Annotated in this window: 54 protein-coding genes and 2 tRNA genes (1 of these 56 running past the window's edge); 23 read left to right on the top strand and 33 right to left on the bottom strand. The window is 38.4% G+C overall.

Annotation, left to right across the window (positions count from 1 at the left end):
• On the bottom strand, nucleotides 1-2,295 hold the 5' portion of the coding sequence (locus AC1DNH_RS20185; RefSeq protein ID WP_477625603.1) for a SusC/RagA family TonB-linked outer membrane protein. Its footprint begins 669 nt before the window's first position; 2,295 of the gene's 2,964 nt are visible here — the first part of the coding sequence; its start codon is at nucleotides 2,293-2,295; the stop codon falls past the left edge of the window.
• 541 nt (nucleotides 2,296-2,836) lie between these two features.
• Between AC1DNH_RS20185 and AC1DNH_RS20180 the strand changes: the two genes are divergently transcribed.
• Nucleotides 2,837-3,961, top strand: a complete 1,125-nt coding sequence (locus tag AC1DNH_RS20180) for a pectate lyase family protein (protein WP_477610887.1) — start codon at nucleotides 2,837-2,839, stop codon at nucleotides 3,959-3,961.
• 287 nt (nucleotides 3,962-4,248) lie between these two features.
• Here AC1DNH_RS20180 and AC1DNH_RS20175 read toward each other — a convergent pair whose 3' ends face one another.
• Nucleotides 4,249-4,968, bottom strand: a complete 720-nt coding sequence (locus AC1DNH_RS20175) for a M15 family metallopeptidase (RefSeq protein WP_477584793.1) — start codon at nucleotides 4,966-4,968, stop codon at nucleotides 4,249-4,251.
• A gap of 293 nt (nucleotides 4,969-5,261) precedes the next feature.
• On the opposite strand from AC1DNH_RS20175, the gene AC1DNH_RS20170 reads away from it, so the two are divergent.
• Both AC1DNH_RS20170 and AC1DNH_RS20165 read left to right on the top strand, forming a co-directional pair.
• A tRNA-Gly gene (locus tag AC1DNH_RS20170) sits at nucleotides 5,262-5,334 on the top strand.
• A 70-nt stretch (nucleotides 5,335-5,404) separates the two neighbouring features.
• Nucleotides 5,405-5,488: transfer RNA gene (locus AC1DNH_RS20165), tRNA-Leu, on the top strand.
• A gap of 960 nt (nucleotides 5,489-6,448) precedes the next feature.
• Here the strand turns inward: AC1DNH_RS20165 and AC1DNH_RS20160 are convergent.
• Both AC1DNH_RS20160 and AC1DNH_RS20155 read right to left on the bottom strand, forming a co-directional pair.
• Nucleotides 6,449-7,639, bottom strand: a complete 1,191-nt coding sequence (locus AC1DNH_RS20160) for a C1 family peptidase (protein ID WP_477608761.1) — start codon at nucleotides 7,637-7,639, stop codon at nucleotides 6,449-6,451.
• Nucleotides 7,626-8,396: a hypothetical protein gene (locus AC1DNH_RS20155; RefSeq protein ID WP_477579891.1), complete on the bottom strand. Its 771-nt coding sequence runs from the start codon at nucleotides 8,394-8,396 to the stop codon at nucleotides 7,626-7,628. The genes AC1DNH_RS20160 and AC1DNH_RS20155 overlap by 14 nt, the downstream gene beginning before the upstream one ends.
• A gap of 548 nt (nucleotides 8,397-8,944) precedes the next feature.
• On the opposite strand from AC1DNH_RS20155, the gene AC1DNH_RS20150 reads away from it, so the two are divergent.
• The gene (locus AC1DNH_RS20150) at nucleotides 8,945-9,433 is read left to right on the top strand and encodes a DUF1569 domain-containing protein (protein WP_477579893.1); all 489 of its coding nucleotides are present in this window, start codon (nucleotides 8,945-8,947) and stop codon (nucleotides 9,431-9,433) included.
• Nucleotides 9,434-9,548: 115 nt separating this feature from the next.
• Here the strand turns inward: AC1DNH_RS20150 and AC1DNH_RS20145 are convergent, their stop codons facing one another.
• Nucleotides 9,549-9,803, bottom strand: coding sequence for a hypothetical protein (locus AC1DNH_RS20145; RefSeq protein WP_029279491.1), 255 nt, complete (start codon nucleotides 9,801-9,803; stop codon nucleotides 9,549-9,551).
• A 357-nt stretch (nucleotides 9,804-10,160) separates the two neighbouring features.
• Between AC1DNH_RS20145 and AC1DNH_RS20140 the strand changes: the two genes are divergently transcribed.
• The gene (locus AC1DNH_RS20140) at nucleotides 10,161-10,523 is read left to right on the top strand and encodes a response regulator (protein WP_477579895.1); all 363 of its coding nucleotides are present in this window, start codon (nucleotides 10,161-10,163) and stop codon (nucleotides 10,521-10,523) included.
• Between the two features lie 6 nt (nucleotides 10,524-10,529).
• Here AC1DNH_RS20140 and AC1DNH_RS20135 read toward each other — a convergent pair whose 3' ends face one another.
• Complete coding sequence (locus AC1DNH_RS20135) at nucleotides 10,530-11,348, bottom strand: alpha/beta hydrolase (protein WP_477579897.1); 819 nt, start codon at nucleotides 11,346-11,348, stop codon at nucleotides 10,530-10,532.
• A gap of 184 nt (nucleotides 11,349-11,532) precedes the next feature.
• Between AC1DNH_RS20135 and AC1DNH_RS20130 the strand changes: the two genes are divergently transcribed.
• The 8 genes from AC1DNH_RS20130 (at nucleotide 11,533) to AC1DNH_RS20095 (ending at nucleotide 23,492) form a co-directional block, all read left to right on the top strand.
• A complete protein-coding gene (locus AC1DNH_RS20130) occupies nucleotides 11,533-12,624 on the top strand; it encodes an AI-2E family transporter (RefSeq protein WP_131029731.1) in 1,092 nt (363 codons plus the stop codon).
• A 911-nt stretch (nucleotides 12,625-13,535) separates the two neighbouring features.
• Entirely contained in the window at nucleotides 13,536-14,729 is a 1,194-nt protein-coding gene (locus AC1DNH_RS20125; RefSeq protein WP_477579899.1) for an SGNH/GDSL hydrolase family protein, read from the top strand.
• Between the two features lie 128 nt (nucleotides 14,730-14,857).
• Entirely contained in the window at nucleotides 14,858-15,376 is a 519-nt protein-coding gene (locus AC1DNH_RS20120; RefSeq protein WP_477579901.1) for a protease, read from the top strand.
• A gap of 252 nt (nucleotides 15,377-15,628) precedes the next feature.
• Nucleotides 15,629-16,048: an SRPBCC family protein gene (locus AC1DNH_RS20115; RefSeq protein ID WP_477579903.1), complete on the top strand. Its 420-nt coding sequence runs from the start codon at nucleotides 15,629-15,631 to the stop codon at nucleotides 16,046-16,048.
• A 672-nt stretch (nucleotides 16,049-16,720) separates the two neighbouring features.
• Nucleotides 16,721-18,112: a TolC family protein gene (locus tag AC1DNH_RS20110; RefSeq protein ID WP_477579905.1), complete on the top strand. Its 1,392-nt coding sequence runs from the start codon at nucleotides 16,721-16,723 to the stop codon at nucleotides 18,110-18,112.
• 13 nt (nucleotides 18,113-18,125) lie between these two features.
• Complete coding sequence (locus AC1DNH_RS20105) at nucleotides 18,126-21,410, top strand: efflux RND transporter permease subunit (RefSeq protein WP_477579907.1); 3,285 nt, start codon at nucleotides 18,126-18,128, stop codon at nucleotides 21,408-21,410.
• Between the two features lie 13 nt (nucleotides 21,411-21,423).
• Nucleotides 21,424-22,524 carry an efflux RND transporter periplasmic adaptor subunit gene (locus tag AC1DNH_RS20100; RefSeq protein ID WP_477579909.1) on the top strand — a complete coding sequence of 367 codons (1,101 nt, stop codon included), beginning with the start codon at nucleotides 21,424-21,426 and terminating at the stop codon, nucleotides 22,522-22,524.
• A gap of 26 nt (nucleotides 22,525-22,550) precedes the next feature.
• A complete protein-coding gene (locus AC1DNH_RS20095) occupies nucleotides 22,551-23,492 on the top strand; it encodes a helix-turn-helix domain-containing protein (RefSeq protein ID WP_477579911.1) in 942 nt (313 codons plus the stop codon).
• A 406-nt stretch (nucleotides 23,493-23,898) separates the two neighbouring features.
• Here the strand turns inward: AC1DNH_RS20095 and AC1DNH_RS20090 are convergent, their stop codons facing one another.
• Nucleotides 23,899-24,492: a 2OG-Fe(II) oxygenase gene (locus AC1DNH_RS20090; RefSeq protein WP_477609421.1), complete on the bottom strand. Its 594-nt coding sequence runs from the start codon at nucleotides 24,490-24,492 to the stop codon at nucleotides 23,899-23,901.
• A 109-nt stretch (nucleotides 24,493-24,601) separates the two neighbouring features.
• Here AC1DNH_RS20090 and AC1DNH_RS20085 point away from each other — a divergent pair, with 109 nt between their 5' ends.
• Both AC1DNH_RS20085 and AC1DNH_RS20080 read left to right on the top strand, forming a co-directional pair.
• Nucleotides 24,602-25,606 (top strand): phosphotransferase enzyme family protein, encoded by a 1,005-nt coding sequence (locus AC1DNH_RS20085; RefSeq protein ID WP_477579915.1) that lies wholly within the window; start codon nucleotides 24,602-24,604, stop codon nucleotides 25,604-25,606.
• Nucleotides 25,607-25,668: 62 nt separating this feature from the next.
• On the top strand, nucleotides 25,669-26,532 hold the full coding sequence (locus AC1DNH_RS20080; protein WP_477579917.1) for a dienelactone hydrolase family protein: 864 nt from the start codon (nucleotides 25,669-25,671) through the stop codon (nucleotides 26,530-26,532).
• Between the two features lie 526 nt (nucleotides 26,533-27,058).
• Here the strand turns inward: AC1DNH_RS20080 and AC1DNH_RS20075 are convergent.
• The 14 genes from AC1DNH_RS20075 to AC1DNH_RS20010 form a co-directional block, all read right to left on the bottom strand.
• Nucleotides 27,059-28,021, bottom strand: coding sequence for a hypothetical protein (locus AC1DNH_RS20075; protein ID WP_477609423.1), 963 nt, complete (start codon nucleotides 28,019-28,021; stop codon nucleotides 27,059-27,061).
• A 7-nt stretch (nucleotides 28,022-28,028) separates the two neighbouring features.
• Nucleotides 28,029-29,126, bottom strand: a complete 1,098-nt coding sequence (locus tag AC1DNH_RS20070) for a toxic anion resistance protein (protein WP_230144056.1) — start codon at nucleotides 29,124-29,126, stop codon at nucleotides 28,029-28,031.
• Nucleotides 29,127-29,153: 27 nt separating this feature from the next.
• Nucleotides 29,154-29,768 (bottom strand): TerD family protein, encoded by a 615-nt coding sequence (locus AC1DNH_RS20065; protein WP_116251228.1) that lies wholly within the window; start codon nucleotides 29,766-29,768, stop codon nucleotides 29,154-29,156.
• A gap of 4 nt (nucleotides 29,769-29,772) precedes the next feature.
• Nucleotides 29,773-30,327 (bottom strand): TerD family protein, encoded by a 555-nt coding sequence (locus tag AC1DNH_RS20060; protein ID WP_477584750.1) that lies wholly within the window; start codon nucleotides 30,325-30,327, stop codon nucleotides 29,773-29,775.
• A gap of 2 nt (nucleotides 30,328-30,329) precedes the next feature.
• Nucleotides 30,330-31,166, bottom strand: coding sequence for a phosphoribosyltransferase family protein (locus tag AC1DNH_RS20055; protein WP_477584749.1), 837 nt, complete (start codon nucleotides 31,164-31,166; stop codon nucleotides 30,330-30,332).
• Nucleotides 31,153-31,857, bottom strand: coding sequence for an HAD family hydrolase (locus tag AC1DNH_RS20050; RefSeq protein WP_477584748.1), 705 nt, complete (start codon nucleotides 31,855-31,857; stop codon nucleotides 31,153-31,155). Before AC1DNH_RS20050 ends, AC1DNH_RS20055 begins: the two co-directional genes overlap by 14 nt.
• 103 nt (nucleotides 31,858-31,960) lie before the next feature.
• Entirely contained in the window at nucleotides 31,961-32,779 is an 819-nt protein-coding gene (locus AC1DNH_RS20045; protein WP_477625602.1) for a TerC family protein, read from the bottom strand.
• A 154-nt stretch (nucleotides 32,780-32,933) separates the two neighbouring features.
• The gene (locus AC1DNH_RS20040) at nucleotides 32,934-33,953 is read right to left on the bottom strand and encodes a WD40/YVTN/BNR-like repeat-containing protein (protein ID WP_477584809.1); all 1,020 of its coding nucleotides are present in this window, start codon (nucleotides 33,951-33,953) and stop codon (nucleotides 32,934-32,936) included.
• A 7-nt stretch (nucleotides 33,954-33,960) separates the two neighbouring features.
• Nucleotides 33,961-34,392, bottom strand: a complete 432-nt coding sequence (locus AC1DNH_RS20035; RefSeq protein ID WP_477584810.1) for a DUF2147 domain-containing protein — start codon at nucleotides 34,390-34,392, stop codon at nucleotides 33,961-33,963.
• 100 nt (nucleotides 34,393-34,492) lie between these two features.
• Complete coding sequence (locus AC1DNH_RS20030) at nucleotides 34,493-34,873, bottom strand: DoxX family membrane protein (protein ID WP_477584811.1); 381 nt, start codon at nucleotides 34,871-34,873, stop codon at nucleotides 34,493-34,495.
• A gap of 310 nt (nucleotides 34,874-35,183) precedes the next feature.
• Nucleotides 35,184-35,603, bottom strand: coding sequence for a VOC family protein (locus tag AC1DNH_RS20025; protein ID WP_477584812.1), 420 nt, complete (start codon nucleotides 35,601-35,603; stop codon nucleotides 35,184-35,186).
• 119 nt (nucleotides 35,604-35,722) lie between these two features.
• Nucleotides 35,723-36,136: a hypothetical protein gene (locus AC1DNH_RS20020; RefSeq protein WP_477610377.1), complete on the bottom strand. Its 414-nt coding sequence runs from the start codon at nucleotides 36,134-36,136 to the stop codon at nucleotides 35,723-35,725.
• A gap of 15 nt (nucleotides 36,137-36,151) precedes the next feature.
• On the bottom strand, nucleotides 36,152-36,658 hold the full coding sequence (locus AC1DNH_RS20015) for a DinB family protein (RefSeq protein WP_477610376.1): 507 nt from the start codon (nucleotides 36,656-36,658) through the stop codon (nucleotides 36,152-36,154).
• A gap of 3 nt (nucleotides 36,659-36,661) precedes the next feature.
• Complete coding sequence (locus tag AC1DNH_RS20010) at nucleotides 36,662-37,156, bottom strand: DinB family protein (protein WP_477584814.1); 495 nt, start codon at nucleotides 37,154-37,156, stop codon at nucleotides 36,662-36,664.
• Nucleotides 37,157-37,290: 134 nt separating this feature from the next.
• On the opposite strand from AC1DNH_RS20010, the gene AC1DNH_RS20005 reads away from it, so the two are divergent.
• Entirely contained in the window at nucleotides 37,291-38,250 is a 960-nt protein-coding gene (locus tag AC1DNH_RS20005) for a GlxA family transcriptional regulator (protein WP_477625601.1), read from the top strand.
• Nucleotides 38,251-38,649: 399 nt separating this feature from the next.
• On the opposite strand, the gene AC1DNH_RS20000 is transcribed toward AC1DNH_RS20005, so the two are convergent.
• Both AC1DNH_RS20000 and AC1DNH_RS19995 read right to left on the bottom strand, forming a co-directional pair.
• Nucleotides 38,650-38,862: a hypothetical protein gene (locus AC1DNH_RS20000; protein ID WP_477585093.1), complete on the bottom strand. Its 213-nt coding sequence runs from the start codon at nucleotides 38,860-38,862 to the stop codon at nucleotides 38,650-38,652.
• Nucleotides 38,863-39,080: 218 nt separating this feature from the next.
• Nucleotides 39,081-39,950, bottom strand: coding sequence for an AraC family transcriptional regulator (locus tag AC1DNH_RS19995; protein WP_477585092.1), 870 nt, complete (start codon nucleotides 39,948-39,950; stop codon nucleotides 39,081-39,083).
• 177 nt (nucleotides 39,951-40,127) lie between these two features.
• On the opposite strand from AC1DNH_RS19995, the gene fucP reads away from it, so the two are divergent.
• The 3 genes from fucP to AC1DNH_RS19980 all read left to right on the top strand — a co-directional run bounded on the left by fucP (nucleotide 40,128) and on the right by AC1DNH_RS19980 (nucleotide 44,016).
• Nucleotides 40,128-41,438, top strand: a complete 1,311-nt coding sequence (gene fucP / locus AC1DNH_RS19990; protein ID WP_477625600.1) for an L-fucose:H+ symporter permease — start codon at nucleotides 40,128-40,130, stop codon at nucleotides 41,436-41,438.
• A gap of 8 nt (nucleotides 41,439-41,446) precedes the next feature.
• Nucleotides 41,447-43,084 carry a UxaA family hydrolase gene (locus tag AC1DNH_RS19985; RefSeq protein ID WP_477608634.1) on the top strand — a complete coding sequence of 546 codons (1,638 nt, stop codon included), beginning with the start codon at nucleotides 41,447-41,449 and terminating at the stop codon, nucleotides 43,082-43,084.
• 149 nt (nucleotides 43,085-43,233) lie between these two features.
• A complete protein-coding gene (locus AC1DNH_RS19980; RefSeq protein WP_477608632.1) occupies nucleotides 43,234-44,016 on the top strand; it encodes an L-fucose dehydrogenase in 783 nt (260 codons plus the stop codon).
• Nucleotides 44,017-44,317: 301 nt separating this feature from the next.
• Here AC1DNH_RS19980 and AC1DNH_RS19975 read toward each other — a convergent pair whose 3' ends face one another.
• From AC1DNH_RS19975 to AC1DNH_RS19935, 9 genes are all read right to left on the bottom strand, one after another.
• Nucleotides 44,318-45,667: an alkaline phosphatase family protein gene (locus AC1DNH_RS19975; RefSeq protein WP_477608630.1), complete on the bottom strand. Its 1,350-nt coding sequence runs from the start codon at nucleotides 45,665-45,667 to the stop codon at nucleotides 44,318-44,320.
• 3 nt (nucleotides 45,668-45,670) lie between these two features.
• A complete protein-coding gene (gene eboE, locus AC1DNH_RS19970) occupies nucleotides 45,671-46,882 on the bottom strand; it encodes a metabolite traffic protein EboE (RefSeq protein ID WP_477625599.1) in 1,212 nt (403 codons plus the stop codon).
• Nucleotides 46,883-46,885: 3 nt separating this feature from the next.
• Entirely contained in the window at nucleotides 46,886-48,049 is a 1,164-nt protein-coding gene (locus tag AC1DNH_RS19965) for a 3-dehydroquinate synthase (protein ID WP_477584986.1), read from the bottom strand.
• A gap of 27 nt (nucleotides 48,050-48,076) precedes the next feature.
• On the bottom strand, nucleotides 48,077-48,961 hold the full coding sequence (gene eboC, locus AC1DNH_RS19960; protein ID WP_477608626.1) for a UbiA-like protein EboC: 885 nt from the start codon (nucleotides 48,959-48,961) through the stop codon (nucleotides 48,077-48,079).
• Nucleotides 48,962-48,965: 4 nt separating this feature from the next.
• A complete protein-coding gene (locus AC1DNH_RS19955; protein WP_477584988.1) occupies nucleotides 48,966-49,952 on the bottom strand; it encodes a TatD family hydrolase in 987 nt (328 codons plus the stop codon).
• Between the two features lie 26 nt (nucleotides 49,953-49,978).
• Nucleotides 49,979-50,836, bottom strand: a complete 858-nt coding sequence (locus AC1DNH_RS19950) for an EboA domain-containing protein (protein WP_477584989.1) — start codon at nucleotides 50,834-50,836, stop codon at nucleotides 49,979-49,981.
• Between the two features lie 16 nt (nucleotides 50,837-50,852).
• The gene (locus tag AC1DNH_RS19945) at nucleotides 50,853-51,233 is read right to left on the bottom strand and encodes a transmembrane 220 family protein (RefSeq protein ID WP_477584990.1); all 381 of its coding nucleotides are present in this window, start codon (nucleotides 51,231-51,233) and stop codon (nucleotides 50,853-50,855) included.
• A 214-nt stretch (nucleotides 51,234-51,447) separates the two neighbouring features.
• Nucleotides 51,448-52,359: an alpha/beta hydrolase gene (locus AC1DNH_RS19940; RefSeq protein ID WP_477611320.1), complete on the bottom strand. Its 912-nt coding sequence runs from the start codon at nucleotides 52,357-52,359 to the stop codon at nucleotides 51,448-51,450.
• Nucleotides 52,360-52,426: 67 nt separating this feature from the next.
• Nucleotides 52,427-53,338 carry an AraC family transcriptional regulator gene (locus AC1DNH_RS19935; protein WP_477625598.1) on the bottom strand — a complete coding sequence of 304 codons (912 nt, stop codon included), beginning with the start codon at nucleotides 53,336-53,338 and terminating at the stop codon, nucleotides 52,427-52,429.
• 205 nt (nucleotides 53,339-53,543) lie between these two features.
• Here AC1DNH_RS19935 and AC1DNH_RS19930 point away from each other — a divergent pair, with 205 nt between their 5' ends.
• Together AC1DNH_RS19930 and AC1DNH_RS19925 are read left to right on the top strand one after the other, a co-directional pair.
• Complete coding sequence (locus AC1DNH_RS19930) at nucleotides 53,544-53,966, top strand: hypothetical protein (protein ID WP_477584993.1); 423 nt, start codon at nucleotides 53,544-53,546, stop codon at nucleotides 53,964-53,966.
• Between the two features lie 148 nt (nucleotides 53,967-54,114).
• Nucleotides 54,115-54,900, top strand: a complete 786-nt coding sequence (locus tag AC1DNH_RS19925; protein ID WP_477610428.1) for a DUF3108 domain-containing protein — start codon at nucleotides 54,115-54,117, stop codon at nucleotides 54,898-54,900.
• A gap of 39 nt (nucleotides 54,901-54,939) precedes the next feature.
• On the opposite strand, the gene AC1DNH_RS19920 is transcribed toward AC1DNH_RS19925, so the two are convergent.
• Nucleotides 54,940-55,806, bottom strand: coding sequence for a LysR family transcriptional regulator (locus AC1DNH_RS19920; protein ID WP_477585346.1), 867 nt, complete (start codon nucleotides 55,804-55,806; stop codon nucleotides 54,940-54,942).
• Nucleotides 55,807-55,878: 72 nt separating this feature from the next.
• Here AC1DNH_RS19920 and AC1DNH_RS19915 point away from each other — a divergent pair, with 72 nt between their 5' ends.
• Nucleotides 55,879-56,424, top strand: a complete 546-nt coding sequence (locus tag AC1DNH_RS19915) for a GNAT family N-acetyltransferase (RefSeq protein WP_477610427.1) — start codon at nucleotides 55,879-55,881, stop codon at nucleotides 56,422-56,424.
• Nucleotides 56,424-57,326, top strand: a complete 903-nt coding sequence (locus AC1DNH_RS19910; RefSeq protein WP_477610426.1) for a DMT family transporter — start codon at nucleotides 56,424-56,426, stop codon at nucleotides 57,324-57,326. Before AC1DNH_RS19915 ends, AC1DNH_RS19910 begins: the two co-directional genes overlap by 1 nt.
• Nucleotides 57,327-57,671 lie beyond the last annotated feature (345 nt).

The following is a 57,671-nucleotide window of genomic DNA, read 5'->3' as shown; positions in this document are numbered from 1 at the left end:
ATCCGATTGTGCCCCGCCAGCAAGCTCAGTTATTTTTTCTACATTTCTGCTAAAGGTGAGGTTGGTAGACCATTTGAAATCCCTGCCCTCCAGGTTTTTCGAAGAAATAAAAATCTCAATCCCCTTGTTTCTTGTTTTGGCAATATTCTGGGTTACTGTGGTTACACCATCGGTTGGAGGCAAACTTCTGTTAAGAAGCAGGTCGTAAGTTTTAGAATCATAATAGTCGAAAGTTGCCGTAATCCTGTTTTTGAACAATCCAATCTCCAGCCCGAAATCACTTGTTTTGGTCTTTTCCCAGGTTAGATCAACATTTCCGATCCTTGGAGAATAGGTATAGGCCGGAACAGATGTTTCATCGTAGCCGAAAGCTATCCTCGAAAGGCTGCTCTGGGTAGAATATGCGCCAATATTATCACTTCCCGCAATACCATAACTGTATTTAACTTTCAGATCGCTGATTACCTTACTATCCTTCAGAAACTTCTCATCACTGATTCTCCACGCAACAGCAGCCGAAGGGAAGAATGCCCATTGATTGGCCTCTGCAAGTTTAGAAGAGCCATCAGTTCGTCCGGTGGCAGTTAATAGATATTTCCCTTTATAGGCATAATTAATCCTTCCGGCATAGGAAATCAGGTTGCTCATGTTATAGGCAGTAGTAACAGCCTGGTTCTGGGTATTGCCCAATGCATAAAAAAGCTGCGATTTGAGCAATTGGTTCTCTCCCGATGCAGCGATATTGTCAGACCGGTTAAAAAGCATACTATTGATCCCTGTAAGGGTAAACGAGTGATCTTTTATTTCTTTGTTATAGGTTACAAAATTTTCAATATTGATTAAATGGCTGTTCGAAGCCGAATATGCGGCCTTTGGAACTGAACCATTCCTGTCAATCGAATACCGGTCGGCAAACGTACCTGTTCTGTCGGTATTCAGGTTTGCGCCCACATTCGACCTGATTACAAGTCCTTTTATTGGTTTTAGTTCCATATAAGCAGACAAGAGTGTACGGTTGATGATCGATTTTCCGGAATATACATCTGGTTGCTCATCTGCAAGGGGATTCACAGAAGTTCCCGCAAGCGGATAGACAATAAAATTGCCCTGTGCGTCGAAAGCATCACCCAAAGGCGATATTTTGTTGGCCTGGTTTAAGGGATCCCTTCGGTTATCTATCTCGTAATGGGTAAACTGTGCCTGCATCCCCGTTGTGAAATACTTTCCAATGTTCTGATCGAGGTTTAACCGCGCCGAGTAACGTGCCGATCTGTCGTTTTTGAGGAGTCCTTTTTCATTTAAATAATCGAGCGAAAAGTAGGCTTTGGTTTTTTCGGTTCCGGCCCTAACACCGAGCTGATAATCCTGTTGGCTTCCATCGTGGAGCAATAGATCCTGATAGTTGGTAAACTGGTTATTCTGAACGGCTGCATATTCGGCCGAATTAAAGATTTTGATATCATCGGCAGGGCTGGCCCAGTTCCCTGTGGTACGATAGGCCTGGCGGCGCTGCTCAACAAATTGCTGGCCATCCATTACACCCGGATACCGTGCAACCTGCGAGATCCCGTAATAGGAATTAAGTGATACAACGGCTTGTCCGGAAATCCCTTTTTTAGTGGTTACCAGGATTACACCATTGGCACCTCTCGATCCGTATATTGCAGTAGAGGAAGCATCCTTGAGTATTTCCATTGAAGCAATATCGTTCGCATTTAGATCCTGCAAACTTCCGTACTGCACACCATCAACAATAATAAGCGGACCGTTTCCTGCTGAAATGGAACGGGTACCCCTAATATTAATATTAACGCCCGATGAAGCTGAGCCACTGCTTCTGGTAATATCAACACCCGGTACTTTTCCCTGAATAGACTCAAGCGGATTTGCCGAAGGCACTTTAGCAATATCATCCCCCTTAACAGATACAACAGCACCTGTAAGATCGCGTTTTTTTACTGTTCCATATCCAATAACAACAACATCGTTCAAGTTGGTTTCGTCTGGCGACATCTTGATACTAATTTGACGCTGTTCGCCCACAGTTACTTCGCGGTTTGCATAACCCACGTAATTAAAAATGAGCACCGCAGTGTTGTCTGGTACACTTATGCTAAATTTCCCATTGCCGTCTGAACTTGTGCCCTGGGTAGTGCCCTTAAGGAGTATACTCACCCCAATAAGGGTTTCACCGGTTTTGGCATCTGATACCTGGCCGATAACGGTACGGTTCTGCGCTGTAGCAGTAAAAAAAAGCAGACAGCACATAGCCAACGATAGATACAATTTGATCATAATATTTGGTTAGGTTTTCAATAGCACATCAAATCCTAAAATTCGATATACATGTTAATTATTAGTTAGATGCAAACGGCACAAAGACCTGAAATCCAGCACCGAACAACATACCCAACAATCTTACGGAGTTTTAATCAGAGCCTGCAGTAAATTGGATTATTTATTTGTGCAATCGTTTGCGGAGCTTAATAAAGCAGAAATCAGAAAGGAATTTAGGCTAAAAACGATACCTGATAAATTTAAAAAAATGCAATAATATTATACAAGCTATGCTATATAAATAATGGCCAAGAATATAATTTTTTATGCGGCCGTTCAATGGAAATCAATCTTTTTTTGATGTATTAATGGTAAAAATCAATAGATACAGCATTACGCAAACGATAACGGGAACGATTGCACAAATATTTAGACATAAAAACACTAATTAAACATATACATTATGTAACTTAAATAATACAACAACCGAATATTAACCAAATGTGCTTAAAAAAACTTCTGCCCTGTTGTAAAAAATTCTAACCAAAAAAAACCAAAAATGAGAAACAAAAATCTATGCCATTATTTAATGGCTATTAGCATCCCTATGCTGATGTTCAGCTGCGAAAAGTCGGCTCAACTGACTGACGAAACTAATAACACATCACTTTCAACCGACCAAACCATTCCGAACCTTGCAACAACCGAAGCTATATGTTATGCCAAAGCCTGGGCATCGCAAAACGGCGGCACTACCGGCGGTGGAGAAGTCAGCTCCACGGTGGTTACAAATTATGCATCGTTAAAGTCGGCAATAGAAAATACAGCAATCAAGGTAATCCAGGTCAATGGCACAATAACAGTACCTTCTGGCGGAAGGATTTCCTTTCAGGACCAGACCGGAAAAACGCTCTTTGGGTCTACTAGTGCAAAGATCGTTTCAGCTGATCAGACCAAGGCCGGCTCAGGGATAATGTATGTAAAAAGATGCAAAAACATAATTATCCGGAACCTGATTTTTGAAGGTCCGGGCGCTTACGATGTTGACGGCTGGGATAATGTTACCTTAGATGCTTCTACCAATGTTTGGGTAGACCACTGTGAATTCAGAGACGGCGTTGACGGAAACTTTGACATCAAGGCTGCTTCCGATTTCATTACAGTTTCCTACTGTAAATTCACCTATCTGAAAGCACCAAGAGCAGGTGGCCCAGGGGGATCAGATGATCATCGCTTTTCTAACCTGATTGGCTCAGGTGATGATGTTACTTCGGACAGGGGGCATTTCCGTATTACTTTTGTACGCTGCTGGTGGGCCCAGGGCTGCGTTGGCAGGATGCCAAGAGTAAGGTTTGGCAAGGTACATCTAGTGAACAACTACTTTAACAGCACGGCAAGCAAAAACTGTATCCAGGCTGGTTTCGAATCAAATCTGTTGATCGAGTCGAATGTATTCGAAAATGTTAAGATCCCGATCGATCTGATGAACAACAGTGCAACAGCGCTTCAGGTGAAAAACAATATATTTACCGCTGTCACCGGAAATACTACAGGTAATGGTGTAACGGCTTTCACTCCGCCTTACAGCCTTACTGTGCTTAATGCTTCAACAGTAAAAGCAAATGTTACAGCTTCCAATGGCGCAGGGGCTACACTTTCGGGTAATACCTGTACATCTCTATAGTCCATACATCATTTAAGTAAAAACAGGGACTTGACAGTAGCATGTACAAACGGTTAATTTAAGTTGATTAATATCCTAAAACAAAACCAAGGATGGATCTTTCATGCTTCCAACCTTGGTTTTATTCATCCCCTCTAATGATACCAGGGCAGAACCGCTGGTAAAACCATTTGACGATATTACATTTAATTAAGAATTTTAGAATAAAAGCATGGTAAAAGTTGATTTGGAAATAATTTCCAGAATATAGATTAGCGGTTTAATTTATTTAATGTTCTACGTTTTGATCATTTAACCAGATATCTATTATTAACATATCCTTTAATGCCTTCAAAAACCACATTACTCCATTCGCCTTCTCTCGAAATTTCGCTAAGATAATCGCCTTTTAAAATAACTTTTTTCTTTCTCGAAGTAATAGATGGTCCTGTTCTAAGGTTTAAAGCTGCTTTTGCCCTGTAGAGGTTGGCTACGTTTAGCGCAGCTCTTTTTAAATTGACATAACCATTTTTTTGATCGCCAATATTCCATTTGGCCTGCAATTGTTGCCAGGTATAACCAAAATCGAATTGAAAATGTGGTGGATCTTTAAAACTCTTCCAATCACCTCCCCACTCCCAGCCGTTGGCCTTAAAAACGGCAACTACTTCTGTCCAATCGGCAATATCATCTTCGTCGAAATCTTTAACCATATTCCACGAAGTTTCCTTACCATCTATAAGCAGCACAAAATCCATCGCTAAACCATAATTATGTATCGATTGACCTGCCTTTGCATTAGTCACAATATTTCCCATCGGCTTACTTTTCGATTTGCCATCAGGGTTAACCACAGTCCGGCCCAATTTATATAAAGCATCTTGCTCCTCAAACGTGCGCAAAGTAGCAGTTATTCTGGCTTGTGCCCTACCCGTTAACTTTAATTCGGCTTTAGAAAAAGTCTCTGTTGCTAAAGCCCTTAAATCAGGGTGTAATAATTGAATTCTGGTTTGGCTTAATTTATCCATATATTAAAGTTTATAAACCTTTTTACTTTGGCACAAGCAACGATTACAAACGCTATTAGAATAGATAATCCATTAGGTAACAAACATAAACTTGAAAAGTTCTACATCCGAGAAGGCCTACATTAAGCTCCAGAACAACAAAAAACCTTATAAATCCTAATTTCAAGAAATTTACCGCGCTGATTTTTAAGCATTAAGAATTTCATCCTAAAAATTTATTTTATTTTTTTGCTTTAAAAACTTTAATTCCTATATTTGCAACCCCAAAGGAATACAACACTATGTATTAATTTGCGAAAGTAGCTCAGTTGGTAGAGCACGACCTTGCCAAGGTCGGGGTCGCGAGTTCGAATCTCGTCTTTCGCTCTAAATGCCTTCCTACCAGAAGGCATTTATTTTAAAGTTAACCTACCGAAGGATTTCGGAACAGGCTAATGCTCGGGTGGTGGAACTGGTAGACACGCAGGACTTAAAATCCTGTGCTTTCAAAGGCGTGCGGGTTCGATTCCCGCCCCGAGTACTTAAGGAAACGAACTACATGTTCTGTTTCCTTTTTTTATGAACCTAAATGCCTGAATTGCAAACTTTTAAAAAACAAGACCTAAGTATTCTACATTAGTAGAATTTATTGCAACACTATCTAGTTACATTTTGAGTGTTCAATGCTCCCGAAAGGTTTACGCTATATTTTTGACAGTTTCTAGCTATCAAATACAAAAAATTTAGAATAGCATTCGCTTCGTATTCATCAACAATAATATTATTCTTCGCAAGAATAGATGTTGCTCGTTTGATTGACATTTTTTTCTCTTGAAATTTCATTTTTCATATTATTTGGGTTCCATGATTATTTCCTTTTTAATAAAATTTTAGGAATGTGCTTTCTGGCTGTATAAAAAGTGCACCTATCTGAAAATTAACTCTTTGGGGTGGAAATAAACTCACTATTTCTTTTTTATCTGATGTATCTAGAATTTCAAAATTTTTGAATATGTCATTGACAGATTTACTTTCTAGCTTAGATTGGGTATTCAGGAAAAATGGCCGCACGTTCCTTTTTCAAACTGACGCTCCATTCCGCTTCAAACCGACACCTGATTACAGAGCAAAGTGGCCGTTTTGATTGCCTTAGCTGCTTTTTTAGATTATAGCACCAAGGAGTAATTGGTCGAATTTAAGCGAAATGGAGGCTGTATGAAGCTCTAATGGTCAAAGGTAAGGGCTAATCTATCAGCCCTTCTAAGCCGCTATCGCATTTTTTTGGGGATCTCGCGTAACTTGCAGTATCCAGAGGGTCTGTTTTGGGCTATTTTGAGTTCCTGGACGGGTTATTTCGTAAATAGCTGAATCTAGAAAGCAGTTGGGAGGAGTTGTTGGTATTTGTTCAGAGGGAAAGGAACAATATTGTATTTACTCGGCAATCCATTTGGCGGCCACTTTGCACTGAAATGGAGGGGTTCACTATTAGTGAAATATGCAATCATAATCCCTCCATAGTAAAATAGGCAGCTTTTTTTATAAAATTATAACCAGCATTATCAATGGCATCCAACGTAAATCGATACTTTCTGTCATCAATATAAAACTCCTTAGAAGAATCCTCTTGAATAAAGAAATTATATTTTAAGACATCTTTATCATCCCTGATATTGATTACAGCATAATCTTTTGAATTACTTACTTTAGAAACTATAATTTTATAGTTGTTAAAACGACGAAAATATCCTTTTTTAGCCCAGCTAGAAATGTAGTTATTTGAACTGTCAGATTTTAATCTATCTACCTCATCTTCTAAACTACCTTCTTTAATTGGTAAAAAATTGACTATTTTTTTTCTAACATAACAAGCATAGTTCATTGCACCTCCTTCAAGAATAGAATAAGATATCCAAACATATCCTCTATCTCCCCAACCAACTCCCCAAGAATTCAATACTTTGAATGCTTTAATATCCTCCCTATACCCAACAATAACCATTGCATGGCTAAAATTAGATGCAGCTGCTGTTTTCCAAAAAGGATTTGACTTAGTAATATTTCCAGAAGTTTGAAAATACTTATCAATCTTTACACTTAGCACTAAAGGGATATTGTCGTTAAGCACCTTTTTAATTGTATAGATGTCATTAACTTCAACAACTTCATAGTTTGGCATTGCTGCTTTACTCGCTTTAATTTTAAGAATTGGATCCAACTTCATTGTACAAACAGTAGGACTATACTTTAAATCTAAGTATTTTACTCCTCCATCTTGTAAAATCTTACCAAGCATTGTTATCGATCGTGCCGTAAAATCGCAGCCCTCATTACCTTGGTTATAATATTGATAAACATATTCTGGGCTATACACTTTTTTAAAGTCAGTATTTTTATTACCGTCAATTAAAGATTTATGCTTATCCAACACACTTCTTAAAGCATAAGTCGTTGCAAATGCCCAGCAAGATTGTTTGTTTTTCCCTTGGTAACCTGCAACTGGCATCATATATTCTAAATCAATACTATTTTCTAACGGCTTTTGGCTTTTATTGTAAATTACTGGGCTGCCCTCTTTAATTTCTAGAGCACTTGTTTCCTTTTCTCCAGTTGGGTAAACCTCTTGGGCAATTGACAAGAAAGGAATTAAAGAAAACCCAAACATTAATAAAACCGAAATCTTACAGTAAGGCATCTTTAAGTGAGATTAAATCGATACTAACTACTCTATCTTGTGAAAACTTATTGTTGCTAGAATAAGCTCTTCCATCTGCTGTTACAAAACTTGCATTTACTTTTGCCGTTAAATCTGCCTCAACAAATCTTTTATTATTAATTAGTGTAAGAGTTGCAGTTTTCACAAAAAAATATTTTTTAAGGTCTGCTGCAGGAAGCGTACTAATAAGTGCTTTTATGGCATCCTTATCTACATAATTTTTTGGCACTATAGAAGTTGTTACATCTTGTATAACAATTTCCATAATTTCCTTTGCACCTACGGATGCTGAGCCAATTAAGGCCGTTGCATTAAAGTTTGCCGTATTATTAATTTTGCTGCTATAAACTATCGCATTATCCAGCGATTTAATACTTGGAGCTAATGAATCTAGCAATACAGGATCAAGCGTCACAATTGTATACGAAGAGTCAGTTTCGTCAAATTTCACTATATTCCCAGGGATGTAAACAAGGTCATAACTTAAACCGGCTAAGCCTTGAAATATTTTTCTTTTAGTATAGTATTTTGGTAAGGCTTCTATAACAAGAGGATTCTTTCCTCCAGCAGCTCCTTCCTCAACTAGTGATGCTTCACTTGGCAATTTGTTAATATCAAATATTTTAAATTTATTTTTGCTATTTTCGTCAAGCTCAATTTTTTTTGTTTGTTTACAAGATGTTAAAAAAAATAGCGCCAACGCTATAACTGATAGAGTGTGAACTTTGATTTTCATAAAATTATTTTTGAGTGGTTAATTGATTTATTTTAAGATTGAACTTTATAGAACTAACGTAGTAAATAATTTGATAAATACCTAATTTTAAATATTTTATCAAATTATTTATTCCAAAACCGACTGATTTGCCTAGGTGTTGTAAAAATCTCTCATCCCTTCGCCATCAAACACTCAAAAGATTTTTGCAACTCCAGATCTGGCATGATCTTCCTCGCTATTTTCTAGATTAACTTTCTCCAAAATCCTTTCTAATAACTCCAAGAAGCCAGAAAGGTGTTCTAATAATTTCTCGTTCACTGTACACACAAAAAATCGAACAAAAAGCTTTCAGAAATGAAAGGGTTGTTGTTTAACAAGTTATTTATCTCATCGCTCAAATGAGGAATCTGGAAAAAAGAGGATCAAGAATCTATTTCAATTATTATTGTGATAATATACAATTGGCAAATATCGCCTTATAATTGTCTTGGATCACCCCACTCCGCGGCTAAGCTATAGCATATATTTGTACAGCAGCTTACCTGTAAACCTGCACCCCATATAAAATGAACCCGCTAACCGAGCTAATAGCACCAAAGAACCGTAAATATTTAGAAAGCCTGTTGCTAAAACTTCAACCAAGCACATTTGCTATTTGGGGAAAAATGACCGCACAACAAATGGTTGAACACTTGATAAGCCAGGTTGAATATACCAATGGCAAAAAGAAACCTTTCTGTGAAGTTTCAGAAGAAGAAGCAAACAACGCCAGACAAATCAATATCTACACCGCTGTAGAAATACCAAGGAATGTAGTATTCGGAACACCTCAGCAAAAGTTACTGTATCCAGATCTGGTTAGTGCCACTAAACAGTTAATGACAGAACTTCGTGATTTTGACCGGTATTTCGCTGAACCTGGAAAAACCGAAATACATGGCGCATTTGGACCAATGACCTATAAAGAATGGCTGATATGGCACAGCAAACATTTTTATCACCATTTGCAGCAATTCGGATTAATAACAGTATCCGCCATTTATGGCCCATGTTGAGAAAAGCGCAATGAATCAACATCATTTTTATTTTACTGCATTTGGAACAAAAGAATCCTAAAATAAAAAAGGCTTTCTTTGCCATAAAGAAAGCCTTTGCCAGAAGAATATCCGCTTAACTTAGGATAATCTGGTAATTTACATTTACTCTTTTTGGATAATTGCTTTCCTCGTTGTTTAAGGAAACAAATGCCGCATTGCCATGAACTTCATTTTTCAACGCATGCTCATAATGCGATTGGATAGCTTCTTGATAATCGTGCTGAAGGTTTTTCGTTGTTTCGGCTAAAAGATTTCTATCATTCAGGTTCTCTGGCAATAATGTAATATCGCAGTTTCCGTCACTGATTTCTTTGACTAAGTATTTCATTTTTGGTTTTAAATCTTCGTTTCCTGTTTTATAAATAAGATTTCGAGAACGGTCAAAAATATGGTAAGTCTTTAGCTTGTATGTAATCTAAAAGTTAATTTTTTACTTAAAATGATGTATTAATTTTAATGCAAACTACATTACTATCGCTACATCATTTTAATTTTATCGCAATCTGCATGATTACTAGTCTGCTCATTATTTTTCTCGATTGGACTACCGGCACGCTTAAAACTAAACGTTGTGCTTTCGTCAAAATAGATCGAAACCTTTTAGCCCTGCCCTTGTTAATCAATCACAAGTTATTTATTTACAATATGTTAATGCAATAACAATAACCTGAAGGAGAACGAGAAGATGAAAAAAATATTAGTGGTTGATGATAGTCAGGAAATACTGGAGGTTATAGAATTGATTTTAAGACTGGAAGGCTATCAGGTAAGTGGATTAATGGATGCAAGTCATTTTAACCAGCGGATTAGCGAATTTAAACCCGATTTAATTTTGTTGGATGTGATGCTTGGGGGCCTGGATGGGCGAGATCTTTGTAATCTACTCAAAGCAGACCAGTTAACCTTGCACATTCCAGTAATTATGATTTCGGCCAGTCATAATTTAAATGATATAGGAGGCATTATCTGTTATCCTAACGATTTCATCGCTAAACCATTTGATATAGACAATCTCATTAATAAAGTAGGTGTGCAGCTTGCCGCCTAAACTATATTAAGGTTTTGAGTTAAAATAATTGCTTAAGAAAACGCTCTGAAATTTAATCGCATTGGCCCAATAATCCCAGTTGTGTACACCAGGTCTGGCAGTAAAATCATGAGGAATGTTGTTATACAGGAGTTCATCATGCAAACGTACATTCATTTTATAGAAAAAGTCTTCAGTACCACATTCAATGGCAATAGCAAGTGATCCTGGCTTAATGCGATAAATCATATCAATCACACTGTTCTGTTTCCAACGTTCTGGAAATTCATCCTGTGTTCCCAATCTTTTCGAGATATTCCACCCATTTGGAAAAGGTTTAATATCTACACCACCACTCATACTGCCTACGGCACCATAAACATCCTGGTGTTTAATGGCCAGGTATAGTGCACCATGGCCGCCCATGCTCAAACCGGTAATGGCCCTACCCTTTTTTTCGGCTATGGTTTTATAATGTTCATCAATATAGCTTACCAACTCTTTAGCTACATAGGTTTCATATTTCCATTCAGGATCTACCGGACTATCGAAATACCAACTGGTTACATTACCATCAGGGCACACAATAATAAACTGGTATTGATCGGCCAGATTTTTAATTCCTGGCACTTTTTTGGCCCATTCGGCATAGTTACCACCGGCACCATGGAGCAGGTAAACCACAGGGAAGGTTTTTCCTGTTTTATAGCTATCGGGTTTAATTACCACTGCTTTAATATTTTTGTTCATCGATTTGCTAAAGGTTAAAGCGGTATCTACTTCCGCAGCGCTTAAAATGTGGCTAAACAAAAACAAACAGATGGCTATTAAAAAGCTATTTTTCATGGGGAGTTTTTAATTATTATTATAATATGGTGCTAAATTTATAAATTAACTGGATATTGTTTGCTATTTCTGTGAATTGATACCAAAAAATAATGATGTCCTGCTCATCTATTCCTTAAACAGCTAAAAAACTTTAAAACAATTTTATTACCTTTTGGTTGTTGAACGGTGAACCCATCTAAAAATGCTTAAAACCTACCCATTTTACATCAAAGCTCCTGTAATTCTTTTAGGATTAGTAATTACAGTATTTATAATGAGCGTGCTGAGAGATATTCTTGTGCCACTTGCTTTCGCTGCGCTAATTGCGATATTGCTTAACCCACTTACCAATCGTTTTGAAAGAAAAATGCCTAAAATAGTAAGCATTATGCTCGCTATGATTATCGGTATTGTTGTCGTAATTGCCATACTCTATTTTCTATCCTCGCAGGTTGCCCACTTTTTCGACGATCTGGAAAGCATTAAACACAAATTATCGCAACTGTTAGAAGAAATCAGAACCTGGCTGCAAACTACCTTTGGAATCTCCTCGCAAAAACAGATGCAAATGGTTAACGATGCTGCAAATGGAAGTAAAGCTTTAATTGGCCAAACCTTGAGTGGCTTAATGGGCGTGCTCAGTGTCGTTTTTTTAATCCCCGTTTATACTTTTCTGATCTTGCTGTACAAAACATTGATCCTTAATTTTATTTATGAAGTATTTTCGGAGGAGAACAAACAAAAAGTTGCCGAGATTTTAGGTGAAACGAAAGCAGCAATACAAAGTTATATTATCGGTTTATTGATCGAAACTTCAATTGTTGCGGTAATGAACTCTGCTGCCCTGCTGATCCTCGGTGTACAAAATGCCATTTTAATTGGTGTTATAGGGGCAATACTGAATCTGCTACCCTATATCGGCGGTATTATTGCCATAGCCTTACCAGTGTTAATGGCAACTTTAACCATGGATGGTTTTACCACTCAATTATTAATTATAGGTGCCTATGCACTCATTCAGTTTATCGACAACAATATCCTTGTACCGCGCATTGTTTCGAGCAAGGTGCAGATCAACGCACTTATTTCTATCGTAATTGTATTAATGGGTGCTGCACTTTGGGGCATCCCCGGAATGTTCCTTTCCATTCCATTTATTGCGGTACTGAAAATCATTTTTGATCGGATTGATGGACTTAAACCCTGGGGGAAATTGCTGGGCGATAATATCCCGACTGAACACATGGGGCAGGTGAAAAGGTTTAGAAGGAAGAAAAAACTTGCGACAAACTAAACATCGATATTCTTTTTTTGAAAACGATCGTTCAGCAACTCTTCGGGAACAGCAGCCCCGTTATTCGCTGTAGCCCCAATGCTAATTAGTGCCGATTCATCGGTAAAGAATCGGGGGCTGCCGCTACTACCGGGTTTATTAACAAAGGCTTGTGCAGGTAAGCACCCAGCCAAAAACAGTACCACCTAACGAGCCACCTAGACCCGATTGGAGTGAACATCCCGATAATTCATCGGGATAAAACGGAAAGCGGGAGGAAACCCAGATATATTGTACTGGTATTGCTCTCCTATTAAATTTTATATGGTTTTTTCTGAAAATGAGCGTTTAGTAAAAATCGGGATGCCCGCTGCTACCGGGTTTATAAACAAGGGCTTGTGCAGGTAAGCGCCCAGCCAAAAATAGTACCACCTAACAGGCCACCTAGACCCGATTGGAGTGAACATCCCGATAATTCATCGGGATAAAACGGAAAGCGGGAGGAAACCCAGATATATTGTACTGGTATTGCTCTCCCAATATTGAACCAGTAATATCTTTAAATTACCCTTCGACTCCATTATCATTAACAGATTCCAATAGAAATATCGTCATCTCGACCGAAGCACCGCGGAGTGTTCCAAAGGAACTCCTTCGGAGGAGAGATCTTTAAACTATGTTATTGAAAATCGAATTTAAAGATTTCTTCCCGAATCTTCGGGATCGAAATGACGATACTTCTAATCGACTCACCTCTTTTAAATTCTCTTGTAATTTATATGGATTTTCATACCATAAATTACCCCTTAGGCTGACAATCGCTTGGTTACCCATCATGCAAGTAAATTTTGGTTACCCATCATGCAAGTAAATTATTGCTGGAAACACACATCAATTGTAAATTTTATTACTTTTGATTTCTTCTAATCAACATGAAACTAACCTCTTTTCTTTGCCTGACATTACTCTTTACGGCACTATTTTCCAAAAGCTTTGCGCAAAACAAGTTACAATCATCGTCGTTCATCACTTTTAACGGTTATAGCCATACTATAGCAGAAAAATTTGGAAAAAACGAAGCGGTAACCGTGGCTTTTTTAGGCGGGTCGATTACCAATATGGAAGGCTGGCGTGGATTGGTAAGTAATTATTTAGCCAAAACTTATCCGCAAACAAAATTCAGGTTCATTAACGCAGGTATTCCATCATTGGGTAGTCTACCACACGCGTTCCGCCTTCAGCGCGATGTACTCGACAGTGGAAAAATTGATCTCTTGTTTCTAGAATCGGCTGTTAACGACCATGCCAACAAAACCGCTGAACAAACACAGCGCCGTGCTTTAGAAGGCATTATCAGACATACTTTAAGCAAGAACCCGAAAACGGATATCGTAATGATGGCTTTTGCCGATGAAGATAAAAATGATGATTTTAATAAAGGTAAAATCCCAACTGAAGTAAAAGTACACAGCGACTTGGCTGAATATTATCACTTGCCATTTATTAATCTCGCTTTAGAAGTTGATAAACGTATTGCCAATGGCGAATTTACCTGGGCAGCTGATTTTAAAAACCTGCACCCATCACCGTTTGGTCAACAACTTTATTTCAATACCATTAAAACTTATCTGGAAGAAAATCAGAAAAATGCCAACGAGAAAGCTTCGGCAGGTCTTCCTAAAATCATTGATAAATTTGCTTATACCAAAGGACAATACCTTAGCATTAATAGCGCCGAAAACTTAAATACTTTTAGCATCAATAAAAACTGGAAGCCAACTGACGGGCTGGAAGGAAGACCAGGTTTTGTTAATATCCCAGTGCTCGAAAGCAATACCAGGAACAGTACTTTTGATCTGATTTTTAAAGGAAACACCGTGGGGATTGCTATTTTATCAGGCCCGGATGCGGGTGCACTCCATTACCGCATAGATGACGGAGAAGAAAAAATGATCGATCTTTACACCCAATGGAGTTCAAGCTTGCATTTGCCATGGTACCTGCTACTCAGCGATCAACTCACTAACGGAACGCATAAATTAAGTGTACGGATCAGCGATCAGCACAACTCAAAATCAACAGGTTATGCCTGTCGAATTGCTTACTTTTTAGTCAATTCAAATTAATCGTCTTTTATTAGTCTGGATTTGCCATACAGCTGTATAAATTAATTATATATTTGATACTTAATCGTTTTAGCTTGATGCTAATCAAACAATATCAATATTCATTTGCTTATATAAAAAACCCTTCCATGAAAAACATTAAAATAATTATCCCTGCACTTTTAGTATTGTTTTCTGCCTGCAGTGAGGCCACCAGAAACACCACAAATAGTAAAAGCGAAAGCATGCCTCAAACTACTGCTAATAAAACCGATTCGCTTGAGGTTAAAATGAAAATAAATGGCAATGTAGCTACCGGCGACCCACTATTGCTAAGGTTTGTAGTGTACAACAATACCGATAGTGTAAAAAGTTTCTGTATCTGGCATACACCTTTCGAACCTTTAATGAGCAGCTATTTAAGCATTACGAACGAAAAAGGAGAAGAAGCACAGTACAAAGGCGCAATGGCCAAAAGAGTAATGCCACCTCCTGCATCGAGTTATTCGAAGGTAAACCCAGGTGATAGCCTGGTTGCAAATGCCGATTTACTTAAAGCCTACGACCTGAAAAAAGGATCGAGTTATAAGGCAGTTTACACAGGCGGAAATATGAGCGGCTTAGTATCCAAAGACACGATAACCTTTATTTATACGGACCTGCACTAGCATTCAACTCGATTAAAGAATAAAATATTCGATAATTTTTAGTCATTTAGGCTTAGTTGGTCGTTTGGAGATGCACACAGGTATTTTAAATTAATTACCTGTGTGCATTTTTTTTATCTGTAGTTAACCATTTCTCTAATTGTAAAACTTAACTAAATAATAGTGGCATATCACCCCCTATTTTGTCGCATTTGCTCTTTCTGAGTTGTTAAAGTTCCTATAACTTTATTAAAAAATTAAACACCTTAAAACATGGAAAATAAAACATCAATCACCGTAGAAACGACAGTAAATGCACCCGTAGAAAAAGTTTGGGAATTTTGGAATAATTCAGATCACATTACTAAGTGGGCCTTTGCCTCACCAGATTGGCATACCCCTTATTCAGAAAACGATTTAAAAGTTGGCGGTAAATTTAAAAGCACTATGGCGGCAAAAGATGGCAGCATGAGTTTTGATTTCGGCGGAACATATACCACAGTTGACCAGCATAAAAAAATCGAATATACCATGGAAGATGGCAGAACGGTAAGCATTGTTTTTGATGCACTGAGTGAACAAACCAGGATAACCGAAACTTTCGATGCCGAATCTACCAATCCGATCGAAATGCAACGTGGTGGCTGGCAGGCCATTCTGGATAATTTTAAAAGTTATACAGAGCAATCATAAACACCTTGCTAATAACGTCTTGCGAGATAACAGGTCTAGACAGGCTATCATTGCAGATTCCAATAGAAAATTCGTCATTGCGAGGTACGAAGATAACCGAACAAAGTGAGCTCATGAATGCCTTAAAAAGCAACTGCAAAAATGAATAATCTTAAAGCGCTCGCTACTATCGATAGTTGTAAGATTGCTTTGTCGGCTGAAAAGGCCTCCTCGCAATGACGATTCCTCTTCGCCATATAGCACTAAAAATCCTCTGTCACTAATATTCATTTTTATGGTACAGACCTCTTGTTATTTTTAACCTGAGTTCGATAATTAAATACTGATTTGATTATCTAAACTCAGTTTTGGGTTAAGTCGGTCGTCACCCTGAATTTATTTCAGGGTCTTTCCTGCCAAAAAAGATGCTGACCACGTAGTAGCTACAAGACAATTGAAAACACTATTCTACTTGTAAGACAAGTCAGCATGACGATGAGGTTAGGAATAAACCTTGTCTGATAGTTATTTTTACAATTTAATAATCGAACTCAGGTTTTTAGCAACAGAAACTGTCCCTTTTTACGCCTTAAGTAACAATTCGATTATTATTTGATTCGCATAATTTTTGATTTGAACCGAATACTTTGATATAACGATCATCATTTACATTTGCCGTGTAAATTATACACTATGTCTCGTATATCTTTATTTTATTTTTCGTTATTATTCTTTATCAGTTTATCCATCGGCATAAATGCACAAACACTTAGCCTTAAGCAAGCTGTTAACACTGCATTAAGCAATTATGGCACCATTAAGGCTAAAGATAATTATGCCAATGCATCAAAATCATCTATCCAACAGGCCAAAAGGGAGTATTTACCGAACTTCAGTTTAAGTGCCCAACAGGATTATGGTACCATTAACGGCCAAAATGGGCCTCAATATGGTCTTGGTGGTTTGGGAACGGCCTCATCTGGTCCTGCTCTAGACAAACAAAACTGGAATGCTGCATTTGGGGGGCTCTATCTGGCCAATGTAAACTGGGATTTCTTCACTTTCGGAAAAATCAGAGAACGCATTAAAATTGCCGATGCCACTTACCAAAGAGACAAAAATGATCTGGAACAGGAAAAATTCCAGCAGGAAATCCGTGTTTCTGCTGCCTATTTAAATCTGCTGGCTGCGCAAAGGTTAAGCAAATCGCAACAGAAAAATCTCGATCGCGCTATTACCTTTAAAAATACGGCCATCATCAGGGCTAAAAACGGATTAATTGCGGGAGTAGATTCTTCTTTCGCAAAAGCAGAAGTTTCTAATGCCAAAATTGCACTAACAAAAGCTAAAGATTTAGAGCAGGAACAGGCCAACCGTTTGGGCGTGGTAATGGGATTAACCGCAACATCATACGAATTAGATACTGCTTCAATTACGCGTATTCCCGGCAACCTGCTAGAAGATACAGTGATCAAAAGCTCACATCCACTATTAAAGTTTTACCAGAACCGTGTTGATGTTAGCCAGCAACAGGTTAATTATTTCAAAAAATTATACTACCCTACGTTTAGCTTATTCGGTGTAATGCAGGGCCGTGGTTCGGGTTTTAGTCCAGGTTATGCCTTAGATCAGGCTGCTTATTCTACCAGTTATGCTGATGGCATAAACCCTACCCGTGGAAACTATTTGATTGGCATAGGAATGACCTGGAACCTGTCAACCTTACTTAAAAACCGCCCGCAGGTACGTGCACAGGAATACATTAGCCAGGGTTTGAAGGAAGAATATAATCTGGTTGATCAGCAACTAAAAGCACAATTGGCACTTGCAGAAACTAAACTAACCAACGCTTTGGCCAATTACAGAGAAGCACCTATTCAGGTAAAAGCAGCATCTGATGCTTATCTGCAGAAAAATACGCTCTACAAAAACGGGCTCACCACTTTGGTGGATCTTACACAGGCCCTGTTTACCTTAAACCGTGCCGAAACCGATCGGGATATTGCCTTTACCAATGTTTGGCAGGCCTTATTGCTAAAATCGGCAGCACTCGGCAATTACGACATATTTATCAACGAATTTTAATCTGGCTATATAAATGAATTTAATACGTTTCGCACTCCGCAAGCCCATATCCATCTTAGTTTTAGTAGCTGGATTGTTCTTTTTCGGTATTGGGGCTATCAATCAGATCAAGGTTGATATTCTTCCGCAGATGAACCTTCCGGTGATTTATATTGCGCACCCCTTTGGTGGTTACACACCCGACCAAATGGAGGCTTATTTTGGTAAACAGTACGTTAATATCCTGCTTTTTGCAAACGGTATTAAAAGCATCGAAACCAAAAACACACAGGGTTTAATGTTAATGAAGCTAACCTATTACGAGGGTACCAACATGGCCCAGGCGGCGGCAGAACTAAGTGCGCTATCTACTAGGGCGCAAGCTATTTTCCCGCCAGGTTCGCAACCACCGTTCGTGATCCGTTTTGATGCTTCATCACTTCCTGTTGGACAATTGGTATTAAGCAGCCCTATCCGCACCAACAATGAATTACAGGATCTGGCCAATACTTATGTGCGCCCTAGTTTTTCAGCTATACCAGGTTTGCTTTCTCCTGCTCCTTTTGGAGGTAGTCCGAGAACGATAGAAATCAATGTAAATCCGTCACTTTTACGTTCACATAACCTAACGGTAGATCAAGTAGTAGAAGCCATCAGGCTAAATAACCAAACCGCACCTTCAGGAAATGTGAGGATAGGTGATAAAAACTATATCACACCAACCAATTATACCATTAAAAAGGTTAAAGATTTTGAGAACATTCCCTTATTTAAAGGCAGCGTGCAAAATTTGCAGCTCCGCGATGTAGCAACGGTTAAAGATGGGGCCGATTTAGTTGCAGGTTATGCCTTAATCAACGGCAAGCGCTCGGTATACTTAAGTATCGCTAAATCTGGGGATGCCTCTACCTGGGATGTGGTTAAAAACTTAAAGAAAAACCTACCGAACATCCAAAATACCTTACCGGAAGATGTTAAACTTTCTTACGAGTTCGACCAGTCTGTTTATGTAATCAACGCTGTAAAAAGTCTGATCAGTGAGGGCGCAATCGGTGCGATATTAACAGGTTTGATGGTTTTACTTTTCCTGGGCGATAAACGTGCAGCATTGATTGTAATCCTCACCATTCCAACCTCTATTATTGCGGGTGTTTTGTTCCTGAAGTTATTCGGACAAACGATCAACATCATGACCCTGAGCGGATTGGCTTTAGCCATTGGTATTCTGGTAGATGAATCGACGGTAACAATAGAAAACATCCACCAGCATTTTGATATGGGCAAACCCAAGGCCCTGGCCATTTGGGATGCCTGTAAGGAAATCGCCTTCCCGAAACTGTTAATCCTGTTTTGTATCCTTGCCGTATTTGCACCTGCCTTTACCATGACAGGGATTCCAGGAGCATTATTCTTACCCTTGGCATTGGCAATCGGCTTTTCGATGGTGGTTTCATTCCTGTTATCACAAACTTTCGTACCCATTATGGCCAACTGGCTAATGGTTGCACACCCAAAAAAAGGCAGTGAACATCACCCGGGCATTACTCAGGACGAGGCTGATTTTGCCGCAACTGGCATTACACTCGAATCGGAAAAAGATACCTTGAGCCAAAAAAGAGTACTGGTTGAGCGTGAAGATTTTAGTGGCAATGGCAAAATTGGTTTCTTTGATCGGTTCCGGAACCGTTTTATGCGTTTCCTTGATCGGATACTGCCTTACCGAAAATCTGTCGTTTTGGTTTATTTAGTGGTAATTATCGGTTTAGCTGCGTTATTATTGGCTAACATTGGTCGCGATGTTTTGCCGAGAGTTAACTCAAGTCAGTTTCAATTGCGTTTACGTGCACCTGATGGAACACGTTTAGAACGTACCGAAGAAAAAGCAAATATGGTTTTGGCTGAGCTGAAAAAAATGGTCGGAGAAGAGCATATGGGCATTTCTTCTGTTTATGTTGGTCAACACCCTGCCCAGTTTTCGGTAAACCCGATCTATCAGTTTATGGCAGGTCCGCACGAAGCTGTTTTCCAGGTAAGTTTAAAAGACTTTGAGGAAGATATGGATGATTTTAAAGATCAGTTCAGGGAGAAAATCAAAAAAGTTCTGCCTGATGTTAAACTTTCTTTCGAGCCGATAGAGCTAACGGATAAGGTATTGAGCCAGGGCTCTCCTACCCCTGTTGAAGTACGTATTGCAGGCAAAAACAAAAAGCTGAATGAAAAGTATGCCAATAAAATCCTCGCAGAACTGAAGGAAATCCCTTACATGCGCGATGTTCAGCTAGCACAGCCCATTAAATATCCATCATTAAATATCGATATCGACAGGACCCGTGCAGCACAGATCGGGGTGGATATGGCCGATATTTCGAGATCATTAATTGCCTCAACTTCATCATCACGTTATACGGACAAAAATATCTGGTTAGATGAAAAAGCGGCTTTGCCTTATAGTGTTCAGGTTCAGGTACCACTTAACCAAATGACCAGTAAAGATGATATTGGAGAAATTCCGTTATTGAAAAATTCGGCACGACCAGTTTTGAGCGATGTGGCAAAAATTACTGCTGATACCACGGCTGGCGAAAACGATAACATTGGTGCTATGCCTTTCCTATCGGTAACGGCGAACCTTTACCATATGGATCTGGGTGCAGCATCAAAAGATGTAGAAAAAGCCATCAAAGACGTTGGCGAACTGCCAAGGGGGTTAAATGTTACCGCCATCGGTTTAAGTAAAGTGTTAACTGATACTTTAGACAGCTTACAATCTGGCTTATTTGTGGCCATTGTGGTAATTTTCCTGATGCTGGCAGCCAATTTCCAGTCTTTTAAAGTTCCATTGGTTATCTTAGCCACTGTACCAGCAGTTATTTTAGGTTCACTATTGTTATTAACCATTACCGGATCAACCTTAAACCTGCAATCTTATATGGGGATTATCATGTCGGTCGGGGTATCTATCGCCAATGCGGTATTGCTCATCACCAATGCTGAGCAACTAAGAAAGCACAATGGGAATGCACTCGAATCGGCACGCGAAGCCGCAGCATTACGTTTGCGCCCAATTATCATGACGAGTATTGCGATGATTGCGGGTATGTTGCCAATGGCCATCGGTCATGGTGAAGGTGGTGGAGCGGTTTCTCCATTAGGCAGAGCCGTTATTGGTGGCTTACTGGCTTCAACATTCGCCGTACTCATTATCTTGCCATTGGTATTTGCATGGGTTCAGGGAAAACAGACTACCAATTCGATGTCGCTTGATCCGGAAGACGAAGAAAGCATCCATTACATTAAAGGTTTACAAGAAAAAGAATAAATCATCATCATAAATGAATACGAAGATATTTTCAACAGGATTATTAAGTACAGGATTTTTAGTGTTAACGGCCATGTATGGCTGTGGGCACTCCGAATCGAAAGTAACACCCAAGAAAGAAAAAGAAGCAGCTATAGCCACCTTCGATCTTAAAAAAGAGAAGCTATCCACCAAACTGAGTTTGCCAGGCGAATTAATTGCTTTGCAACAAGTTGATTTATATGCTAAAGTAAGCAGCTTCGTAAAAACCCTAAAAGTTGATATCGGCTCAGAGGTAAGTAAAGGTCAATTGTTAATGACTTTGGAAGCACCTGAAATGACTTCCCAACTGGCTGCAACACAGTCGCGGATAAAAGCACAGGAAGCCATTTATACTGCGAGCAAAGCGAATTATAACCGTTTGTATGAAACCAGTAAAACGCCTGGAACGATCTCTACAAACGACCTGGACCAGGCTATGGCAAAAAAAAATGCAGATCTTGCACAGCTTGAAGCAGCAAAAGCCGCTTATAAAGAAGTAGGTTCAGTTCAGGATTATTTAACCATCAGGGCACCTTTCAGCGGAATTATTTCAGCCAGAAATGTGAATTTAGGAGCTTACGTTGGTCCAACGGGTAAAGGCTCTGATTTACCTTTATTTACTCTACAGGATCAAAAAAACCTGCGTTTGGCCGTTTCCATTCCAGAAGTTTATACCGGATATTTAAAAGCTGGTGATGAGATTAGTTTTACCGTTAAATCTTTGCCTAGCCAGACCTTTAAGGCTAAAGTGAAACGTTTATCAGGCGCTTTAGATCTACGCTTACGTTCTGAACGCATTGAAATGGATGTACCAAATGCTTCGAAGGTTTTATTACCGGGTATGGTTGCTGAAGTGAACATTCCGCTTCCGGCCAATGCCAGTACCTTTATCATTTCCAAAAAAGCTTTATTGGATACCAGCGAAGGATTATTCGTGTTAAAAGTAGCCGATAACAAAGCGGTTAAAGTAGGCGTAAAAAAAGGCCGTGAAACCGACGATAAGGTAGAAGTTTTCGGCGATTTAGCAGAAGGTGACAAATTAGTGGCAGAACCAACCGAGGAAATGCATGAAGGAACGGTGATTAAACCCTAACTTTACTTGTATTAAGCACTTAAAATATGTTATCAAAAAGTCAAGAGCTTTCTACCCTTCAAAAAAAGGAAACATTAGAAGATTTTTACAATAAATTAAAAATCACAAGGCCTGAAATTCCTACACCAAGCTTAGGGATGATCAATGATATCGGGCACTTTAATGTTTTTAACAGGACTACTGTTTGCAGCAACGTACCATCTGTTTTCAGCCGCAGAGATTTTTATAAAATTTCGCTGATCATAGGCAATGGGATTTTGCATTACCCTGATGCGCAGATTGAAATTAAAGGACGGGCATTACTGTTTACCAATCCGAATATTCCATATTCATGGGAAAGTACTTCGCCAAAACCTGCCGGTTTCTTCTGTTTATTTACCGAGAATTTTATCCATAACCGTAACGAAATCCTTCGCGATTCTTTATTGTGGCGGATTAATGATAGCCCGGTAATTCATATTAACGAAGAGCAGGAAGTTATCTTAACGGATATCTTTACTAAAATGATGAAAGAAATGGATGGCGATTACATCCATAAATACGATCTGTTAAGAAACTATGTACAACTTATTGTTCACGAAGCACTAAAGGTAAAACCTCAGGATGTTATCTTTAAACAGAATAATGCATCGGCGCGTTTAACTTCCTTATTTATCGAATTATTGGAAAGGCAGTTCCCCATTGGTTCTACAGAGCATATTTTGGAGTTGAAAACAGCCCACGATTTTGCCTTCCGCTTGTTGGTGCATGTAAATCACTTAAACCATGCAGTAAAGGAAGTAACGGGCAAAACAACTTCTGAGCATATTTCGAGAAGGATAGCAACCGAAGCAGTGGCTTTGCTGAAACATACCGAATGGAATATTGCACAGATCGCTTATTGTTTGGGTTTCGAGTACCCAGCAAATTTTAATATATTTTTTAAACGTCAGATGCAATGCACCCCAAAGGGTTTTAGAGCAAATTGATCATAATCGTATTAAACCTAGTCGTTTAACAAGTGAAGCGCCAATCCTGAAATGAGGAAACGGCGCTTTTTTATTGACCAAAACTAAATGGTCCATCATCCCCGGTAGTTTCGTCATTTCGAGCGGAGTCGAATGAAACCTGGAATCTACGGAGAGGGTCGTCACCCTGAACTTGTTTCAGGGTCTTATCAACAACGATTTTCAAAAATAGATGAGGTTGTATCATAAAGGCGATTTACTGCAGATGGTGTCATGTTGAGCTTGTCGAAACATCTTATAGCGTATTTAATAGGCCCTTCGACAAGCTCAGGGTGACAAATCTATATTTATGACTCAACCTAAGGACACGTCTTTGAATGAGAATCGCCTGTAATAGCGATTTATTTTTTGATATTAAGGATTAAATTTAACCGACCTTTAACCAGCCTGTAATACTCATCCTTTGTTTATTGGTAAGCAATACCTCGTGTGCCAGATCTGAACTTTTAAAGAAAATACTTTTACCGTTATTGGGCGAGATATTCTGCTCCTCATCAACATGGTAAATGCGTAGCTCTCCTCCATCTTCTATTTTCCAATCGCTGTTCAGATACATTATCATCGAATATTGTCTGCTTCCGTTGTACTGAAACTGATCGATATGTTTTTTGTAGAACGTGCCCGATTCGTAAAGTGTATAATGAAATTCGTATCCGGTGATCCCCGTATAACAGGTACGGTTTAAATAAACCACAAATTCGTCCATCAGATCGAAGAAATCATTTTCGTGTTGGTTATTATGCTTTCTGTCTAACCAGTAAATCACATCGCTTCTAATCAACTTGTTTTGATTCACAACCGTATCGTTACCCAAGCCAGCATTTAAAAGTTTTTTATTTTCAAATAACCCGATCAGATTATCTTTAAGATGGGCCGCTAAAGAAACACTTAAAAAGTTTTCTGCTATACCCACTTTATCTTCGATAAAACTATCGATAAGGCAATCAAATATTTTTTCCAACAGATTGTATTAATCTTAAAACGATATGCCTAAGGTGGGTAAGGTAGTCTTAATTAATGGTTAAGATGTCATTTCTAAAATTTATATTTGAAACCCCAAAGCGCTACTTATGCAAAATATTTTCCCAGCCCAATACTCCACCTTATCAGCCGCTGCCTTAAAAGATTATTTAATTGAAGCTTATCAGTTAGCCCCATCTACAACATGCCGATTACTCATCAGAAACGTAAGCGACACTTATATTCTCGAAAACCGAAGCCAGAAATATATCTTCAAAATCTACCGCGATGCACACCGAAAACGCAACGAAATTGAAGCTGAAGTGGAATTGCTCAATATTTTAAGGATAAACGGAAACTCAGTTTCCTACCCCATAACCGATGTAAATGGGAAACAAATTCAACAGTTTAATGCCATCGAAGGTTTAAGAAATGGTATACTGTTTTCTTTTGCTGAAGGAAAGGTAATTTTGGACCTGAAAAATGCACATCTTGTTCAATTGGGGCAAGACATTGCCACCTTGCACCAAAGTACTTCTTCAATAAAGCTGAATAATGCAAGACCGGTATTCAACTTTGAAACGACTTTATTTGAGCCTTTGCGCGATTTAAAACCTCATTTTACAGAAATGCCTGAGGAATTTGACTACCTGACCAACATTGCTGATAAAGTGGTTAAAAAGTTCGAAGGATTTGATACTTCAAAATTCAGCTATGGCTATTGCCACTATGATTTTTTTCCTAAAAACTTCCATTTTGATGAAGCGGGAAAAATTACCTTTTTTGATTTCGATTTTGCAGGTGAAGGCTACCTGATTAACGATTTAATGTCGTTCCTTAACCATTATTTTTTCCATCAATTGAATAACCTAATCTCCAAAGAGCAGGCAGAAAAGGATTTCGATACCTTTTTAAACGCTTACCAGCAAGTTAGGCCGTTAACTGATGATGAATTAAAAGCCATTCCATATCTGGGTATCACCTTTCATATTTTCTTCCTGAAATTCTTTTATGATAATTACGATGATTGGTCGAATGCCTTCTTAACCCCGCGTTATACGAAACACCGTGTAACACTGATTAAAAAATGGGAAGAAATGTATTGTAATTTTTAGGCAATGCTACCTCAAATCTCGACATCCTTGTTTATCTTGTATTTTAATTCAAAATCAATAAGATGGATCAGAAAATAATCAACCTGTACGATGAATATACCCATAGTCAGGTAAGCAGAAAAAAATTTATGAGAAAGCTGGCTATCCTGGCTGGTAGCACAGCATTGGCTATGACTATTCTGCCAATGCTAGAAAATAATTACGCCGCTGCAGCAGATTTTAACAGTGATGATATCGAAGTTGAAAATATTACCTACGCTGGTGTTGACGGTGAAATGAAAGCTGTACTGGCCAAACCCAAAGGCAAAAAGAACTTAGGCTGCGTATTGGTTATTCATGAAAACAGAGGTTTAAATCCACATATTATTGATGTTACCAAACGTGTTGCCGCCGAAGGTTTCCTGGCCCTTGGTGTTGATGCCCTTTCGCCGCTTGGTGGAACCCCGACGGATGAAGATAAGGGACGCGAGTTGATCGGTAAATTAGATCCTGAAAAGAACTTACAGAATTATTTAAAAGGATTGGATTATTTACGCAATAGAAAAGACGGCAATGGTAAAGTAGGCTGTGTTGGCTTTTGCTGGGGAGGTGGAATGGCCAATAAATTAGCAGTTAACGACCCTAAATTGCAGGCAGCTGTTGCTTATTATGGCGCACAGGCCAATGTGGCAGATATTCCTAAAATTAAAGCGAGTTTAATGTTGCATTATGGTGGCCTGGATGAACGCATTAATGCCGGGATTCCAGCTTATGAGCAGGCATTAAAAGACAATAAAATTGATTATAAAATTTACATATACGATGGTGTAAACCATGCCTTTAACAACAATACCTCACCTACGAGATATAACGAAGCCGCAGCAAAACTAGCCTGGAGCAGAACAATCGATCTGTTTAAACAGAAACTGGCGGTATTGACGAGGTAGTAATTCCTATCACAAAATCGTCATTGCGAGAAGGCTTTTTCAGCCGACAAAGCAATCTTAATGCGAAAGGATGATTAACAAACGTTTTAAGATTGCTTCTTCGTTCCTCTCCACCAATAACGACTTCTCTATTTTGGAAACGTGCGTTCGGTGTTTAATAGGTGCTGTGGCCCCGCCATCGCTTATAATCCTCGCTGCGCTGCGGGCTATTCCGCTCTGTCGGGTTTATTTAACAAAGGTTAGTAGGTAGAATATCTTAATAGTACCACTAACTCTGCCACTTAAACCCGATTGCAATGTAAAGCCCACAGCGAGGCACGAGCGAGGACTTGGAATAAAAAGCGGGACTGCCAATACCGAAAAGTGCTATAATTGATTTCCAAAACTTAACTAACCTGGCATAAAGCCTTAGTTGTAAGATTGCTTCGTCGTTCCTCCTCGCAATGACGATTTCTTGCGATAGTGATGATTAATCGGCACGATACTTCTTAGCTGCGCCCAGGTGTCTTAGTTGGTAAAAACCAACCTAAAACAAATCCGTCTTTAACATTGTCTTCAAAATATTCGATTGTACATCGAAATTATTGAGGTGGTTCAAGAAATTGATGTCAGATATTTTACTGTAACTATCTTCTAACAAATTAACAACCTCGTTTGGAATTGCCGTTTTTAAAACCGCAGCATTACTTTTTAACTTATCGTTTTTATATTGCAGTTCCTGTACAATCCGTTCCCGTTCTGAAAGATTATTAGACATATCCAAATCTTTCAAAATGGTTAAATCGCAGAACAAGAACAGGTTTCGGCTTGGAAAAAACAGGTAATAACTGTCTATATCCAAAAATTTATACACTTCAATTACCAGTTCGCCCGATTTTAAACCAATATAAAATTCGGTCCGAAAATCGTACTTACACAGCTTGCCCATCAATTTTTTCTCGATGGTCGCATAAACATTGGTATACACCTGTTTACTCTGAAAATCAATCAGTTTAGCAAATTGATCGGTAGTGAGATCGAAATAAAAATCGTTGGCGTATCTGGAACTAAAAACATTGATATTTTTAGAAAAGGGAAAATCGGAACTGAGCTCAGAAAGCACACTGAATAGTTTCCGCAGCGATAGGTTCACTTTTAGCGATTGCTTTTGTTTATCCTGCTGAAAACTTTTCTGATCAACAAGCGCACCTGCCATACGGTCGATCAGTTCTTCATTCAGGTCAATTTCATCGTAAATGAGCGATACGTTTTTCTCATTGCTCTTTTTAATCTTTTTGAGCAGTTCGATCACGCTATCGGTAAACTGAAGATGGAAAAGATCTAATTTTTCGATCTCTAATTCTTCGTTGTTGGCAAAAAGTTGATGAATAACCTGGCTTCTTAAATAAATTTTATAAATCACCTCATCATCAAAAAACACAGAGAGCAACTGTAAACGGTTGATCTCTGCGCTTGATTTTTTGATAATATTTAAACGGTATTCATCCATATTTTAATTAACTCACCCTCGTTACGTTCTTTTTCAACTCTGTTTCCAAAGTTTTAAGTTCGCCATCCAACACTCTTCTACTCTGTGCACCCGCTTCATGGATCTGTTTAACCTCATTAAGCGTTTCAATCAACGATGAAGTGGTTTGTTTCAAGGTTTCCAAAGATACTACTGTTTTTTCATTCTCTTTGGCTACATCGATACTGTTTTGTTTCAGCATCTCTGCATTTTTCTGCAAAATGGTATTCGTGGTATCCGAAATTTTCTTCTGCATCTCTACGTTGGCCTTTTGCCTTTGTAAAGCAACAGCAATGGTCAATTGGTTTTTCCACACCGGAATGGTTGTAGATACAATCGACTGTGCTTTTTCTGCAATTGAAGTATTATTGTTCTGCACCACACGGATCTGCGCTAAAGATTGCAACATGATGAAACGAACAATTTTCATATCTGCCAGTCTTTTATCCAAGCGACTTATGAAGTCCCTTAAATCGGCAATTTCATAATCCTGATAATCGGCAGGTCGGCCTTCCATCTCAGCAAGTTTGATGTTCAGCTCGTTGTATTTCATCTGTCCGGCAATAATCAGTTCTTCCATTTGGTGGATGTAACCAACATTGCTATCGAACATGGTTTGCAGCGAACTGTTGTCTTTAATCGAATTTAACCTTCCAGCTTTAATTTTGTTGGTGATCTTATCAATATTATTCACCACTACATCATACTTCTGGAAAAGTTTTTTCACATCAACAACAAGGCTCTTTAAAAACGGGATTTTAGAAATAAAGTTCTTAAATGCACTTTGCTCCAATTCTGAAACATCGATATAATTCAGTTCGGTAAGCAGTTCGTTAATTAAACCGCCAACTTCACCACTGTTATAAGTCCGTACAGACGATAAAAACTCGTTACTGTATTTTTCCATTGAGTTTTGGGCATCGCTTCCGTAATTCAGGATAGAATTTACATCTGATGGTTCTAACGATTTTCCAATCTCATTGTATTTAAGCGTTTCCTCTGAGGTTATTTTCTCGAGATCCACATTGCCATCTTTATCCAGTTTAACCGGAGTAAGGGCTTGGGTAACGTTTGGGTTGGTTTCCATAGTTTGATTAATTACCAGCCTTATGGCTTATAAATAGTTTTGAGTTACGGTTTTAACGGTATCTTCGAGTTTTTTATCTTTGGTTGGTTCGCCAATGGCATTAAATTTCCATTCGCCGTTTTTCTTGTAAAAAACGCCCATTACCATCGATACGTGACCAGCAAAGTTGGCTCCGTTAGCAATATCGAATTTAGCAAAAACCTCGTTAACACGTTTAGTTGTGCCCTCGTAAATGCGGATTGACGCAAAAGGGATTGTACCAAAATCATGCCCTCTAAAACTATTCAATACAAAGGCAACATAGTTTACGTTGGCATCCAACTGAGAAAAATCAAGTGTGATGATCTCATTATCTAAGCCATCATCGCCGCCCATATCGCCAGTTAAATCATCGCCGCTATGTTTTACAGAACCGTTTTTAGATTTTAGGTTACCAAAATAAACTACCTCTAAAAGTTGTTTGTTTTCGTTGTATAATGCACAGCTTCCATCTAAATCTACCGCTTCTTTTGATGATCCGAAACCGAAAAGACCTTTCTTTTCAATGGCACCCCAGTTAATGCCTACACAAACATTCTGAAGTTTGCTACCATTACTTTTTTCTAGACTGATGCGCTGTCCTTTTTGAAGATTGATTGCCATAATATTATTGATATTTGTTTAAATAATCCTGTAAACCACCTTTCATACCTACGCCAACGGCTTCAAATTTCCATTTGCCTTCGCGTTTGTAAATTCTTCCAAATTCTACCGCCGTTTCTATAGAGAAATCTTCTTCTAATTCGTATTTTAAGATCACCTCATTGGTTACGGCATCAAAAATACGGATGAAAGAGTTTCTAACCTGACCAAAATTTTGTCTTCTGTTTTCAGCATCGTGGATGGTTACCACAATACAGATCTCGTTTACTTTAGCATCAGCTTTGGTTAAATCAATTTTTATCTGTTCATCATCGCCATCACCATCACCGGTTAAGTTATCACCTGTATGCTCTACCGAACCATCTGGAGAAACCAAATTATTATAGAATACAAAGTTTTCGTCTGAAATCAGTTTTTTCTGATCGTTTAGTAAAAAAATTGAAGCATCTAAATCGAATGCAGAACCTGTTGAAGAGCTGTTGGTATCCCAACCTAAACCTATTGTAAATTTAGGAGCATCGATATTTTCTCTTTGCCCCTTTTGCAAATTAATAGCCATATTTAAATTAATTTATAATTGTTGTTTTTGATATAGTCTTTTATGAGATGTAAATTTTTAGAATACGCTTCTATGGTATGGTAGTTATTCCCCAGGGATAGATCGTAAAGCTGATTGATAAAATCGGTACTTCTACGTTCTAAAAATAGATTAAAACTGCTCGAAGTAGTATTTAAAATGTATTTTACAATACGGGTATTAAACCTAAAATTGCCGCTATCAATAATTTCTTCCAGATCAAAAATAGATTTGATCTGATGGTAATTCAGAAAATTCTCTACATTGGGATGGATATTTTTATTGACCAGTTCGGCGAAATAAAGCATATGCATTTCGTTCTTTAAACCATATTCTTTAGCCATTTTTAAGATCATCCGCTCATGGCTTCCGGTAATTCTGATATCATCCAGAAATAAAAGTGTTTTACCAGCGAGAAAATCTTTATCGATGTGAAATGAATCGTTTCCAATCAGTAAAAGCCTTTCTTCGGCACTTAACTCGCCATAATCTTCTTTATAGGTAATGGTTCTGTGCACTTTGGTTTCCTGTACCGCCAAACCACCATTTTCCACCAGCCAACGGTTAAGCTGACAAACGAAATAGTTTTTCATGGCAAAGGTTGCCGTTGGAATAAAACTATAAGGACTAGAAATAACCACAATCTGATCGGCAATCACATTATCAGCTAAATAATAGCGGATAAAGCCATCGGCAAGGTCTTTTCCGAAAGATCGGGCCACCAGGTCATCGCCAAACTTAAAGCGACTGTAATCGTCGGCACTAAAGCCAAAATCGACTGTATTGTCTATTTTATGAAGTGAATAACTATACGGTATCATAGAGTAGGTTTGAGATAGATAGGTGATTGGAATTGATGAGCATACTGTTAATTCCCATCGCTTCTGCCCCACGAACATCAGCATGCGGGTTATCTCCAACATGGATTACATCTTTTAGCATTAATTCCGGGTGTTTTTCCCTATCGATGGTATCTAACATCAACTGAAAAAATCCGGTATTGGGTTTAGACATCCTTACTTCATCAGAATACAGCTGAAAATCGATAAACTGATCGATACCCAAATGACTGATTACTTTTTTTAAGGTTTTCCCTTTTATAAAACCAGTATTGCTTAAAATATTGGTCGAACTTAAACCTGTTGACTTAAGCTGTTCCAATACGGTTAAAGAACTTTCGCTATACAGCAAAGGCATGTGGGTAAAAACCAGTTGTTCCATGTCGTGATCAATCTCCTGTAGATCCACATCATGAAAATTGAAATCGTAATCATTGATCATACTGATGATCATTAAATACATTTCATCAGCATCTACATTTTTCCCTGTCCGCTCATTAATAGCGTTTACCATTAAATCTACCTGGCGAAAAACAACAGCAATCTCTGCTAAATTTTTATGCTTAGTATTAAATTTCTGGTAAAAATATTGCGTCCGCTCCTGTTTATACGCTGGATTTGATTTAATCAACGTTAACCAAAGATCGAATGAGTAATGTTTGTAAAAAGCCATTGCAACCTGTTTCCTAATCTATTTATAAATTCTAATATTACAAATTTGATTGTAATATTACCAACGTTTAATTGTAAGATTTATCACAGATAAGCCTTATAATTTAAGATTTATCCAATACCTTTTCGGCATCGTCCGAAATGATGATATCGCTTTTGTGTTTTTTGGGATAGTTAAATAATAAGGATGTTAATACTGGTATAATGAAAATGGCTACCGTAAAAATAGAGACAAAAAGATCTGTTTTTTCGCCTTCGATAGCGTGAGAAATAGGTGACTCGGGATAGAAATGCGTTACTAACGATGAAGTAAGTTTAATTCCTAAAACAGCAATTACGATGAATGCTATCGTTTCTAAAAAGGTAAATTTCTCCATCAGTTTAACAAATGCCTGTGCTACAAAACGCATAGCCAAAATCCCGATAAAAACACCAATATAGATTAACCAGATATGATCGGTAAAAGCCACAGCAGCAAAAACATTATCGATAGAGAAAGCCAGATCCATTACCTCTACTAAAGCAACAGTTGCCCAAAAATTCCCCATTAAGCCAACAGTAGATTTATAAATCCAGCTTTTGCTTTTGTCTACTTCCTCTTCTTCTTCTTCCTTGCCTTTATTGTTCTTTTTTCTAAAATAATCGAAAGCCAGGTACAACAGGTATAGACCGCCAAGTGGTTTCAACCACCAGATTTTAACCAGCCATGCAGCCAGGAACAAACAGATCCCTCTAAAAACATAAGCGCCAATAATGCCATATTTTAAAGCTTTTTCTCTTTGCGATTTTGGTAAATCCATTACCATAGTAGCCAAAACAGCAGCATTGTCTACCGAAAGCAAACTTTCGATCACAATTAAATTCAAAATAATTAATAGTCCGGCCTGTATATCGTCACCTAAAATTGTGTGCAAAAAATCCATTGAGCGAGTGTGTGTATGTTTTTAATTAAAGTTTTAGTTGACAGCAAAGAAACAAAATTTTATCAATCCCGATGCTTCAATCTTTTTTATTTATTGAATCGTTTTACTGATTAGATACTTAATCAATAAAACTGTTACGCAATAGGGCTGAAATTTATTTGCTGATCACCAGTTGATAGATATTACCTTTCTCTCCGGCCAGAATAATCTGTTTACCTTTTTTGGCTTTTTGAACGGCATTAAAACTTTTATCAGAAATATGTTTCCAGTTTTGGCCACCATCAGTAGAAATATCTGTTCCTGAAGTACCTGTAGCAATTAAGGTTTTAGCATTAATATAGGTTACGCCCGATCGGAAGCCTAAAACCGGGGTAGCTGGCTTTTGCCAGGTTTTGCCGCCATTGCTCGTTAAAAGAATATTATTGGTGTTTTCTTTATCTTTTACATAGTTTCCGCCAACAGTTACACCAATTTTTTCATTCAAAAAATCGATCGAGAAAGGACCCGTACTATTTTCGCCCTGCAAAATGGGGCATTTAAATACTTGCCAGTTTTGTCCATAATCTGGAGAAAAGTAAATGTTAGATACCGTTCCACCTGCTGCAATCCAGGTTTTACCACCAGGTAATGTTTTAATGGTTGTTCCACTGGCTGCAAAACCTGCTTCACCTTTAGCCAAATTGGTTTTTAGATTTGCTGAAATATCTTGCCAGCTTTTACCTGCGTCTACAGTTTTAAGTAATTGCATTTTATCATTTATGGGATCACCGAAGATGATTCCTTTATTTTTATCCCAAAAACCCAAGCCATCCAAAAATATAGCTGAATCTACATTTTTATAATTTTCTGTCCAGGTTTCGCCGCCATCAACGGTTTTCAGAATGTATGCCGGCGAAGCAATGCCCACAATAATGGCCTGTTTATCGTCGAAAGCTTCAATATCCCTGAAATCGATTTTTTCGTAACCTTTTGGTTTTAACCATTTCCAGGTTATACCACCATCAGTAGTTTTACCTACCGATCCATTACTACCACTTACCCAGGTAACCCGATCTGATACAACACTTAAACCCCGTAAACTGGTTTTGGTATTCTCGTTTAAGGGTTTAAAGGAATACGACTGCGCGGTGCAAAAAAAAGGTGCCATTAAAAGGCACCATAAAATTTTCTTCATCTATAAATTATTTTACTCGTCTAAAAGTTTCTGATCGGCCTAAAAGAGAAATACCTACATAACCGCGAACATTTAATACATCATTACCTGCTAAGGTCATGTTGCAGCTATAGGTTTTACCTTTTTTCGGATCGTAAATCGTTCCATCGGTCCATTTACCATCTTCGTAAACAAAATCCTTTAATATTTCCAGATTTAACAAAGCGCGTTTCTGTAGTTTTTCGTCAGGATTTTTAGCATCTAATTTAGGTTTACCATTTAAATTGGGTTCCTTCATCCAGGCTAATTTCCCATAATATTTATCGCCTTTTTTATAAATTTCTATTTGCCCTTCACCCGATGGGTTAAGCCATTTGCCTACAATAGCATCTTTGTTCTGTGCAAATACAGAAAACGATACTGCCACAAAAAGCAGCATTAAAAATGGTAACTTTCTCATATTTTTTATTTCTAGTTAGTTTCTAAAGATAATAATTACACCTTATATCGAAACACTAAATAAAGAGAAAAAGTATGAGAATTTTTGAAAATCCTAAAATTTACTTTGAAACAATTGGTAGATACTTGGCACGGTACGCATAAAGCAGGAACAAATTAAACAATAACATCACGGCCGACATCGGAAGATCTTTAGGCTGGGCCAAAAATGCGGTATACAAAAAGATATTCAAGGTAACAGGAAAAATAATGATTGATGCTAGTGGTGCCGTCCTTCCGATAAACAACATTACACCACATAACAGTTCTGTTATTTTAATTAATGGAAAAAGATAAACGGAGGCCATTATACCTGTCATAAAGCTGGTTTGGGCCGCTGTCATTTCCGGCGCCTTAGGCATTAAATTAAGAAAATAGGTTACCGAAGCAAATAGGTATAGTGCTCCTAATAACACCCTGATAATAATAATTGCAATTTTCATATTGGATTAATTTTGGTTTCTAAAATTAAAAATAATAAAAGTTATTTAAAGTTCATTAGTCATTGGTACATTGTACATTAGTGTAATAATAAGTTAATCTGTTTTGGTTGAGGTTTTATATTTAATAGCCATAATCTATTAACCATCAGCCATTGACCATTTATTATCTAATTCGCTCTTTATATTACCGCACCCGCGATTTATATTAATGCGTACGCAATTTACATTACCGCACTCGCGATAAGTATACCAGACTATGAAGTCTGGACTAAGGATCCAACACTTTCGGCTCCTTTCTCCTGACTCCAGGCTATTTGTTATAATCGTAATTCACCATCCATTGAATACCAAATTTATCGGTAGCCATACCAAAAAGGGCTCCCCAGAACATTTTTTCTAAAGCCATTGTTACTGTTCCACCAGCTGAGAGGTTATTAAAAAGTGTATGTGCCTCTTCTTCACTTGCCGCATCAACGGACAGTGAGATTCCGGTACCGAAAGTAGATGCAGGCATCGGGTTGGTAACATCGGTACCCATGAGTACGTTGCCACCAATAGGCAAAGCCACGTGCATGATTTTCTCCTGGTCGCCTACTGCCATACCTTCGCATCCCGGCGAATCTTTAAAGCGTTGAAGCACAGCAAAATCGCCGCCAAAAATAGATTTATAAAAGTTAAATGCTTCTTCGGTGTTACCGTTAAAATTTAAATACGTGTTAAGTGTCGCCATTGTTTTGTTGTTTTTCCCTTCGGGATGGTTAATTATTATTTGTTTTTTTTATTATCGTCATCCTGAACTTGTTTCAGGATCTATTTAGCATAAGATGCTGAAACGAGTTCAGCAGGAGGTTACGAGCGCATTTTAGTCAATTTGATATCCATCCATGGTGCCCAGTTTTTACCATCAAATTGTTCCCATGTCCCTTCTATGGTATTGGCTTTAAAATTTCCTTTAAATCTTTCGGTATCGGCAAATATTAAAATAATATCATCGTAAATTTTAAGGGTGGATATTGAAATATTGCCTTCATTATCGAACGATTGCGACCTAAAAACATCTTCCATATCATCATAATGCGTAATTTCTAACGATCGGATCTTTTTATCGCCGAACATGACGTCTACCTGATGTGTTAAGAAAAACCCACCATCAACCCACCCGTAGGTATCCGTTCCCACAATTACATCACCCGCTTTTGTTAAACCTTCTGTTTTCCATTTGCCGATATAAGGATTTAGCAGATTAAGCCTGTTGTTTCTCATAAATTTAGTTAAAAATCAATTGGTATCTAGCTCGTTGTAAATATTTTTTAACTGATGTACGTGTCGTTGTGTATGATAAATCACAAAATAAATGGCCTCTAGCCGGGTTAGAAAGCCATAGCCGGGTAATTCAAAAGAACTGCAGGTTTTAGTTAAATCCAGGTCTGCAATTGAAGTTGAAATCCTGTCCCTGATCTGTTTTAAGCTTTCTAATAATGCATACTGGTTATACACTTTATCTTCAGGATAAATCTGTTGAGGCGAATTGAACTTCACGTTGAAATTCAAAAAGTCGTTTCTAATCTGCGCTACCATTAAATCGGCTGGCTTATCTGTTTCGGTTACCGGGCCATTTATGACTTGCAGAAAGCCAGAATTTGCCAAAATCATATGTTCAGCCAGTTGGCCTGCTGTCCAGCTTCCTTTAAATGGTACTGCATTAATTTGCGCAGTATCAAATTTCGATAAGGTGTTTTCTAACGCCGACAAAGTTTCGCTGGCTTCTTTTATTATCTTTTCCATAACTTACATGTAATTCATTCCAGGATAGTTTAATAACCTGCGCCATAAGGCAATCTGCCCGATGCAATTGGCTTCCCGATAACTGTTGAAGCTGATCATTTCAAACAATGTGATCTCCATTCCAGGGATGCTGAGTTTCTCTTCCAGTTTCTCGTCGGTAGCCTGGGATAATGCCTGCTGTAACTTTGGAGAAATCTCTTTCCAATCTTTAATGAAATCTTCAAGCAATGGATAAGTGGCATCATCCACAATTCCTTTATTATCGGCAAAAAGATCGTCGGTTATGGACGGAAGATCGATACCGAATGATTTGGCCAGAAAATAACGGCTATGCACTACACTCCCGGTAATCCAAGCAATGTGGTTTGCTTTCGTATCCAATCTTTTCTGTGCATCCTTTTGGTCTATCCCATCTAAAGCCCTTACTAAAAAATCTGTTTGCATTTCGTACAACACTATAAAGCCATACATTCTGCTACTCGTTGGGGTGGTTTTCATATGTTTACTAATTAATTGATTAACTGAAATAAAGTTACCTTTTAATTTAGTTGAACACCGTTGCCGTAAAAGTCAATCTTAAGGGGCATTTCAGACAATTTTTATATATTTACGATACTTAAATTTTTAACCAAATGATACAAGTAGGTGTTTTACTGCCCCAAAATTTCAGATTATTAAGCATAGCGGCTATTTTAGATGTATTTGATACTGTTAATGGTTTTTACAGAAAAGATGCGCTTGAAACACCATTTAACATTAGTTTAATTACGCTAGACGATAAAAATTATAATTTTAGTACGCATCCCTGTGTGTCCTTACAAAAAGCCGGGCAGTTCGAACTGATTTTAGTTCCATCATTTGCAACCAACGACATCAAAGATTGTATTGGAGCCAACAGAGGTTATATCCCCTGGTTAAACAAACAACATGCGGCAGGCGCAGAAATTGCTACTTTTTGTACTGGTGCATTTTTACTTGCAGCATCAGGACTGTTGGATGGTAAAGCAGCTACCACACATGTTGATGCCTGCTCTGCCTTTTCTACGGCATTCCCCCTGGTTCATTTAAAGGCTGATAAAACCGTAACACAGGATGGAAAATTATTTACAAGTGGTGGTGCAACCTCCACTTTTCATTTATTGTTGCACCTTTTACAGCTTCATTGTGGAAAAGATATGGCCATTAAGGTGGCCAAGATTTTTGCAATCGATATGGACCGTGTAAACCAATCGTACTTTAGCACCTTCCAACCTATCCGTCATCACAATGATGATATTGTTGCTTCTGCCCAGGAAAAAATTGAAAATAATTATCAGGATGTGGCTACCATCGAAGAGATGATTAAAGATATTCCTTCCAGTAGAAGAAATATTGTGCGTCGCTTTAAACAGGTGATTGGTATTACCCCTATCGAGTATCTTCAACAAACGCGTATCGAAGCGGCTAAAAAGTTATTAGAGCAAACTGCCCAGCAAATGACAGAGGTAATTTATAACTCTGGCTACAATGATCCAAAAGCATTTAGGAAAGTGTTCAGAAAATCAGTCGGGATGACCCCGACTCAATACCGCGATAAATTTCAGGCGAGGTAGTAGATAACTGAGGAACAGCGGAATAGTAAATCAATACCACTCACAAAAACTAAATAAATAGTTTTCAACACTAAAATCAATTATGTTAATAATTAGTATAAAATAAATGCATCGCCCTATACAATTTAAGATAACTTAACGTTATAATTACACTAACCAAATAACTATTTATATGAGCACATTCCTTTTAATCACAGCGGTATTTTATATTGTTTCCTTTGGATTAATGTTGTACTGCTATTTCTCCGCTGAACAGATTCCCAGCGATGATGAAAAATTTTAATCAGTTCTTTTCCCGTCATCAAAATTAACGTCTCCCTTTAAGCCAATACATTGAACTTTCTTACAGAAAGACAATGAAATGTTGTGGCCAAACTACCCTCTCTAAAAACATCTATTTTATTTATTGGCAATCCACTTAATTAAGTAAGGAGCGGCTCCTGTATACCATAAAACTGCAGAGATTAAAAATATGGCTATCAATATCCATAAAATCGGCCATCCTTCAAATTTGTGTTTTGAACCGGGGATGTAAGATTCATTAAGGTTATTATGGTCATTGTCCATCCTATCGCCCTTTTTCACCGGTTTCGGATTAGAGATATTGCTCATAAAATATTCAGTTAGAAATACAAACTTAAGCTATAAACCTATAAATCGAAAATTAGTTTTAACATTCTTGTGTTTTAAAATCGATTAAAGATAAAAGTCGTTCAAACTTCAGCTATTCATATTTGGTTTAAACAAAAAAAGTAGGAAAACCTAAATAAAACAGCAAATGTTGTAGAATTAGGAAGTCAGATTAAAAAAAACAGTCCCCCAGAATATAATTATTGCTTAGAAAAGGCTTGCTGATATTTTAGCGGGGTTTTCCCTGTTATTTCTCTAAAATATTTATGGAAACTAGTGAAATTATAAAAGCCGCAGTCGTAGCAGATTTCTTTAACGGTCAGATCATTTTCGATCAATAATTTACAGGCCTGTCCTACCCTAATTTCGTTCAGAAACTGTGTATAGGTTTTCCTGCTTTTAGTTTTAAAGAATTTACAGAAAGAATTGGGGCTGATTTTAGCAACCGCAGCAATTTCCTTTAGTTCTATTTTATTTTTGTAATTGCTGATGGTATAGTTATAAATAGATTGAATCCTATCTTTTTCGTTCTCCAAAAAATTTGGCTTAAAGCCTAACGAAACCAAAATATTTTTCTCTTCGCAATTGGCTATTTCGGTTAATACTTCCAGTATTTTTATAATCCGCATGGTGCCTGTTGCCTCAATAATCTGTGGCATTAAACAAGCTATTTTCTCTTTTGAGATTCCTTGCAGCTGAATTCCCTGCCGCGATTGTAGCAACACTTTTTTCATCTCCTGGTTTTCGGGAAGATCGAGAAAATCCTTGCCTAAAAAATCTTCCTTAAAATGGATCGCATAAACATCAACCGGTTCACCAGCGGTTTCATCAAAAAATTCTGGATCAAAGCGCCAGTAGTGTGGCAAATTGCTTCCGAGTAAAACTACATCGCCATCCTTAAAATTTTTAATGCTATCGCCAATAAACTGCGTTCCTCTGCCTTTTTTAACGTAGATTAGTTCTAATGCAGAGTGGTAATGCCAACGATTGTTTATATCGGGCATAATGTCTCTCCGAGCGCTAAAAGAATCTACCGAATTAGTAGATACATTAAGTAAATGCGGTTTCATAAAATCTTAAAAAATCAATCTAATATGCAAAATTATTTTGCAATGTAAAAAAATGAGCCAATATCATTTAATAATTAGATCATAAAGTTAAATTTTTATTAATGCTTATGGGTTTAATTTGTAATACAACAACTAACCAGAAAGAACCTGCTTAAACCATTTATAACCAAACAAAACATGAGCCACACTCCATCAACGAACTTTCAGGTATCCGATACACCAAAAAATGGTAAGGGATATTTATTTCCATTAATTTTGGTCACCAGCCTATTTTTCTTCTGGGGCTTTGTTCATAATCTCGATCCTGTATTAATTCCGCATTTACGCAAAGCTTTTCAACTAAACGTTTTCGAATCTACCCTGGTGGATTCTTCGGTTTTTATCGCTTATTTTTTATTGGCGCTACCTGCAGGCTACATTATGCGCAAGTATGGGTATAAAAGCGGTATTATATTGGGCCTCGTTTTATTCGCCATCGGCTGTTTATTATTTATACCCGCAGCCAATACGGCACAATATATATTTTTCTTAGGTGCACTTTTTATTATCGCCTGTGGTTTAACCTTTCTGGAAACTGCAGCAAATCCTTATGTTACCGTACTAGGGCCACCAGAAACAGCTACACAGCGTTTAAATTTCTCTCAGTCTTTTAATGGTTTAGCTGCATTTTTAGCGCCAATACTTGGCGGTAAATTTATTTTTACCGAAGTAAAATATACCGATGTTCAATTGGCAAAAATGTTGCCTTTAGAAAAACAGGCTTATATGCTCGAAGAGGCATCAACAGTAAAAGCGCCTTATCTAATTTTGGGGATTCTGATTATTGTAGTCGCTATACTATTTATTTTCACAAAACTGCCTGATATTAAGGAAGAAGAAAATGCCAAAGAAAAAAGCAGTTTTGGACATGTATTAGGCCATAGCCATTTGCGCTGGGCAATTATCGGGCAGTTTTTTTATGTAGGCGCACAGGTTTGTGTATTGAGTTTATTTATCAGTTTCGTCACCTCATCAGCAAATATCAGCCAGGATCAGGCAGCATGGTATTCGGGCGCCGCAGGTTTAGCTTTTATGGTTGGCCGGTTCGCTGGAACTTTCTTCATGAGATACGTAGCTGCCCACAAACTACTGATGCTTTATGCATTAATTAGTGCTTTACTTACCCTCGTATCTATTTTTGCAAGCGGCATGATTACCGTTTATGCTTTAATCGGTGTCTCTTTCTTTATGTCGATCATGTTCCCAACCATATTCTCGTTGGGTATAGCAGGTTTGGGTAAAGATACAAAACTGGGCTCATCGTTAATTGTGATGTCTATTGTTGGTGGTGCCTTTTTACCACCGATATTAGGTTTGATTTCAGATGCCACGCACAACATACAATATGGGTATTTAGTACCATTTATATGCTTTTTAGTGGTTTTCTACTTCGGTTGGAAAGGACGGAAACCCAATCACATTGAAAAAGAAATTAGTTTAGAAGTATAAAATTGACAATGAAAAAATTAGTCATCAAGATTAACAATGCTGATAATGTTTTGGTTGCGTTACAAGATTTACCTAAAGATACCAAAATAGTGCATGAAGGGAATACCTACGTTACTGTTGATGAGATCCCTGCCAAGCATAAATTTTTTATGCAGGATATGAAAGCAGGCGATGAGGTAATGATGTACGGCGTTTTGGTTGGAAAGGTACAGTTTGATGTAAAGGTCGGTATGCGGATGAATGTAGAGAACACCAAACATGCTGCAGAGCCATTTGCCTATCGCAATGTTAATTACAAATGGGAAGCGCCTGATGTAAGTAAATATAACAACCGCAGTTTTAATGGTTATCACCGTAAAAACGGTGCAGTGGGTACTGCTAACTACTGGTTGTTTATCCCGACTGTTTTTTGCGAAAACAGAAATCTGGATATTATTAAAGAATCGCTTTATAGTGAGTTGGGTTATGCGGTAGATGACAAATATAAATCTTACACCCACAAACTGGTTCAGGCCTTTGAAAAGGGAGAAGACATTAATCACATTAGTTTTGAACCTAAAGTAGATAAAGCCCGCCGCACCTTTAAAAATGTAGATGGAATTAAATTCCTAACTCATAACGGAGGTTGTGGGGGAACGCGTCAGGATGCTGATACATTAAGCAAATTATTGGCGGCTTATGCCAATCACCCCAATGTGGCCGGTATAACGGTTTTAAGTTTGGGCTGCCAACATTTGCAGGTAGAAGATTTTAAACGCGACCTGTTTGCACTTGATCCTGATTTTGATAAGCCACTTTTAATTTTCGAGCAGCAAAAAGCACAAAGCGAGGAGCAATTGATCCAAAATTCAATCCGCAGTACTTTTGAAGGATTGATGTTCATTAATAAACAAGAACGTGCAGCAGCCCCGCTAAGCAAAATGTGTGTGGGTGTAAAATGCGGTGGTAGCGATGGTTTTAGTGGTATTTCAGCTAATCCGGCTGTTGGTTATTGTGCCGATTTACTGGTGGCCTTAGGCGCCAAGGTTTTACTGGCCGAGTTCCCCGAGCTATGTGGCGTAGAGCAGGAAATGATCGACAGATCTGTGGACCGTCCAACGGCTGAAAAATTCATCCGTTTAATGACAGAATATGATGATCTGGCACATAAAGTTGGTTCTGGCTTTTACATGAATCCTTCTCCAGGCAATATTAAAGATGGTTTAATTACCGATGCGATTAAGTCGGCCGGTGCTGCGCGTAAAGCCGGCTCCGCTCCAGTTGTAGATGTTTTAGATTATACAGAACCCGCTACTAAACCCGGCTTAAGCTTGGTGTGCACCCCGGGGAACGATGTGGAAGCGACCACAGGTAAAGCTGCTGCCGGAGCAACCTTAATTTTATTCACTACCGGTTTAGGCACGCCAACAGGAAATCCGGTTTGCCCCACCATTAAAGTGGCTACCAACTCGATCCTGGCAAAACGCATGAGCGACATTATCGATATCGACACAGGAGCAGTGATTAATGGCGAAAAAACCATTAACGAAATGGGCGAAGATATATTAGAATACTGTATTAAAGTAGCCAGTGGTGAAGAAATTCCTAAGGCGGTACAACTTAATCAGGATGATTTTATCCCCTGGAAAAGAGGTGTAAGCCTTTAATTCCATGGAGGGTGGATAATTAAAATGAAAGTCCTAGCATAAATCCGTCATTCCCGCGCAGGCGGGAATCTTAAAGCACCCCGTTATTTAGCATTAAGATTCCCGATCATCTGGGAATGACGTAATTCAAACAAAAATATTAACCAAATATGAATTTAAATTTAGAAGGTAAAATAATCCTGGTAAGCGGTGGTGCAAAAGGTATTGGCTCGGCAATTGTTAAAACTTTGGCTATTGAAAATGCTTTTCCCATCATTATTGGCCGTAATGAAAACGATAACCTGAAAATGCTCCAGGAAGTAATAGATTTAGGTTTAAAAGCAGATTATTTTACTACAGAACTCACCGCACCTGAAAGCTGTAAAACCATTGTTGATGCGATATTGGCAAAATATGGCAGAATAGATGGCTTAGTGAACAATGCTGGTGTTAATGATGGTGTTGGCCTCGAAAATGGAACTTATGAAGGTTTCATGGAATCGCTTCATAAAAACGTGGTGCATTATTACCTTTTGGCCAAACATGCCCTACCTGCACTTAAAAAGAGCAAGGGTTCGATATTAAATATTGGTAGCAAAACTGCAGAAACCGGACAAGGTGGAACATCTGGTTATGCCGCATCGAACGGTGCCCGAAATGCCTTAACACGTGAGTGGGCAGTAGAATTATTGCCTTTTAGCATCCGTGTTAATGCCATTATTGTTGCCGAAGCCTGGACACCGCTATACGAGAAATGGATCAACACCTTTGAAGACCGTGATGAAAAACTTAAAAATATTACTGATAAAATCCCTTTCGAAAACAGAATGACCAGCGTGGATGAGATTGCCAACATGGCTGTATTCTTATTATCAGATAAATCGAGTCACACTACAGGCCAACTGATCCATGTGGATGGTGGTTATGTGCACTTGGATAGGGCACTCTTGTAAAGTATTTATCCTCAATTCAACAAGACACGTCATTCCCGCGCAGGCGGGAATCTTAAAGCCTCAGTATTTAGCATTAAGATCCTAACTCTTCGGTCTGTGGCCTCACAGACCGAAACAAATATAGCGTCATTGCGAGGCTGGATATGAGCGAGCCGAAGCAATCTATTGTGTATTTATTATCAAAAAAGATTTTTCGTTTGTAGTTTAATGTTTTAACTGCATTCAAGCTTGCTTCGCAGGTGCTTCACTCCTACACAAGTCCCTCTTCGGTTCGCAATGACGAAATTAAGAAGCAAAATACTTAAACGGTTAAACTATCCCAAATCACCTGATAAACATCCGGTGCATATAGGGTTTTATCCATCGCCTTTGAAGTAACCAGAACAGGTTTAAATTTATCAGCTACATTAATGCTGCCATGCGACCCTTTCACCAGTGTAGCATCGAGTGGAATTACATCCATCACATAACGGAAGCCGGCTTTCTTTCTTAAAAGTTTATATCCTGCCCTCAATTTAGAGGTCATGAACATTTCGACAGGATCGTAGCCTGGTTTTTTATGGATATCAACCACCCTTGCATAATCGGGGGCTTTAGCGTCATCCAGCCAGAAATAATAGGTAAACCAGCTGTTTTCTTTTGCGGTAAGAATCAGATCGCCAGAACGTTGGTGATTAATGTGGTGTTTCCCCTGTTCTGCCTTATCGAGTACCAATTCAATATCAGGTACATTTTTCAATAGGGCTTTTACCTGCTCGGTTACACTTTTATCGTTGATATATACATGTGCTACCTGATGGTCGGCCACTACAAAAGCTTTCGAAGCGCCGGGATCAAGCAATTCCAGTCCTCTTTCTTCACGGATCTGGATCAAACCGTTTTCCCTGAACAAACGGTTAAGGTGGATTGGTTTATTTACAGGCGCAATACCATATTCGGAAAGTAAAATGATGCGGGCACCCCTACTTTCGTAAAAACGCACCAATTCTTCTACCACCTGATCGATTTCTTTCAGTTCTGTCCCAATTTCATCCAACTCAGGGCCAAACTTTTGCAGGCAATAGTCTAAATGGGGTAAATAAATTAAGGTAAGCGTAGGGTTGTGCAGCTTTTCAGTTTCCATCGAAGCATCTGCAATCCATTTTGTTGATTTAATATTTGCACCAGGTCCCCAGAACTGAAACAAAGGGAATTGCCCCAGTTTAGCCTGTAAATGGTCGCGTAATTCGGCAGGTTGTGAATAACAGTCGGGTAATTTACGACCATCGGCAAGGTAATTCGGACGTGGTGTTACCGAAAAATCGGCTGTTGAATACATGTTGTACCACCAGAACATATTGGCACAGGTAAAATTCGGATCTTCTTTTTTAGCCTGATCCCATATTTTTTCAGCATTCACCAGTTTATTAGATTGTTTCCAGAATTTAATTTCTGCATCTGCGTGATCGTACCATCCATTGCCCACAATACCATTCTCTGAAGGATATTTACCAGTAAGATAACTCGATTGCACAGCCGTTGTAACTGCGGGCAATAAAGGCTCTATGGTTGTTAAATGGTTCTCAGCGATATATTTCTGAAGAAAAGGCGTATGCGCCCCAATGACGGAGGCAGATAGGGCTACGATATCGATAACAACGGTTTTATGCATGTTCTATTTTTCTAATAAATTTTTAACCCAAGCCAGTTCCCTGATAATTGAATCGTTTAAAGGTGCTTTTAAAGCTGTTGGTAAAACTTCCCAGGTATAGGTTTCTACTTCTAAATGAGCGGTAAAAGGGTTATTTTTTTGCAGGTTTAATACCTCGGTAATATCCGATTGTGTAGATTGGATCAAACCCATATCTTCAACAAAAATAGGTACATGAAAATGTGCCCGCCACTCTTCTACTTCAGGATTTTCTCCCGCTGCCAGTGCATCAGCAAGGTCAGGATAACGCAACAGCGAACCATCATTTTTTCGGGCAATTACCTGATGGAGGTAAGTAGGTTCGTCAAAACGGCCTAACTGAGCCAATACGGCTGTTCTTTCCGAAACAGATGCAGGTAATTTAGCTTTCAATGCGGCACTGATCTGGATTTTTCCAATCTGAATGCCTTTCTCCTGCAGTTCATTGATAATGGCTGTATGGGGTTCGTAACCGATTGCGAAATGACAAACATCATAACACAAACGGATATGCATTTTGATCAGATTTTCTGCTTCATTGGCGTTTAAACCCGATCGATCCGAAAAATAATTTTTTCCAGTTGGTAAAAGTTCGTGTTCAAACCAGTTGATAAATTCGGGACCAGATTCGAGAAAACCATCGGGTTCTGGTTCGATATCGAGATGAATGATTTTATCTGTTTTTTTAAAGATTTTTGCTAAGCCTCCGGCAACTTCCAAAATATGTGCGCTTGCAGTAACTGTAGCTTTTTCTCTTCCCAAAGCATCCTTAAACCAAGGTTTGTAGCTTAATGGCGATGTCGAAATGCCTCCATCCATACCTTCCGGGAGTAACTGTGAAAGAATTTCTGCTAAACGGAGTGTATATTCGACGCGATCTCTCGTCGTCCAATCGGGCGCATGTACCTGATCTTTAACCCTGGTATGATGGAAACCGCCATATGGAAATCCGTTCATGGTAAAAACATATCCACCTTCCTGCTCAAGCCACAGCTTAAATGTTTCCAGGTGATTTTCTTCCAGCAATTCGATACTGGCGAGATTGGAAAGGCGCAAACCTATACCCAGCGGTGCCTCTGGCGACAATTGCGCTTTTAATACCGGAAAACTATCTTTTAACACGGCAAAATGTGCCATCCAGCTTTCGCCTGCATAAATGTTGGTACAGAAGGTTAAATGTCCGGAAGTTAATTTCATAGCTTAATGTTGAATGATAGCTGTTTGGTTGTTTAAAATTTCGGCAGCTCGTTTTAAAATGTCGGCATCAATTTCGTGAACTTCCTCTCCACTGCCAAGGCCTGTAAGTAAGGTGATGGTCAGCTCTCCACCAAGATGCTCTCTAAATTCTTCCAATCCTTGTAAAATTGGGCTATTACCTTCGGTAACCTGTAACAAAGGATGCGTTAATTCGAAACCAAGTTGCTGAATCAAAGTGATTACCCTTTGTGCATCTTCAGTGCTGATCCTGCCCGATAAATTGGAATACACAGCATCTAAGGCTATCCCCATGGCAACGGCTTCACCATGCCTCACTTCAAAATTAGTCAGATATTCTAGTTTATGGGCGCTCCAATGGCCAAAATCCAAGGGTCGGGCCGAACCGTTTTCAAAAGGATCGGCACTGCGGATATGCTCCATATGGAGTTTTGCACATTTCCAGATCTGGTAGTTCATAGCTGTTATATCCCGCTGCGCAAGCGCAACAGCATTTGCTTCCAGCCACTCAAAAAACTCACGGTCTTTAATCAGTGCCACTTTAATTGCTTCGGCAATACCTGAGCGCCAATCGCGATCGGATAGCGTGCTTAAAAATACTTCGTCGTTAAAAACAGCGACCGGCGGCGAAAAAGTACCCAAAAAGTTCTTTTTATTGAAATAATTAATTCCATTTTTCACACCAACCCCCGAGTCGTTCTGCGAAAGCACAGTACTTGGAATCCTGATGTGTTTGATACCACGGTGTGCAACAGTAGCCGCATAGCCCACCATATCGAGTACAGCGCCACCACCAATAGCAGCAACAAACGAATGTCTGTCGATACCATGAACATTGATGGCTTCCAATACCTGATCAAAATATCTGGTATCGTTTTTTACCTGTTCTCCCCCTGGGATGATCAGGATATCCTGAACCAGCTGCGTTTGAGGGTATTTTGAAAAATATGTTTTAATCTGGGTGTTAAGGTCTTTGTGTGCATTTGTTACACCTTCATCTATTACAAACAAGATCTTCTTTACTGCAACAGCCGGATTTAGGTTAACTAAAAAACTGTTCAACAGTTCATTTTCAGGCAAAAAAAGCGATGAAGTAAAGAAAACATTATAATTATATTGTACGGTAAAGGATTGATGTAAATGTTCCATATCAATTTGAGAATGTGTGTTTGATGGTTAAGTAACGGCGAATAATTTAGAAAGCCACATGGATAATGGCAATAAAGCTGCAATTATAAAAGCCAAAATCAAGGCATCGAAAGTTACGGCCCAAGCTGCATCCATCAAAATAAGTGAAATTACACCAGCTTTTACCGCCCCGCCGATATTTTTACCGATAGGCTCCTTTATTGCTTTTAAAAGTGGCCTGAAAATCATAAAGCTAAACGGAATCAGAAACAGCAGCGACCACAGCAACCTATCGTTTACAAAAGCAAAATAAGCAATAGCGCAGATCACGATTGTATACAGAAAGGCGGCCAAATATAAGTTTTTAGCATGGCCTCCATGAACTTCGCCACGGCTGGTCATGGTGATGGAAAAAATATAAATTACCGGAATAAGGGCCAAATAATAATGACTGCAAAGCATTGCTGGCACAATACTCAAACCGAGTAGCAAGTTAAATCCACGGCATAAGCCCATATTCAAGGGGCCGAAAAAAGAATGGTGTTTACCAAATTTATTATAAAGCAAAGCGAAGACGGCTACAAAAAGGGCCAATAATCCCGATGTTAAACTATTTAATGCAGCTAATGCAATACCGCCCAAAAGTAACAGGCTACCTAAAATAGTTGCATTTTTTAAGCTGATCAGCCCGCTGGGAATGGCCCGCTCCGGACGTTCTATTTTATCCAGATCGGCATCAAAAACATCATTAAAAACGATTCCTCCTCCATATAAACAGGCTGTTGATGCAGCCAAAAATACAATAGATAACCATGGAATGGAAAACCCACTGCTTAAAACGCCAGAAATGGCAATTCCTGCTAAAATATCGGCTACTGACGTAACAATATTGGCAGGGCGCGTCATGCGCAGATAGACAATTATTTTTTTCAATACTTTAGCTAATGATGATAGACGATTTATCTGTTCTTGGCTGTTGCCCACCACGCAAAATGGTATTGCCTTCGAATTTCTCGGTAAGGTCTACATTTTTTTGCGCATTAAAATCAGCTTCATCCAGCTGCCCGCTCTGTGCAAATGCAGTAATCGCATTGCGGTAAGTAACCAGCTCAATAGCCTCATCGCTTAAACCACGCATTTTCATTAAAGCAGCAGTTTTTGGTACGGCTAAAGGATCGCTGATGCCCCAATCAGCAGCAGAATTTACCATAATACGTTCTGGACCATATTGTTTTACAATTTCTACCATGCGCTCGTTACCCATTTTAGTAAACGGATAAATGGTAAAAGCAGCCCAAAAGCCTCTATCTAAAACCTCTTTTACCGTCTCTTCGTTATTATGGTCGATAATTACGCTATAAGGATCAAGGCCATGCTCCAAAGCAATATCCATACTGCGTTGTGTGCCTTTTTTCTTATCGCGGTGTGGTGTATGCACCTGAACAGGTAAACCTGCTTCTTTAGCAAGCAGAAGTTGTAATCTATAATATTTTTCTTCGGCTGCAGTTTGATCGTCAAAGCCGATTTCGCCTATGCCAACTACTCCTTCTTTATAGATAAACAATGGCAATATTTCCATTACCTGCTCTGCCAGGCTTTCGTTGTTGGCTTCTCTTGAGTTAAGACCAATGGTGCAATAATGTTTAATGCCAAATTGAGAAGAGCGAAAGCGCTCCCACCCGATCAGGCTACTGTAATAATCTCTAAAGCTATCCAATCCGGTACGTGGCTGCCCCAGCCAAAATGCGGGTTCTATCAAGGCAACAACTCCCGCATCAGCCATCGCCTGGTAATCGTCGGTCGTTCTCGAAGTCATGTGAACATGTGGGTCGAAGAATTTCATTCCCCTTACCGCACTGATATCAAACGCCTCAGGCTCCCCCATCAATGCTTTATCTCTTTCAATTGAACTACTGCAACACATATATTTCTATTTTGAATTTCTAATGGTTAAAATGAATCCCAGTTTAAACTTCCTTCTGTGAAGGCCAACTTAAGTTCAGGAAAAGTGTTAATATAATCTTTTGCCGGCTGATAATCGGACTGTGCGATAGCAAGTGCAATGGCGCGCTGTTCAATTTGGTCGTAATGCTGTAAACCGACTTTAAGGGTCTCAAAAATCTCGGCATTGATAAATTTACTAACCAGGCGCCAAAGCTGTGGGTTTACCTTTCGTTTGGCCACCCAACGTTCTTTTGCATAATCAATCAAAGTTAATGCAAGTTCCAGATTAGCCCGTTTATCTAAACCAACGATGAGCTTAATATTTTTTTCGGTAAAAAACGCCTTCAGCACCAATTGGTTCCAAGCCGCTTCATCCAGATTTTCTGAAGGATAGGGATTGTTTTCCATTATCGCTTCCAAAACCGATCCAATATTACTCCTAATCCCTTCAGCACAACGTTTTACCCAAATTTCAGGATGAGCTAAAAACGGCAGGGCCGAATACAAAGCCACCGCCTCATTCATTTCTGCCGACAGAAATAACCGATCGACGGTTGTGTAAAGTTTCTCCTGGTCTATTGAATTTAAAGTGCTCAGCAACCAAACGCGACAAAGTCTATCTATTGTCCAGTTACAAATATAACTGATTCCAGCCTCTTCTATTAAAACCTTTTGTTCTTCGTTAAGTTGAATAAGCGATTTCCCGGTTTTTCGCGGCACCATCACAAATGCCTGACTGATTTTATTGCTTTGATCAGCCGATTGTGTTATACTTTCCAGCCAATTTTGGCCATCTGCACCTACATTGCTTTTTACAATAGCTGATAAAGCTTTTTGGATAGCCATCGTATCATCACCTTTCATAAAGTATCTAAATCTATTAGCTGGCAATACCCGCCGAAACAAAATAATTGATCAACAAAGCTCCCGCAATAATCAACAGGCCAAAAAATTCTCTCGTTTGTTCGATATAGGGTTTAGTTGCCTGCATGCTTTCAACCAAACTTGGCCGCTTATATTTCATAATCCAATCTCTTACACCATCTTTTGCGAAGAATAGGATAGCAGCATAAATTAAGTAGAAAGCAGTTAAAAACAGATAAGCGAAAGGATAAAATTTACCGGACGCAGCCAATCCGCAGCATATTGCGGCACTTAAATAGATAGAAACCCAAAGAAAGGCATCGTTATCATTTAAATTTACATAGGCAAAGCCTAAAAACGAGATGCAAAAAATAATGTTAAGAATAATTAAAAGCATTTTAAATTATTTGGTTTAAAACAAGCTAAATCGATTTCCCGATGTTTTTTTCATTGAAAAACAAAGTTATTTAAACTGATTGCTTTTTTTGCCTAAAAATTGTAAATTATATACTGCTATAAAAGTTTTTTTTGATTAAAAGTGGTGTTGCCATAAAATCCAAAAATCAGCTGATTTTGAGTGATGAGAGCTAACAAATTTTCAAACCGGGTTTTTATCTGCCAGCAGATCCAAAACCGTTTTTTCTCATCCATTCGTAGCAACCTACAAACCAGTTGTCTTTATTTTCAACATCATAAATACCAAAACCATGCCCACCTGTTTGTAGAATATGCATTTCAGCCTTGACCTTGGCTTTGAGTAGTGCATCGAAAAACTGCAGACTATTTTTCACCGGGATTACATCATCATCAGCCGCATGAACCAAAAAAGTTGGTGGCGTAATCTCACTAACAGACTTATTGGTGCTATATAAACTTAACGCTTCTGCTGTAGGTTTTTTTCCGATTAAATTTTCTCTGGTGCGGGGTATATCCGGATCATAAAGAATAACGGGATAAAGTAAAATCATAAAATCGGGTCTGAGTGATATATTCTCTTTATTCTCTATCACCACCCTGTTTAACTGTGTACCTGCTGTTGAGACTAAATGCCCACCTGCCGATAGCCCCATCATTCCTATCTTATTTGGATTTATATTCCATTCGCCTGCTCTTCTGCGTACCGTTTTAATAGCGGTTTGTGCATCCTGCAATGGACCAATCGTTTTGTCGTTCATAATTCTATCGCTGGGTAAACGATACTTCACAACAAAGGCAGCAACCCCCAGCGCACTGAATGCCTTAGCAATTTCAATGCATTTTTTAGGGGCAAGAACAAAATAACCGCCACCGGGAAAAATGATTACAGCCGTTCCATTGGCTTTATTTTTATCCGGAAAATAGGCCTGCATGGTAGGGATGCTTACATTTTTAATCAGGCTATTACTGTCGGTTTCTTCAATGTAATCGGCAGGGGTTCTCTTTGCATTTGGTACCTGCCCTTGATAAAGTGGGATAGTAAGATCCTGGGCACAACAAAATGAGGAAGATAAAATTAAAAAGAAAAAAATAAAGGCTCGTTTCAAGGGAATTGGGTTTAATTGCTTAAAATTAAGCCCGCTTTAACAATAAACATGTGCAGAAATGCGCTATTTATGCCTGTGTTTTTCTGAACATCAAGGGTTGAAAACCATAAGCTGATTTAAAGGCCCTGCAAAAAGCACTCACGTTTTCGAATCCACAAGCCCAGGTTATTTCATGAATGGGTTTATCTGTATTTTTAAGCAAATCAACAGCCTGTTTAAGTTTTATCTGAATCAGGTATTGATGTGGCGTAACCTYAAATACAGATTTAAACTGCCTGATGAGCTGAGGAACTGATAAACAAGCAATACTAGCCAGTAATTTTAAATCGGGCTTCTCCATAAAAGTTGAATGCAGAAAATCCTTCGCGATACACAAACGCTTGTAAATTTCAATTTTTGAACTCGGCTTTATGGCCGAAACGCCTGCAATTTTTTCCGTATCGGATTTAAGTGTCTTGATCAGATAGCTAAGTAAAAAAAACAGCTGTTCTTCAGCACAATCGTCATAACCATTATTTTCGAGGCCTGAAATAAGCTTTGCCAGTTGCAACTGTAATTCAGGATCGATACCATTCAACGTCTGAAAAAACTCGGGTTGTTCATTATTCTTATAAAATGGATTATCCAATAATTCCACTTCACTTTTTAAAGTATCCTGAAATACTTGCGCCGCAAAATCTTTTTGAAAAAACACCGATAATCCCCTAACCTTATCCATGGTATCAATTTTACAGGAATAATTTTGTTCATTGTTGAGGATCAGGAACTGCCCGGGCCGAATTGCCAGCTTACGTTTATTAATACCATACCACTCCTCTCCTTTTAATATCGTTTTGAAAGAAAGACATCCCACATGATCATCACAAAAGCTATAACTGCTAACGGTATTAAAAACAACATTTTGCATTTTAAACCTTCTAAAATGAAGATCCTGATCAAAATCAGGGCTGGAATGATCTGGCAATGAAGTTAAATACATCTGCTGATAATATTTTTGCGATTAAGATTAACACAAGATAATAACTGTTGCATTAAAACGATCATTTTTTGAGCAAATTATTGCTGTGAAACATTTTCAGTTTCTTTTCAGGCGAATGCTATAATTGAGCATTTCTGCACATACATAGAAAAACATACATGATAATTTTGAGCAGTTTAAAACAGAAATATTAAAAAATCAATCTATGAAATCAATTAGTAAAAATTTATCATTGTTGTTCTTTACATTGGTATTAACCCTTGTATTTTCCTGCAAGGGCAAAAATGTTCCGTCAAATGATTCGGATGAAGCTGCCGCAGGTAGAATTGTAGGCACCTATAAAGGGACAGTAGATATCACTTCAACCGAATATTTTAATGCAATTATCCAGGTTACAAAAGAGAATGGCAACAAAGTAAAGGTTACAGCAAAATCTGGTGAGCCATATTCCAATGTAACATCAAAAATTTTCACTATACAGGCGATACAGGGTTCTAATGATGCCAAGGCGATTGGGGCTCCAGAAGGGACATTGATATACGACCATGCGGCAAAAAATATCGCTATTGTTACCCTGCCAACCGCATCGGGCGACATTTCGTTTAATTTCAGCGGTACAAAACAGTAAAAAGACATTTAAAGCCTCTTCAGCGGCTCAATTTATTGTTAAAACATATCGATTATTGGCGTATTCATTAAAACAGCCAGGTTATAACAGTAACCTGGCTGTGTTATCTATACCTTTTATATATTTACATACACCTTAAGCTTAACCAATGCACCTAAATATCATTACAATAAAACCGCTTAACCAAGCTGTATTAAAAAAAATCATCCGTTTATTTCTCCTCTGTGCAATTCCACTATTTAGTTATAGCCAGGAAATTATCATTCCAAAAAAAAACCTGGTAGATAAAAAGTGGATTAAAGATCAAACTTATCGAATGAACTGGTCAATGCTTAAAGATACGACCAGGATTATAATAGGTATTGTAAATACTAAAGTTATGGTGTTGAATAATGAGGTACAAGTAATTACAGAAGTAAAACTAAAAGGACAAGCCTCCTCATGGATAGATTCTACAATTGTAAATAAATCAGATCTTTCGCCAATCTATCACTCCAGCTACAATGCACAGCGTGATATGGTGATCCACTTTGATCAAGAGATTAAGGGCTTTTATCGGGATAAAATAACTCAAAAAACTACAGCAATAAACGAAAAGTTACAATCAAGCTATTTCGACAGTAATTTTTACCCTATGTTAATCAATTGGCTGCCTTTAAAAACAGATTATAAAGCCGACATTAATATTTATGATTACAATCCTAAAACGATGGCCGGGATTGTGAAGGTACACCTACTCGGTGTAAAAGAAGGGAGATATCTTACCGCCAAATCAGGCGAAAGAAAGGTATGGATCGTGGAGTTAACTGATGATATTGGTGGTGGTACAGGTGCAAAAAGCATTTACCAGATCGATCAGATAACCAGACAGCTTTATAAACAGGAAATAAGCATAGGTAGCCGTAAAATGGAGATGAGCTTGTTGGAAGAATAATGTGTTAACGATAAAAGTCCAGCACCATTGGCATTATCTCTAATGATCAAAAACAAGTTTTAGAATATTCGCAAGCACAGGATTGTGGTCATCGGCACGCCAATTAATCAATATATCGGTTTTAAAAGGCAAGGGAATAAACCGTAAGCCAGGACTTTGATGGTGCATATAAGAATCAGGCAAAATGGCTATTCCCAATCCCTTGCGTACGAGTGCAATAATTGTAGATCCAAATTCGGAATGTAGAAATACATCAGGAACAAAATCGTAAGATTTGAAAAGTGCCTGAATAATCTCACTATAGCTACTACCCTCATCCTTGGTAGGCAGAATAAACTTCTGCACTTTAAGGCTTTCTTTAGATAAATCCTCGAATCTTTTAAAAGAATGTGCTAACGGAACCACCAGAGCCAGGTGATCGGAGTATATTTTTTTTGATTTAATACCCTGCTCACTGGTGATATCCCTCGTAATGGCCAGATCAATTTTATAGTTCTTTAGAAAATCCAGCTGATTTTCATATAAAACCTGTACCAACTTAATTTGAAGCTGTGGAAATGCCTGCGTTATCTTAGCCAAAATATCGGGCATGATAGAAGCCGATATAGAATCAGGATGTGCAATCGTAATGGTTCCGCGTTCACCTAAATGGATCTGTTTGGCAAACTGATGGATATATTCGAGCTCACTTAACTCTACTTCCCATTTTTCTTTTAAGAATTTACCTGCTGGAGTGAGCTTCACATTACGTTTATTACGTTCGAAAAGCTGCAGACCCAATTCATTTTCGAGCGACTGAATTTGGCGGGTTAGGGCTGACTGCGTGATATTTACCTTTTCAGCTGTTTTCCAATAATGAAGTTGTTCTGCTAAGGCCAAAAAATACTTGATTCGCTGAAGATCCATTAATGCAAAATACGCATTAATAAATGAAAAAATAGCATTTTATTACATTTAAAGAGTTATTACATTCGTACCATGGAGCAGATCATAATTGAAAGGGCAACACCAGCTGATATCAAAAAATTACTGGAGATCGGGAGAACAACATTTTCCGAAGCTTTTGCCGCGGTAAACAGTGAGGAAAATATGAAAGAGTACCTCGAAAAAGGCTTTTCTGAAGAAAAACTGAAAGAGGAACTGAGCAATCAGCATTCTCAGTTTTATTTTGCACAGCTTGATGGAGAAGTCATTGGCTATTTAAAGATCAACATAGGACAAGCGCAAACCGAAAAACTAAATCTTGATGCACTTGAAATTGAGCGTATTTATCTTTTGAAAGCATTTTACGGCCAAAAAGTTGGCCAGCTACTTTATCAAAAAGCCATTGATATTGCGCTTGAAATGCAAGCCAGTTATGTATGGCTGGGCGTATGGGAAGAAAATTACAGGGCATTAAGATTTTACGAAAAAAATGGCTTTACACCTTTCGGCAAACATAAGTTTTGGCTTGGGGATGATGAACAAACAGATTTGATGATGAAAAAAGTATTGGTTAATGATAATGAATTAAAAGCATCCTAATGGAAAAAAGAAACCTCTTTTTGATTTTATTGATACTGGGTACCGCGTTTTGGGGAATTTCATTTTCTGTTACCAAGCTTGCTATCGGACAGCACCAACCTGTTCTGTTTTTGTTCTACCGTTTTTTACTCGCCACAATGGTTTTATCGGTTATTTTCTGGAAACATGTAAAGAAACTCGATTCAACAGCGATCAAAACAGGCGCAAGTTTGGCTATTCCACTAGTACTTGGTATTTATTTGCAAACACTGGGTATCACACATACATCGGCATCGCAATGTTCATTTGTAGCCGGAATAACCGTTGTAATGATTCCGGTGATTAAACTTATTATTTATCGAAAACCTGCAGCACTAAAAATATGGATTGCGGCATTCACAGCGCTAATTGGGCTTTTTGTAATATCGGTTACTGATAAATTCAGTATTGGAACCGGAGATTTATATACCATTATCGGTGCTTTTTGTTTTGCCATATATTTAATCCAGATCGAAAAGGAATCAACGGCAGGCGATATTATCCCTACCATTGTGCCTATGTTTGCCACCTGTGCTTTATTAACTTTTCTATTAACGTTTATTCAAGGAAACGCCACCTGGATTCCTCAGCAGGAAACATTTTGGATTGGTATTATTTTTTGCGCATTATTCTCAACGGCATATATGTACACCATATCGAATATTTCTCAAAAGTACATTAGTGCCGAAAGGGTATCTATCATCTATCTTTTCGAACCTATTTTCGGAGCTTTCGCGGCACACTTTATTTTGGGAGAAGAAATTACATCAAGGTTATTGATTGGAGGCGGAATGATATTTTTAGCAACGCTGATCTCTGAACTGAAGTGGAGAATGCCAAATCCATTTGCAATGCTTAAGATATCGAAGGAGAAAAAATATTAGGCTTAGTTTAAAGCCCATTGTTTTACCATTCCCGGGCAGGTGGGAATGGCTCCTGATTTTAGGGATTTGTCATTGATAGATTTAGTATTTAGCCAAAAAAAAGAGCTAGATGACAGGTTTACAATGAATCGTCATCTCGACCGTAGTGGAGAGATCTTTTAATATGGTCCAAAGATCTCTCCACTGCGCGTTGCTCCGGTCGTATTCTAGGTTTATCACAATTGCAAATTTATTTTAAGAAAAATTCTTTTTTAGGAATTTTTCTTAGCTTTTATGACGCTCTCCTATAATTCTCGACATACATTTCTCCTCTCTTAACAAGTGAGAACATCCTTAAAATCAGTT

The organism is Pedobacter sp. 01N310, assembly GCF_056399805.1.
The sequence above is the reverse complement of the archived record's forward strand: the minus strand, read 5'-3'. Positions and strand labels throughout refer to the sequence as shown.

Bases quoted from the DNA above. Each gene is read 5' to 3' on its own strand.
- AC1DNH_RS19915 (WP_477610427.1), top strand. From the start codon at position 55,879: ATGGAGCAGATCATAATTGAAAGGGCAACACCAGCTGATATCAAAAAA.
- AC1DNH_RS20095 (WP_477579911.1), top strand. From the start codon at position 22,551: ATGTTATCAAAAAGTCAAGAGCTTTCTACCCTTCAAAAAAAGGAAACA.
- AC1DNH_RS20070 (WP_230144056.1), bottom strand. From the start codon at position 29,126: ATGGAAACCAACCCAAACGTTACCCAAGCCCTTACTCCGGTTAAACTG.
- AC1DNH_RS19920 (WP_477585346.1), bottom strand. From the start codon at position 55,806: ATGGATCTTCAGCGAATCAAGTATTTTTTGGCCTTAGCAGAACAACTT.
- AC1DNH_RS19975 (WP_477608630.1), bottom strand. From the start codon at position 45,667: ATGCATAAAACCGTTGTTATCGATATCGTAGCCCTATCTGCCTCCGTC.
- AC1DNH_RS20045 (WP_477625602.1), bottom strand. From the start codon at position 32,779: ATGGATTTTTTGCACACAATTTTAGGTGACGATATACAGGCCGGACTA.
- AC1DNH_RS20020 (WP_477610377.1), bottom strand. From the start codon at position 36,136: ATGAGAAACAACAGGCTTAATCTGCTAAATCCTTATATCGGCAAATGG.
- AC1DNH_RS20080 (WP_477579917.1), top strand. From the start codon at position 25,669: ATGGATCAGAAAATAATCAACCTGTACGATGAATATACCCATAGTCAG.
- AC1DNH_RS20130 (WP_131029731.1), top strand. From the start codon at position 11,533: ATGCTTAAAACCTACCCATTTTACATCAAAGCTCCTGTAATTCTTTTA.
- AC1DNH_RS19930 (WP_477584993.1), top strand. From the start codon at position 53,544: ATGAAATCAATTAGTAAAAATTTATCATTGTTGTTCTTTACATTGGTA.
- AC1DNH_RS19945 (WP_477584990.1), bottom strand. From the start codon at position 51,233: ATGCTTTTAATTATTCTTAACATTATTTTTTGCATCTCGTTTTTAGGC.
- AC1DNH_RS20015 (WP_477610376.1), bottom strand. From the start codon at position 36,658: ATGGAAAAGATAATAAAAGAAGCCAGCGAAACTTTGTCGGCGTTAGAA.
- AC1DNH_RS20110 (WP_477579905.1), top strand. From the start codon at position 16,721: ATGTCTCGTATATCTTTATTTTATTTTTCGTTATTATTCTTTATCAGT.
- AC1DNH_RS20055 (WP_477584749.1), bottom strand. From the start codon at position 31,166: ATGATACCGTATAGTTATTCACTTCATAAAATAGACAATACAGTCGAT.
- AC1DNH_RS20000 (WP_477585093.1), bottom strand. From the start codon at position 38,862: ATGAGCAATATCTCTAATCCGAAACCGGTGAAAAAGGGCGATAGGATG.
- AC1DNH_RS20060 (WP_477584750.1), bottom strand. From the start codon at position 30,327: ATGGCTATTAATTTGCAAAAGGGGCAAAGAGAAAATATCGATGCTCCT.
- AC1DNH_RS19910 (WP_477610426.1), top strand. From the start codon at position 56,424: ATGGAAAAAAGAAACCTCTTTTTGATTTTATTGATACTGGGTACCGCG.
- AC1DNH_RS19965 (WP_477584986.1), bottom strand. From the start codon at position 48,049: ATGGAACATTTACATCAATCCTTTACCGTACAATATAATTATAATGTT.
- AC1DNH_RS20125 (WP_477579899.1), top strand. From the start codon at position 13,536: ATGAAACTAACCTCTTTTCTTTGCCTGACATTACTCTTTACGGCACTA.
- eboE (WP_477625599.1), bottom strand. From the start codon at position 46,882: ATGAAATTAACTTCCGGACATTTAACCTTCTGTACCAACATTTATGCA.
- AC1DNH_RS20120 (WP_477579901.1), top strand. From the start codon at position 14,858: ATGAAAAACATTAAAATAATTATCCCTGCACTTTTAGTATTGTTTTCT.
- AC1DNH_RS20040 (WP_477584809.1), bottom strand. From the start codon at position 33,953: ATGAAGAAAATTTTATGGTGCCTTTTAATGGCACCTTTTTTTTGCACC.
- AC1DNH_RS20150 (WP_477579893.1), top strand. From the start codon at position 8,945: ATGAACCCGCTAACCGAGCTAATAGCACCAAAGAACCGTAAATATTTA.
- AC1DNH_RS20175 (WP_477584793.1), bottom strand. From the start codon at position 4,968: ATGGATAAATTAAGCCAAACCAGAATTCAATTATTACACCCTGATTTA.
- AC1DNH_RS20135 (WP_477579897.1), bottom strand. From the start codon at position 11,348: ATGAAAAATAGCTTTTTAATAGCCATCTGTTTGTTTTTGTTTAGCCAC.
- AC1DNH_RS20065 (WP_116251228.1), bottom strand. From the start codon at position 29,768: ATGGCAATCAATCTTCAAAAAGGACAGCGCATCAGTCTAGAAAAAAGT.
- AC1DNH_RS19995 (WP_477585092.1), bottom strand. From the start codon at position 39,950: ATGAAACCGCATTTACTTAATGTATCTACTAATTCGGTAGATTCTTTT.
- AC1DNH_RS19980 (WP_477608632.1), top strand. From the start codon at position 43,234: ATGAATTTAAATTTAGAAGGTAAAATAATCCTGGTAAGCGGTGGTGCA.
- AC1DNH_RS19925 (WP_477610428.1), top strand. From the start codon at position 54,115: ATGCACCTAAATATCATTACAATAAAACCGCTTAACCAAGCTGTATTA.
- fucP (WP_477625600.1), top strand. From the start codon at position 40,128: ATGAGCCACACTCCATCAACGAACTTTCAGGTATCCGATACACCAAAA.
- AC1DNH_RS20030 (WP_477584811.1), bottom strand. From the start codon at position 34,873: ATGAAAATTGCAATTATTATTATCAGGGTGTTATTAGGAGCACTATAC.
- AC1DNH_RS20140 (WP_477579895.1), top strand. From the start codon at position 10,161: ATGAAAAAAATATTAGTGGTTGATGATAGTCAGGAAATACTGGAGGTT.
- AC1DNH_RS20145 (WP_029279491.1), bottom strand. From the start codon at position 9,803: ATGAAATACTTAGTCAAAGAAATCAGTGACGGAAACTGCGATATTACA.
- AC1DNH_RS20085 (WP_477579915.1), top strand. From the start codon at position 24,602: ATGCAAAATATTTTCCCAGCCCAATACTCCACCTTATCAGCCGCTGCC.
- AC1DNH_RS20180 (WP_477610887.1), top strand. From the start codon at position 2,837: ATGAGAAACAAAAATCTATGCCATTATTTAATGGCTATTAGCATCCCT.
- AC1DNH_RS20105 (WP_477579907.1), top strand. From the start codon at position 18,126: ATGAATTTAATACGTTTCGCACTCCGCAAGCCCATATCCATCTTAGTT.
- AC1DNH_RS19955 (WP_477584988.1), bottom strand. From the start codon at position 49,952: ATGTGTTGCAGTAGTTCAATTGAAAGAGATAAAGCATTGATGGGGGAG.
- AC1DNH_RS20035 (WP_477584810.1), bottom strand. From the start codon at position 34,392: ATGAGAAAGTTACCATTTTTAATGCTGCTTTTTGTGGCAGTATCGTTT.
- AC1DNH_RS20160 (WP_477608761.1), bottom strand. From the start codon at position 7,639: ATGCCTTACTGTAAGATTTCGGTTTTATTAATGTTTGGGTTTTCTTTA.
- AC1DNH_RS20075 (WP_477609423.1), bottom strand. From the start codon at position 28,021: ATGGATGAATACCGTTTAAATATTATCAAAAAATCAAGCGCAGAGATC.
- AC1DNH_RS20115 (WP_477579903.1), top strand. From the start codon at position 15,629: ATGGAAAATAAAACATCAATCACCGTAGAAACGACAGTAAATGCACCC.
- AC1DNH_RS20005 (WP_477625601.1), top strand. From the start codon at position 37,291: ATGATACAAGTAGGTGTTTTACTGCCCCAAAATTTCAGATTATTAAGC.
- AC1DNH_RS19985 (WP_477608634.1), top strand. From the start codon at position 41,447: ATGAAAAAATTAGTCATCAAGATTAACAATGCTGATAATGTTTTGGTT.
- AC1DNH_RS20010 (WP_477584814.1), bottom strand. From the start codon at position 37,156: ATGAAAACCACCCCAACGAGTAGCAGAATGTATGGCTTTATAGTGTTG.
- AC1DNH_RS20155 (WP_477579891.1), bottom strand. From the start codon at position 8,396: ATGAAAATCAAAGTTCACACTCTATCAGTTATAGCGTTGGCGCTATTT.
- AC1DNH_RS20100 (WP_477579909.1), top strand. From the start codon at position 21,424: ATGAATACGAAGATATTTTCAACAGGATTATTAAGTACAGGATTTTTA.
- AC1DNH_RS19950 (WP_477584989.1), bottom strand. From the start codon at position 50,836: ATGAAAGGTGATGATACGATGGCTATCCAAAAAGCTTTATCAGCTATT.
- AC1DNH_RS20050 (WP_477584748.1), bottom strand. From the start codon at position 31,857: ATGGCTTTTTACAAACATTACTCATTCGATCTTTGGTTAACGTTGATT.
- AC1DNH_RS20025 (WP_477584812.1), bottom strand. From the start codon at position 35,603: ATGGCGACACTTAACACGTATTTAAATTTTAACGGTAACACCGAAGAA.